Here is a 57,671-nt window from a genome sequence, read left to right as displayed (position 1 = left end):
GCCGTATGGTCCATTTTTCGCTCCCATGGTTTCTTTCATTTTTTCCTGCTTTGGATAGTTTTTCGTGCCGTGATCAGTTGAATTGTGCTTCGAGCTCCTTTGCGAATTCGAAGATGTCCATGCAGACGCCGTACGTTGCGACGTTGAAGATCGGCGCTTCTGGATCGGTGTTGACGGCGATGATGGTGTCGACGTGCTTCATGCCGTAGAGGTGCTGCACGGCGCCCGAGATGCCGAGCGCGACGTAGACTTTGCAGGCGCTCGCGACCTTGCCGGATTGCCCGACCTGGTGCGGCTTCGGCAGCCATCCGGAATCGACGATCGGGCGCGAGCAGCCGAACGTGAAGCCGAGCCGGTCGGCGAGCCCTTCGAAGCGCGGCAGGTTGTCTTTTTCCTGGATGCCGCGGCCGACGGAGAGAATGTATTCGGCTTTCGCGATATCGATGTTCGACTGCGGCGCTTCGATATAGCCCGTGTGCTGCATGCTCTCGGAGGCCTGGATGAGATTAGGCTCGATCGCCGTGCGCTTGGCGCTGCCTTTGGCGTCGGGCACCGGATACGTCGCGCCGCGGAGTGCCAGCACGACGATCTTGCGTTCCGGGAACGCCACCTCGAGGTTGACCTTGTTGCCGTAGGCGCCGCGCGTCGCGGTCAGGCCGGTGGCATCGGCCGAGAGCGCCAGCACGTCGCTCGCAAAGCCCGCGCCGAGCCGCGCCGCGATGGCCCCGGCGAGCGCCATGCCGTTGACGGTATGGCCGAGCAGGATCAGCTCGGGCTGATACGTCTTGCCGAGTTCCAGAACGCACTCTTCATAGACGTGCGGATCGAAGTGATCGGCCGGCGCCTTGACCGACACGATCTCGTCGACGCCCGCGAGGTCGAGCGAGTCGGCGATCGCGCCGATGTCGTTGCCGATGACGGCGACGACGACCGGACCGCCGAGGCCCGCTTTCACCTGCTGCGCCGCCCCGATCGCTTCCCGGGTGATGTCGCGAACCACGCCGTTCAGATGTTCGGCGACGATGAGAATGCCGGCCATGATCAGCCCTTCTTTTCACGAATGAGGTTGGCGATGAACTTCGCGATCTCCGCCGGCGTGCCGGTCAGCATCTCGGCTTTCGACTGCTCGGGGATGTACATGCGCTTGACGACGTAGCCGCCGCTGCCGTCGACGACGCCCGCGCCGCTGACGACGACGAGCGGCTTCTGCTTCGCCTGCTTGACCATCTTCATGGTCGCGAAGCGCGGCGTGTTGATGCCGGTCTGGATGGCGACGACGGCCGGCGCCTTGAGATCGAAGTTGTGCCGGAGGCCGCCTTCGAGTTCGCGCGCGAGCTTCAGCGGTCCCTTGCCGTCCCACTCGAAGCCGACGACGACGGCGGCGTGCGGCAGGTCGAGGATGCGTGCGAGCGCGGTGCCGGTGGCGCCATGCGCCTGGTCGCCCGACTGCACGCCGGAGAACACGAGATCGGGATCTTCCGCCTTCGCGACGCCGGCGATGGCGCGCGCGATGGTGATCGGATCGGCGTTGGCGAGCGAGTCGTCCCAGATCCGCACCGCCCGGTGCGCGCCTTTGGCCAGCGCCTTGAGCAGCGACGCATCGGCATCACCGTCGCCGACCGTGACGGCCACGACTTCGCCGCCGCCCTGCTTCTCAACGCAGCGGAGCGCTTCCTCGAGCGCCGCGTCGTCCCACTCGTTCAAGGAGAACTCCATGAACTCGCGGCGCACGTCGCGGCCGTCGGCGGTGAAGCCGTATTCGTCACCGAGCTTGGCGACGTTCTTGATGGTGACGAGAATGCGCAGGCCGGTCTTCGGCGGCGCCTGATAGTCGGCGAACGTCGCCGGCGTGACGGGCTTCAGTCCATCCCACGAAACCGGCGTCAGCTTCTGTTCGACGGCCGGTGCTGCGGGGGCAGCCGCAGGAGCAGCATCCGGAGCCTTCGCTTCGGGTGCAGGCGCGGCTTCGGCGGGCGCTTGCGTGGGTGTCGCCGCCGGAGCCTGGTCCGCAACGGCTGCCGCAGTTGCAGCCGGCGCCGCAGCGAGCGCCACGGGGGCGGCCGCCACCGGCAGGCTCGCGAGCCGCGCCGAGATCACGGCGTCGAGCTTCGTCGCCACCGCATCCGAGATGTGCGTTGCGATCGCGGCGACGAGACGGTCGGCGAGCGGCGGCAGATCCTTGAGGTTAAGCGACTTCAGCTCGATGGCTTCCGCGACCAGCTCGGCCAGATCCTGGACGACGAAATCCTTCTCGTGCCCGCCGGTCTTTCGAGCATCCTCAAACATGGTCAGGTCCTTTGGACAGCAAGTGACGAAGATATCGATGTTGAGCGCCGCCGCTTCATGCACGCGGTTCTCGGAGGGCTTCTGCGTGCCCTGCGTATCGGGGATCCAGATGCGTCCGCCGCCGGCGCCGCAGCAGAACGAGTTGTCGCGATTGCGCGGCATCTCGATCAGCTCGCAGCCGATCAGCTCCAGCACCTTGCGCGGCGCGTCGTAGCCGCCGTTCAGGCGCCCGAGATGGCACGGGTCATGGAACGTGACGCGCTTGTTGAGCGGCTTTTTGACTTTGAGCCGGCCGCTGGTCAGAAGGTCGGCGAGCACGCTCGAATAGTGCTCGATCGGCGCGACCTCGCCGAAGGCCGGGTACTCGTTCTTGATCGTGTTGTAGCTGTGCGGGTCGGTGGTGATGATGCGCTGGAACGGCTTGGCGCCCTGCATCTGCTCGATGTTGTGGCTCGCGAGTTCCTCGTAAAGGCCCTCTTCGCCGACGCGGCGCACGTCGTTGCCCGCCGTCTTCTCGCCCTCGTGCAGCAGCGCGAAGTCTTCGCGTGCGGCCTTGAGGAGCCGCGCCACCGTCTGGCTGACCTTCTGGTTGCGCGGATCGAAGGAGGCGAAGTCGCCGACGAACCACAGCGTCGGAGCGGCATCCTCGCGGATGTCCTTGACGCGGAACTCGAGCGCCTTCGTCCATTGCGAGCGCTTGCGCGAGTTCTCGCCGAAGCTGTTGCCGGTGTCGCCGATCTGCACGATCGTGTTGCGCAGCAAGGGGTCCATCGTGCCCTGCTCGACGAGATGCCGGCGCATGCGCACGATGAGGGACGGGTGTTCGATGCCGACCGGGCAGATCTCCTGGCAGGCGCCGCAGGTGCGGCAGGCCCACAGCGTCTCGGGCGCGATGACGCCGCCGACGAGATCGAGCGCCGGTGACGAGCAGCCCTTGGCCTCGTCGTTGTAGGCGCGCAGATCGAGAATGAAGTCGCGCGGGCTGAGCGGATATCCGGCCGTCCGCGCCGGACAGGCTTCATGGCAACGGCCGCACTTGGTGCAGGCGTCGAGATGCAGCATGTCCTTCCAGGTGAAGTCCTCGATCGCGGAAATGCCCGCCTTCTCGGCGTCCTTGGGCTCGCCCGGCAACAGCGCCAGCGGCTGCTTGTTGCGGAAGATCAGCGATCCGACGGCGGAGATGATGTGCTTCGCCTTGTACCACGGGATCGCGGCCGTGAACGTCAGCGCCAGGATGCCGTGCATCCACCAGTTCGCCTGCCGGATGGAGATCGCGGTGGCTTCCGTCATGCCGGCGCCGGTCAGCACCTTCGATAGCGCGAGGCCCACCGGCGACCACGCCGCCCATGCCGGCTTGTCGATGATGAGGCCGCAGGCTTCCTGCAGGAAGCCCGAGCATTCGATGAGCAGCAGCGAAACGACGAAGACCCAGTCCTCGATGCGCCAGCCTTCGGCGACGGAGCGCAGTTCCGTCTCGCCGCGATAGTTGCGCACGTAGTCGAGCTTCTTCGGCTTGATCAGCGCCCGGCGCACGATCATGTAGATGAGGCCGATCATCAGGCACAGATGTCCGAGATCGAGCAGCAGGCTCATGATCAGATAGAACTTGCCCTTGACGAACGTGATGCCCGTCAGCGGCTTCAGAAGATCGACCTCGATGAAATAGAGCGTCGTGGCGATGGCGCCGAACAGATAGCCGTAGAAGATGCCTTTGTGCGCGAGGCCCGCCCAGCGATCGCGCCGCCTGAGCGTGCGATGCGAGAAGATGTCCTTCAGCCCACGGACGACGCGGTCGTAAAGCTCAAGCGGCTCGACCAGCGACTTGCCACGCGCGTACTTCGCGATATGCGCATACGCCCCGTACAGGAACACCGCCATCGACAGCGTGCCGAGCATGTAGAACATGATCAGCTGCTGCGTGTTGATGCCCCAAAATAGCTCGCGCGATTCCACCGATTTGTTCCTATCGATCCACGGCAGTGGGCCGTGGCGGATGCATCAATGTAAATGAATGCGTGGCGACAGCGATGCCGTCGCATGGAAATGCCGAGCCGGCACTGGAGCCGGCTCGGCAAGGATAGGCGCTTAACCCACCGTTTCGCGGTCAGCGATCTTAGGATAGGTCTCGTGACCCCAAACCTGGCGCTCACGGATCCAGGGCTGCGCACGCTGCGGGTTGGAGGACTCGAATTCCCGAGCGATGCGATGCCCTTCGAACACGGCCTGTGCAATGAGGCCGGGAGCGAAGCAGTCACCTGCTTGATAGACTGCCTGGATCTCGCGCTTCTCCCATTCGTCTTTACGCTTCGCGATTTCGCGATAGAGACTGTCGTTCGGAACGCGCGCCGTGCAGACCACGAGCGTATCGAACGGAACCTCCACAACGTCCGTGCCGGCGCGACGCGGAAGCTCGCCCGTCTTCGGTCCGAGATTGCGCTTGTAGCCGTCGCGGAAGAGATAGTACGCGGTGGCTTTCCCGGGCTCGACCTTGGTCAGCCAGTGGCTGGTCAGCTCGTGGATCTTCTTCTCGTACATCATACGATGAAGGTTCGGCGCCTCGAGCGTGAAGTGCGTATAAGGCGCAACACCACCGAGCGGAGTGAGGATCTTCACGTGCTTGCCGCGATCAGCGAGATATTCCGCGATCGAAACACCCGTGAAATATCCATCGCAGTCGACGACGAGAACATTATCGCCAACAGGCTTGTTCTGCATCAGGATCTGCTCAGGCGTGCAGATGTGCGGCAGCGACGTGTCGATGCCCTCAACCGGAGCATGCGTGACGAAGTTCGTGCCGTCACCCGCCCAATGCGAGCCGGTGGCAAGGACGACCTTGTCGGCGCCATAGTTGAGGATGTCATCCGCCGACATCTTGCCGATGCCAGTGTGAACTTCGACGTTCTTCAGCTTCTGCAGTTGAAGTTGCCGATAGATCGCGACACGGCCCCACTCTGCGAGACCCGGATACTTGACGACCTTGCGGATACGTCCGCCGATTTCGGCTTCCGCTTCGCGAAGGTGAACGTCATATCCACGCTCGCCGAGAACGCGGGCGCATTCCATACCGGCCGGACCGGCGCCAACGACCAGAACCGAGCACGTGTCTTTGGTTTTGGCGAACTTCTCAGGATGCCAGCCACGACGATACTCTTCGTTGGCCGTAGCATTCTGCGTGCAGATCATCGGAGGGCCGCCGATTTCCCAGCGCGAGATGCAGACGTTGCAGCCGATGCACTCGCGGATGTCTTCGTAGCGACCTTCTTCGATCTTCTTCGGGATGAACGGATCGGCAATCGACGGACGCGCGAAACCGAGAATATCGAGACGGCCTTCGCGAATGCGGGCGGCCATATCGTCGGGGCTCGTCTCGCGGCTCACGCCGAGAACCGGAACCTTCGCTGCCTTTTTGCAATCATCCGTCCAGTTGCGCTGGTGGCCGGCTTTATAGAAGCGCGACGGACCTGCATCCTCGCCCCACTCGGCGATGTCACCGACGTTGAGGTCCCAGAGATCGAGCAGGCCCTTGCTGTCGACGAGTTCGACGAACTTGACGCCTTCGTCCAAAGCCTCGACGCCATCCGCGCCATAAAGCGTATCGACTGCAAAGCGCGTAGCGATCGCGGCTTCATGGCCGACGGCCGCCTTCACCTTTTCCAGCGTCTCAACCCAGAAGCGGGCGCGGTTCTCGAACGAGCCGCCGTAACCGTCAGTCCGGTGATTGTAGTATTTGGAAAGGAACTGCAGCGGCAGATAGCTATGCGCGCCGTAGACATAAACGATATCGAAGCCGGCCTGGACCGAACGCTTCGCCGCCTCGACGTACAGATTCTGGAGATGCTTGATGTCGTCCAGATCGGCTTCGTGGCAGTAGGTGAGGTATTCGAATTCCGAAGCCTGCGAAGTCGGGCCATAGGAGATGGCGCGCGATTCCATGCACGGCGCGTGCGAGCCACCGTACCAAAGCTCGACGCCGCCAAGCGCTCCGTGCTTGTGCAGAGTGTCGTTGAGGTGACGCAGATTGATGACGTCGCCTTCATCCCAGATACGCGCAGAAACGCGATGGCAGTCATCGGCTTCCGGCGAAATCGAACAGTATTCGGTGCAGCAGGCACCCCATCCGCCTTCGGCCTTCATGCCACGATGGGCGGCCTGGGTTCCAGGTTTCTCCGATCCCGCGCCGATGCAATGCGGCACCTGATAGAACCGGTTCTTCATCGTCTTCGGACCGATCTTGATCGGCTCAAAAAGAATGTCGTGCTTGGGGTTTCTTGCCATGGGCGATCCTCTCCCTCATCAGGGAACCACTTTGGACCATTATTGTCCATTTTGGTCGATAATGTCACTATCTATAGGTCCAAAATTTTCAACCTGGCAACCAGAAAAAAGTGGTTGAGGGCCCAAAATGGTCGTTCAGAAATGCATATTGCATCGCAACAAAGGCAGCAAAACCGCACAAAAAATTAGCACCTGCGACCAAAAAACACTGAAAAATAAAGTCGAATCCATTTGGTTTGAAATGGTTGATTATCAGCCAACAGCATGTTAGAATTTTTTAAATTCTCGCAACGCAAAATCGGTTGGTCGACCATGGAAAACCAAATGATGCAAAAAAGATCAGCTCACAGCTTATTCCGGCGCCACCTGGCTGGGACATTGAACTATCGACGACCGGTCAGATTCGCGGACGAGAACTGAGCAGGACCAAGCCGCAGCCCATTCCGACGGGTTATGCGGGAACATTCGATCGCAATGCCCTGAACGGAAGAAGCACAACATGGACGACCGAGTGAGCGAAGCCCTACCGCCTTGGGAACTGAGCAGGGACAATCATCCGCTCATCAAGGAACGCGTGAAAGCTGCAGCCGACACGCTGTTTCATCAGATCGCGTCCGGCCAGTATTCGTACGGAACCCGGCTCGCTTCCGAACGTGATCTCGCCAAGGAATTCTCGCTCAGCCGCGCGGCGATCCGGCAAGTCATCGACTTTCTCGAAACCTATGCCGTCGTAAAGCGCCAGCCGAACAGCGGCACGTTCGTGAATTACGTCCCGCCGAAGAACGGCTTCTCCGTTGCAAATGCGAAGACCGGAGAGAGCCACCTGATGGACATCCGGGCGATCGCCGAAACCGCGTCACCGCTCGAAATGAACATTCTCTGCTCGATCATCGAACCCGAGATGGTCAGGATCGCGGCGCTCTACATGTCGGTACGCGACCTCGCGAATTTGCGGAGCGTGTTCGACGAAATCGAAAAAATCGTCACCGACGCAGAACTCTTCGCACACCTCGAAAAGAAGTTTCTGATGACGATTGCCGAGGGAACGCATAACCGGCTGCTGATCACCGTCTACCGGATCGTAACGGAAGTTCGCCGGCAGCCGCACTGGTGCGCGACGCGCGTGAAGTCCTTGACGCCCGAACGGATCAGCGACACGCAGAACCGTTTGAAATCGCTCTATATGGCATTGGAGAATCACGACATCGAAAGCGCGGTCGAGTTCATGAAGCTCGTCATTGCAGGCGCGCAGGACGACCTCTTGAACGCACGCTGATCCTCGAAGCACACACAGAAATGCGTGTGCGTCCGCGCTTCGAACTCGAAAAAGCGTTAGCGGCTCAACGCCAGCTTTTCTTCTCGCTGATCCCACATCAGATTGAGAGCACGCATGTGCTTGATCAGCAGATAGCCGTACGAACTCCACCACTTGAGAGGCGAGCCAAACTCGACGATACGCGCCTTGCCGTTGCGGATGGCGACGACCGGCCAGTCTCCGACAAGCGCGTTATCGATGCCGAACAGCTCATGCCCCCACCACGTGGCTTCGCCGAAAACGTGCTTCCCCTTCCCGCCGACTTTCATCATCGCGAGCACCGTCAAAGGCTCGATCGTGCGCGCGCGTTCGACGGCGACCTTCCACATCTGAAGGATTGCCGCATACTCCCACGACACGGCGCTCCACTCGCCCGGATAACGCCGGCAGAACTCGCCGAAAAAGCCTGCAGGATCGCCGAAATTAATATCCGGATGGTTGAGCAGCGGGTCGTCGAAATCCGGAAACTGGAAGACGAAATTCTCCATGAATTCCGGGCTCGTCTTCTCAACCAGCTCCAGATAGTTATCGCACGTGCACGAGATGATCCGGCCCTTGAACCCGCGCTTGTAAGCCTCGATGGTCATGGCATGCACGAACGGCTCGTACGCCGTATCCCAGCACAGCACGTCCGGTTTCTTTTCCAGCAACCGGCCGATGATCTCGGAAAAGTCGCTCGTCTGATTGGGAAACAGATGTTCGTCGACCAGCGTCAGGCCCGCCGCCTCGAAAGCTGCGCGGTACGTCGCAATCGACGGCAACCCGTGCTCGTCGTTCTGCGTGCACATCGCCACCGTCTTCAGGCTCGGATCGTCCCGCACGAGCCAATCGACGCCGGTCACGTTGTAGATCGGATGGACTTCGCACGGCGCGATCAACGTGCGCGCATTGGGCGATAGATCGCTCGGCAGCAGCGTCGTCACCAGCGCCTTGCGTTGATTGACGAAGTCGCGCAACGGCCGGGAAAAGTCGTTGCCGCCGAGCATCATCACCAACTGCACACCATGATCCATGAGCAGTTTGCGTGCACCCGCCAATGCTTTTTCAGGCCTGAACTGCGTATCGTACGGAATGACGTCGACCTGATAACGGCGGTCGCCGATCCGGATTCCGCCCTTTCCGTTCACCCAGTCTTTCCAGATCAGGCAGCCCATGAAACCGGGCTCGGCCCAGGATTTCATTTTTCCGGACAACGGCGCGAGCATGCCGACTTTGAGAACTTTTTCGGCGTCGATGACCGTTCGAGGCAAGGTCAGCGATAGCGCTGATGTGACCGTGGTAGGAGACCGCATTTCTCGCCTTCTTTCATCCCAGCGCCCTGTCTGGGATCACATCATCGACTCTTGAACTCGGCGCTCTCGATAGCCGCCACGATTCAGCGACGCACGTTGTTTAGCGCACCGGCGCCCAGCACGGTGCAGCCTCCGGTGAAAATTTCCTCGCGCCGTAACGTACGAAACACCACCTTTTGAAACTGGGCGAGATGACATTGCGCGCAAAGCGCACGCGAGCAACACCCGCAAGCATCCTTAAATCCTATACTATACATTTTTAGTATACAAAAAGCCAAAACGCGACGCGGCGTAATGCGCTGCACACATCTCGCGCTCGGACCGAACCTCGCATGCACGCGCCGCTTAATATCAGACAATCGAAGTCCGAAACCGGCGGTACGACGAGGTCTCGATAGACGACGACGGAACGGCGGACCTCCGCCGTACCAATTGAAACTCTCAGTTTCTTATGCCTTCGAAACACGCAGAGGCGCCAATTTGCGCCTCTGCGAATGATAACAAATTGTTCACATTGCCCAGTAATTGGGCTAGGACCGCTACGCTTCAAACTCAAATCGGAATGCATAAACAGTGGTCAACATTGATGAAAAGCTGGCGCCAATCCTCGCGGAAGTGCTCCGCAGGAATGCCGGCGAAGAAGAATTCCATCAAGCCGTCAGGGAAGTCCTTGGAAGTCTCGGCCGCGTCGTCGCCAAACATCCCCGATATGCCAACAATCATGCTCTGATCGAGCGCCTGTGTGAGCCGGAGCGACAGATTATCTTTCGCGTTCCGTGGGTTGATGACTCCGGACACGTGCGCATCAATCGTGGTTTCCGGGTGCAGTTCAACTCGGCGCTCGGCCCCTACAAGGGCGGTCTGCGCTTCCACCCGTCGGTCAACGTCGGCATCATCAAGTTCCTCGGTTTCGAGCAGACGTTCAAGAACGCGCTCACCGGAATGCCGATTGGCGGCGGTAAAGGCGGATCGGACTTCAATCCGCGCGGCCGTTCCGATGGCGAAATCATGCGCTTCTGCCAGTCCTTCATGACCGAGCTTCATCGCCACCTCGGCGAATATACCGACGTTCCCGCCGGTGACATCGGCGTCGGCGGCCGCGAGATCGGCTTCATGTTCGGTCAGTACAAGCGCCTCACCAATCGCTACGAAGCCGGCGTCCTGACGGGCAAAGGTTTGACATATGGCGGCTCTCGCGCACGCACCGAAGCGACCGGCTACGGCACGACCTATTTCGTGCAGAGCATGCTCGCCACGAAAAAGCAGGCGTTCGAAGGTCGCCGCGTCGTCGTATCGGGATCGGGAAATGTTGCGATCTACGCCATCGAGAAGGTCGCCGAATTCGGCGGCAAGGTCGTGGCGTGCTCCGACTCGAACGGCTATGTCGTCGACGAAAACGGCATCGATCTCGCCCTCGTCAAGGAGATCAAGGAAGTCAAGCGCGGCCGCATTTCCGACTACGCCAAGATCAAGGGCGCACCGGTCCGTTATATCGAAGGCGGATCGATCTGGGATGTCCCGTGCGATGTCGCAATGCCGTCGGCGACGCAGAACGAACTGACCGGCAAGGACGCGCAGGCTCTCGTCAACAACGGTGTTATCGCAGTCGGTGAAGGCGCCAACATGCCTTGCACGCCGGAAGCGGTACACATCTTCCAGCAGGCTGGCGTGCTCTTCGCTCCCGGCAAAGCGGCAAACGCTGGCGGCGTCGCAACGTCCGCACTCGAAATGCAGCAGAACGCATCACGCGACAGCTGGACGTTCGAGCAGACGGAAGCTCGTCTCGCCATCATCATGCGTGACATCCACGACAGCTGCGCCGAAACCGCCAAGGAATACGGCGCGCCAGGCGACTACGTCCTCGGAGCCAACATCGCGAGCTTCGTCCGCGTTGCGGAAGCGATGGAATCTCTCGGCGTTATCTAAGGCCCATCTATCGATCGGCCGGGCACTGCCAAAAACGCGGCAGCGCCCGGCCGATTTCTTTGTGCAATCAAGCCGCGGACAACGTATCGAATTCGGCTCGTACGCTGTCGACGGTCGGCTTGATGAGCGCGCTGACGCCCGGGATCGCGAGCGCCTTATCGAACATCTGATCGAGCATCGGCCGCGTCGCGGCGATCGCATTGACGACCGTTTTACGAACGTCTGGCGAAAGCTGATCGAGCATCTTTTTCAGTCGTGAAAATTCATCGGCCGATTTTGCAAGAGGCTGAGCAACTGCTTGCGCCGACGCCTCGTCTTTGATGCTCGAAAGCGACGAACGCATACCGTCGACTGCGTTTGCGATCTGCGCACCGAAGTCCGTATCTCCGACCTTGACTCCGCGAATACTGTCGAGCGCCTGGAATGGCGTCGGCATGATGTCCGTGCCCGCAGCACCCGTGCTCGTCCCGGTGTTCGACGGCGAGTTCGAATTGGCCTCTGTCCGTGCGGGAGTTTCCGTCGCCGGCGGCGGCGCGACTGCAGTCACGTCCGGACCCGAGCCTGTCCGCAGGCTCCAGGCGATGCCGAGCAATGCCAGCACTGCAAGCGCCGGAAGTGCCCAGCGCCACGGCGACGACGCTTCGCGCGACTGATCGCTGTATCTCTCCGTCGGCGTCGTGTATTGCGGCCGCGAGGCGGGGTCCGCCGCTGTGGCGGCGCGCTCATCACCCATCACGCCGTCGAGAATACCCGTACCTTGGAGATATTTCGAAAAGCCTGAAGGGATAGCCCGCGCAATGCTGTCCTTTTGAGACTCGACGAGGTCGGCGAGACCATCGGCATCGAGCCCTCTCGCGCGTTGCTCTTGACCGAGCACGCTCAACACGACAGGCGCAAGCAAACCCATCAGACTTTTCGAGATGCCACCGCCGACGCCGACGTATTGGCTGACGGCATTGGCAAGCGCCGATGACGTCGAACCGCCAAGAAGCGAATTCAGCAGGCTCGCGCCGCCTTCAACCACATTATTCTGCGTCGGACTGCCAATCACGTTTCCCAGGTTCGAAAGCAGACCCGGCGGCTGCTGCGCGATCGCGCTGTTGAGAGCCGATGCGCCACCCGGCCTGGAAATCAAGGACACCAGAGCGGCGAGAAGGCCGGGAATACCAGCCTGCAAAGCTTTTTCTGCTTGTGACCTGTCGAGCCCTAGCCCCGAAGCGATGCGTGTAACGATGTTGGCGCTGAGAGCTTGGGTGATACTGGCGATCAGATTTGCTGACATGGGAACCGTCCTTCCGGTTGCCCCCCCGGATGCAGAACTCCCCTCAAGCTTGGTGATTAGACGCGCAAAGCTCAGCCGAGTCCATCCGTTGCACGTCCGAGCAGCGAAGAAGGTAGGGCCGGATTCGCTTGAAGAACTTGCGAGCACAAACCTGAGCGCCGTTCAGCGGCGGCAGCTGCAGTGAGATCGCTCTGAGGAAAAAACGTCTGCGCGCAACACGTAGACCCGCGCGATCTGATTCCGTTTCGCCGGAAAAAAACAAGGCCGACGCCCAGAGGGCGCCGACCCGTTCGTGGACATCGGGTACGGGAATGAAGAAGGGAGTACCCGACCAGCAAAAAATATCTTCAGCCGGCAGGCGAGTCAATTGCAAAGAAACTTTTTTTCTTTATAGTCACGACAATGTGCATCCGAGACGATTTTGTTCCGGGTGACCCATGAAAATCGAAGCCAAGAAATCCGAACGCATCATTGCAGATGAGTTGGGGTCAAAGCCGTCGAAGCATCGGGTGATGCCAAGCTTTTCCCCGGGTCGCTCCATCGGTCGAGGCGTCAGCGTACGACAAGATCGCCGCCACCACTCTCGTGCACAAATCGGATCGTCCGTAAGCACCGCAATTCCGATCATGCACCTGCCGCCGAAAACTTACTAACGAATTTTGCGAAGGCCATGAAACTTAAACACCGAACATTGCCGTTCGATCTTCGCTCGCTGGAGATATTTCTCGCCGTCTGCGAAACCGGAGGCATGGCCGCCGCTGCGAGCGAACTTGGGCTGACGCAGCCTGCCGTGTCACAAACGATTTCCGAGCTCGAGAAGCGCACAGGTACGGATCTGTTCGACAGAAAGTGCCGCCCGCTTGCGCTTACTCTCAGCGGCTCGTTGATGCGTCAGCGCGCAACGGCGCTGCTGTCCGATGCACATCAGATTTCACCCTTGCTGCAAGATGCAAAGCAAGGAAAAGTCACGTTCATTCGCGTCGGACTGGTCGACTCTCTCAATCGCGCCCTGACGATAAAACTCTCCGAATATTTGCAGTCTCGCGCCGGCAAGGTTGCCATCCTCTCGGGTTTGACCGCAGCCCATGCGAGTGAATTGCTGACGCGCAAGCTCGACTTGTTTTTGGGCGTCGACGATCTCGAAGAAACGGCAGGCCTCGAACGCTGGGAGATCGGACGCGAGCCCTACGTCCTGTTGCTGCCCGCAGGCACGCGCATGGTTCAGACCATCGACGATCTGAAGCGCCTCGCGGAAACCAAGCCGTTCATCCGCTTCAGCGCGCGCTCGCAAACGGGCGTTGAGATCGAACGACATTTGCGCCGCCTTGGCATCGTGGCAGCGCAATCCTTTGAGTATGACAGTCCTTATTCCGTCGCGGCCATGGTCTCTGCGGGCCAAGGCTTCGCGATCTCCACCGCCCTCTGCATCTCGGAATCACAGCTCGGCAGAGAAGGCTTGGTAACTTGTCCGCTACCCGGCCCGATCGTCTCGCGAAAGCTCTCGGTCGTCGCGCGCTTTCGCGAGCTGGGTCAGATCCCGCGCGACGTCGCGGACGTCACGCGCCTCGCATTAGGCGAGCATATCTGCGCCCTGAATGTCTGAAGCCTGAACGCTCAAGCCGAATATTGATGCGCGACCGGCATGACGACGATCGGCTTCATCGGCCCTTCGACGTTTTCCGCTTCAGGAACCACAACTTGGCCGCCCGTTGCGCTCTGCAACAAACTCTCGTTCGTTTCCGCGGTGGAGGATTTGTCGTCCGCATCGCTCATATCGAACAATCCTTCCGTGTCTGAGTTCAGTTGCGAGCAGCGGCGGCTAGTTTGAGAAACTTGGAAACGCCGTCTGGCGCTGCAGATTATCGCTTTTTGAAATAAAGACGATAGGAAAAGTCATTCGTTCCGTGTGTCCGAGAATTTCTGCATCGACGCGAAGATTGCTGTGATGCGCAGGCAGGGCAACGCGATCCCAATCGCCAGGCACAAAGCTATGCAAACTCTCGCCTGCCCGGATGCCGCCAGCCAGCGCGATGAGTTCGTGAACGGTGCTGAACACCGGAGCCTTGTAGATCCCAGGCCGTGAAACACACCCGAGCAACGCATAGAGCGTTTGCGGACCGCTCGCGGCATCGCCGTCGAGCGCATCACCCGTCGCGACGATTTCAGGCACCCACGCGACGAACTCGGGATCGGCGATCAGCGCCGACGCGCTCGGCTCCTCGCTGTTCGACGTCAGACAGATCTGCCGCAAACTTTGCTGCTCCGACTGGCTTTCGGCATCGATCAATGTGAAGCGGACATTCGCGCCAAGTCCACGATTCTTCAGGAAAAGAAATTCTTTATAGAATTTGCGGCACGCACTCTCGTGCCTGCGGCTGTAGCAAAGAACGATCTCCGGCGCGCCAAGCGCATGCGCGACGATCAGCAAGCCTTCAAGCACCCGTTGCGGAAACTGCGCCAGGAAGAAGGATTGCGCCATTTCTCCAGGTCCATGCTCGTCAATGAGCATGACGATTTTGACCGTTGAGTACCGAGCGCGAAGCTCGCGAATACGCACGCCAAAAGGCGCATCCGCCTTCTCGAACAAGCGAACCGCCGCCGAGGATAGCGCGCAGAGAACGCTTTCGAGACTGCGCCGCTTGGCCAGACAGCTTTTCAGAACCCCATAGCCGCCGGACGCACAATATTGCTCGAACGACTCGGCCGGTCCGAAGTCTGATGTCTCGCAAGCGCCCGAGTAGATGCGTCCGTCCCGGCCGATGGCCGGCGCGCGCCAGCACTGTGCCAGACACGTCTCGCGCGTGATCTCGTCGCTTCGAACGAGCCCGGACTCGACGAGAGAGTGACAAAACTGTTCCGCTCCGGCCAGCGCGCATGGCAGCCCGACGCAAACGCGTGCGCGATCTTCATCCGCGGGCTCAGCATCTTGGCTGGAAGCGTGCTCGTCGTCCGCACGCGCCTCGCTGTCGTCGTGAAGCACGGACGCAAAATCCGCCTCGCATACGTAGCCGCGACATCGCTGGACAGCTCTGAGCCAGCCGGAAAGACATGAGCGTCTGTTCAATGGCGCCCCAGTCTCTGCTGAAGGATTGACTGGCTCGGAATGCGCGCGCGTTTGCTATCCGGTGCGGCGCCAGCGATTGCGATCTCGAAAAAAGACGGCTGAGAGCGGTCACTCTCAGCCGAGTTAGACGCACAGTGGGAAAAAGGCTGTTTGTGCGCCGCGAGGACTAGTGGAACACAACGACCCCCCTTCACTTGCAGATCGACCAGGACGATCGAGGAGGAATACGCTCGCCCTGGCCATTCGCCACGAGCACGCGTCGAGGTCAGGCTCAACGGAGCCTCGACGTGTTCCGCGATGAATTCCGATGCCGTCAGATCGCGCGCAGACGTTGGTGCGCTCGAAAAAGCACAGCGAACGTGACGTGCTTTTGGCGTGCCCAACATGAGGAACCACATGCGATCTGTACTGACGACCTGTCGCAGTATTATGGTGGCGAGCACGAGCGCAAGTAAAAAAACTTTCTGGCTAAGAAATGATTTTGCGTCTGCGAGAAGGCTTTGCGGTGCGCTATAAAGCGAATTTTATAAACACCGGCACGATATAATTGAATTCGCGAGCGAACTTAGCAATTGGTCGACTATGGTCACAGGCAGATAGGCCAAGGGCATGTGGCGTCTGCAAAACCGCGTTCGCAACTGAACGGGCAAATTGCAGATAGACCGCCTGCTGACGATCAGCCAGCCTGCTCCTGCGAGGCCAAAGTCGCCGTCTGGACGCCGTGCGAATGCCGGCTGATTCCCCACAGAGCCAGGAACGTGATGATCGACGCCGCCGTCAGATAGAAGCCCACGGCCTGAATGCCGAACTTCGTCGCGAGCGTCGTCGCAACGTAGGGAGCCAGCGAAGCTCCGAATATCCCGGCGAGATTGAACGCCAGCGACGCCCCCGTATAGCGCACGCCGACAGGGAACGGCTCCGAAAGCGCCGTGCCGAGCGGGCCGTACGTAAAGCCCATCAGCGCTAGACCGAGAACCATGAAGCCAACGACGCTCGCCACGCTCCCGCCGCCGAAAAGCGGTTCGAACAGGAGCCCGAAGATGCCGATGAGCGCCGTCGCCCACAGCAGAACCGTCTGACGGCCGACCTTGTCTGCGAGCCACGCCGACAGCGGAATAGTCAGTCCGAAGAAGATCACGCCGATCATCTGAATGGGCAGGAACTGCTGCCGCGTATAACCGAGGTTGCTGATCCCCCAGCTCAAGGCAAAAACCGTCATCAGATAGAAGAGAACGAACGTCGCCAAAGCTCCGAACGTCCCAAGGATCAGCAGCCCGAAGTGCCGCGAAAATACCGTCGCCAAAGGCACACGCACGCGCTCGTTCTTCTCGATCGCTTTCTGAAATGCCGGCGTTTCAGAAATCCGCAGACGCACATAAAGCCCGACAAAAACCAGAACGGCGCTGGCGATGAACGGTATGCGCCATCCGAACGAAAGGAATTGCTGATCGGTCAGCAGTTCGGTGATCGCAAGAAACACGCCCGTCGAGCAAAGAAAGCCGATGGGCGCGCCGAGCTGCGGAAACATGCCGAACCACGCCTTCTTCCCTTGTGGCGCGTTCTCGGTCGCGAGCAGCACCGCACCGCCCCACTCGCCGCCGAGCCCGAGACCTTGAAAGAAGCGGCATAGCGCGAGCAGCAACGGAGCCCAGACGCCTGCGGTCTCATACGTCGGCAGGATGCCGATCATGATCGTCGCGATGCCCATCGTCAGCAGCGCCGCTACCAGAGTCGCCTTGCGTCCGACGCGATCGCCGAAATGCCCGAACAGCATGGCGCCGACGGGACGCGCGAAAAATGCAATCGAAAACGTCGCGAAGGATTGCAGCGTCGCAGTCGTCGCGTCGGCGCTCGGAAAGAACAACTGCGGAAAAACAAGAACCGCCGCCGTCGCGTAAATGTAGAAATCAAAGAACTCGATCGTCGTACCCGCAAGGCTTGCAAACAGGACGCGGCGCGTCGAGACGTTCTTTGATCCGGTCAAAGGCTCACCCGATGATGTCTGGCGGATTACGATTCGGCTGCCGGAATATTTCAGCCAACAGAGGCCTCCGCAAGCGGAACCGGCTTACGAGCCCGCAGGCGCCGTCCACCCCACCAAGACATGCAGCTTTGGGCCAGTTTCGTGCCTGGAACTTCGCTCCCGCAAAGAAAGCGGCCGGGCCGTGCCAGCGGCAGATCTCCCTCGCGGCCGTCTTCCGCGAAGTCCAGAAAAATGGAGAGAGGCAACGTAGCCCGTGCCTCTCTCCACGGTGCGGGCGCTACCTTCGGCGCTGTAGCCTCCCGCCTTCTCGTCGGCTCAAGGATTTCTGCGCGCGAAGGACGCCGCATACACGGCCCCGCGATCCGCAATCATCGGATCGGCAGCCTCTATCCCGGCCGGAACCGCATTCGGCATGAACACGAGTTCTTTGTTTGCCGCATCGTCACCCGCGCTTTTCGTCAGCGTGATCGTCCCAAGCGGGACCGTCTTGCGATCTGCGGGCCATGCGATCGACGGATCGTCGACCTTGTCACCGGCATCCGCGATCTGCGCGACGAGCGTGAACGCCACCGGACCTTCGCCGACGCGCTTTTTGATTTCGTCACTGAGGTAGGAAGCGGCCGCCGCCTTCGCGTCCGCGTCGCTTAGATAGTGCTCTCCCCCAGCCGGCACGATTTGGTAGCGGACGAACGCCGCCTTGCCGTCCTTGTTCGTGAGCTTGAAGGCGTTCACCGCATAGTACGGCAGGCTGGCGAAGCTCACCGGATTGGGCTTCGCGGCAGTCAGGAACGTCTTGGCAATCGGGTGATCGCCAAGGAACGTATCGAGCGGCGTCGGCTTTGGCGTATCGGGCTTGCTCGTCCCAAGCGCGATGAGAAGCTGGCGGAACTCACCGGTAGTCGCGACGGGAAAGCCGTTGAACGAATGCGCGACGATGTCTGTCTCCGAACCATCCGCGAGCTTGAACTTCAACGCCAGTCCGCGCGGACTGGCCAACCCATCGTTATCCGCAATCGTCGGTATACCGGCGAAATTCGAGAATCGCACCGTGACCGGCACAGTCGACCCCGCCTGCAGATGTGGCGCAGTCGTGAGCGCGGCGGCTTCGGGCGAGGCAGCGAACGTTCCGGTCAGAACCGTTCCCTTGGCGTGAACGGCGCGCGCACCCTGGTGCACGCCGAATACGCCGTTGACGGCATCGACCATTGCTTCGGGTGGCACCTCCTCGGCCTTGGCATTGATGGCGAGCAATGAAATCGCGGCGGCAATCAGCAGCGGAATAGCAGCTTCCTTCATAACCGATCTCCCGTTGGAACGACGCATTCGAACGAAACCACCCCGCGCACACGTCCACCGGTCGCGACTGCGGATCGCCAGCCGTGTCACGTAGATTTGCGTTTGGTTTGCTGATTAGTCGGGCGAGAACATCCGGACGTTACGCCCTGTTCGGACGAATTTTATCGACATGGACACCCGCCTTCGCAAAACGATCGCCGAGGAAGCCGCCGAATACAGGCCGCTGCTCTATCGGATGGCGCTGACGCAGCTGAAGAACGCAGCGGCGGCCGAGGACGCAACGCAGGAAACGCTGCTCGCGGCCATCGAGAAAGCCGACAGTTTCGAACGCCGCTCGACGCTGCGAACGTGGCTGTTCTCCATCCTGCGCTTCAAGATTCTCGACGTCATGCGTGATCAGTCCAAGTCGCGGCGGCGAGACAGCGGGCTCCCCGCCGAACATGCCGTCATCGACGACGACAATTCGCGCACCTTCGACACGTTGTTCGATGACAGTGGTTGCTGGATCGACACCAAGGACGTCTGGACGAACCCTCACACCGTCGCGGAGCGCGATGCATTCTTCAAAGTCCTTGAAGTGTGCATGACGCGCCTTCCGGCCCGAACATCTCGCGCGTTTCTGATGCGCGAATGGCTCGAACTCGATCCGCCTGAAATTTGCCGGGAACTCGGGATCTCCCAGGGCAACCTGCGCATTCTGCTGTACAGGGCGCGGATGCAGTTGCGGCTTTGCCTCGACTTGAATTGGCAGCGAGATTGACGATGACGAACCCGATCACCTGCAAGGACTCAACCTGGCTCGTCAGCGAATCTCGCGAGCGCACGCTTTCGAAAGAAGAGTTGCAGGACCTCGAGGGCCACATCGCGGAATGCCCCTACTGCAAAGGCGCGAGCACGCAGTTCGCGGTCCTTTTCAAACAGCTCGACCATTATCTCGGAAACAGCAGAGCGGAAAAAGACGAGACCGGCTGAATCTGGTCCTCCGCCGCAGGATTTTTCTCGCCGGCAGAGATAACGGATTGAGTTTCAATTCAAATTTGAAAGCAACCGCGCCTCGCTCTTGCCCAGACTCATGCGCTATGACTAGCGAGTGAATCGGGCCGGGCGGAACCACGTGATCGACAAGCCAAACACATCTCTGTCGAGACTGCTCGTTCTCGCCGCCGCTGGAATGCTGCTGACGGCATCGCCCGGACGCGCCCAGCAGCCCCCGAATCCCGCCGAAGCAGCTGGCCAGATCGCAGACTTTTTCGGCAAGGTCGGCGACCAGATCTACGAGAATTGCATTTTCGAGCTTTCCGACGAGCAGATCGAGGTCCAGCACGCCCTCGTCAAAGCTTACATCGAGCACGGCGCGAGCGGAGCGTCGGCAAGAAAACTCGCCGCGAAACAGATTCAGCCGCCGAAGCTGTCAGCCGAATGCGAGCAAATCCGGAATATGCCGCGCATGGCACAGCCTCCGCCGACGGAAGCAGCGCTTCCGCCCGGTGCCTGGGAACCGAAAGTCGCGGCGACGCCGAAAGCCAAAACAACACCTGCGCCGCCGCCGATACCGCCCGCACGCGCCATCAGCCTCGCGAGCAAGAAAGTTCTGCCGCAGTGGGACTGCGCCGAAGGCGTCGACTACGTCACGATCCAGCACAAGGGTTATCCTCGAAAGCTGACCGGCGGCGAGATCTGCAATCCGTTCCAGGACGTCGTGCATGAAGTCCCGGCCGCGGTCGGAAACTTCCGCTTGGGCTATACGATTAAAACCGGCCGCCTGTTCGTCATCACCGAAGGCGGCGCGCGCGGCCAGACGATCGCCTGGGCCATCTCCGGCCGCGAAGTCTGCAGAAACAATCCCGACCCTGACTGCCTTGCGACGCGTGCCGTCGGGCCGTTGCCGCCCGGCGAATACACGTTCTCGGCGAACAAGGATCAGCGCGTCACCTGGGGGCCGACGATCAAGCGCTATGTCGTCGGCGTTTACCTCAAGAAGCTCTGGGGCAAGGAACAGTATACGCCGCAGCAGACGTCAGCCATCCTTGCGCGCGGCAATATCGCAATCCACGAACGCCTGAAGGGTGAGATGTCGGAAGCCTGCCTCGGCTTCGAACCCAACGGCTGGGCTTACGTCGCCTCGCTGATCAAGAACGCGCGCGCCACCGGCCTCAGCGTCTACGTCGACGAGCCCTATCCGCAGGTTGCGGAAAATCCCCCGATCGTCGTCGCATCCTCGTTCTCGCTGACCTCGATTTTCAAATAAGCCCGTTGGCGGTTATGCTGGCTTGAAATCGTGCCTAGCCCTCGCCCGCAATTGCGTCATCGCGCCATTAGCGGGCCATGTAACAAGGGCGCCCGCCGCATCGAAAAACTCCCCGGGACGGCAGCGACACTGGAGGAACGCAGAATGAAGTACACGAAAGACAAGGATGCCATCGCCCGTCTTTCGCCGGAGCAATATCGCGTGACGCAGGAGAGCGGCACCGAGCGCCCCGGCACGGGCGAGTATTTGTACAACAAGGAGCCAGGCATTTACGTCGATGTCGTATCGGGCGAACCACTGTTCGCATCGTCCGACAAATACGAATCCGGCTGCGGCTGGCCGAGCTTCACCAAGCCCATCGTCACGGCGAACATCAACGAAAAGCACGACGCGACCCACGGCATGGTGCGGACCGAAGTCCGCTCGAAGCACGGCGACAGCCACCTCGGCCACGTGTTTCCCGACGGTCCTCGCGACAAAGGCGGGCTTCGCTATTGCATCAACTCGGCCTCACTTCGCTTCGTTCATCGCGATGATATGGAAGCGCAAGGCTACGGCGCTTATCTTGATCAAGTGCAGGATATTCGCTGACCTCGCGGCATCAGCGAGAATGATCAGCGACCCATTCAAGTAAGGGCGAGGCACGCTTCGTGCAAAATAACGCGATTTACCGCCTCGATACGCAAGACGATCTCGAACACGCCGTGAAAAAACTCGCGCGGCGTGATCCGAGGCTTCGACCGATCATTGCGCAGGCCGGCATGCCTCAACTCAGGCGCCGGCCCGCGGGACTGCCTGGGCTGGCGGCAATCGTCGTCGGTCAACAGCTCTCGATCGCAAGCGCGTCCGCGATCTGGTCGCGCCTCGAAATCGCGTTTGATCCGTTCCATCACGACGCGTTGCTTCGTTCACGCGCCGACCGGCTTGCCCGCCTCGGATTGTCGGCGGCGAAAATCAAAACGCTCAAGCACATCGCGCAGGAGATCGCGGACAAGCGGCTCGACCTCGACGCGCTCGCTGATGCCGATGCCGACGAAGCCCACCGCATCCTGACGTCGCTGCATGGCGTCGGACCGTGGACGGCCGATATCTATCTCTTATTCTGCCTTGGACACGGCGATGCTTGGCCCGTGGGAGACCTTGCCGTGCAGGAAGCCATGCGCATCGGGCTTGATCTCCCATCGCGTCCGACCGCCAAGGAAATGAATCCCTTGGCGGAAGACTGGCGGCCATTCAGAGGCGTCGCCGCGCACCTCTGGTGGGCATATTATAAAGTTGCACGCAAACGCGACGGCGCTCCCGCCCCCGAAAGTCGTGCGAGCGCCGGCAGTATCCCGCCAACGCCGAACACGCGGCCGACGCGTCTCACGCCTTCTTCGCGAGCGCAACCAGAACCGGTCTCAGATCCTGTGCCGACTGCAACGGCGCGTCGAACCACAAACGCGCGACGTCGTCCCCAGACGTGAGATCGAGTCCCTCCGGATCGAGAGCCGCGAGCTTCCATCCGGAATTCTTCGCACCCACCTGCTTGGCATACTTCTCGACGGCATCCGCATGATCGGAATTCATATGCGAGACCGCGCCTTCCTCCATGTCTGCGAGACCCTCGACGCCTTCAAGCGGCGTCGTAAGATCGCTGACCTTCGGCGCGAACGCCTTGCCGAAGCCGCCGTTGAGCGACGCGCGCACAATCTTGAACTTCCAGAACGCAAAATCCGGGAAATCCGCATAGAGCGAAGACTTCGGATGGCGGCTGAGATAGCGCCGGCGAATGTTATCGCGCTCGCTTCCCGCCGGCACGATTGCCGCCGTACCGATCAGCGTGATGCGCGCGTGCGCAAGCGGATCGCCCTTGCCCGGTTCGCCGACCAGCAGCGAGCAGCGTCCATCTTTTTCCAGATTGTTGAAATGCCCGGACAAGCGGGAGATGAGAAAGACCGGAGAGCCGTCCATCGCCGTCGCGAGACTGACGCGCGACACGAACGGAGAGCCATCGACGGGATCGATTGTTCCTAACGCCGCCTGCCGCGCCGTGCGGATCAGCGTTTTGCCGAGCCGTCGCGCGGTATCATCGACCGGTTGAAGAACGTCTTTCTTTTCTGCTGTCATTTCTTCCTCTGCCAAGACAATGGCTGACTTCGAAACCCCAGCTCGCTATGTCGAAATTGACCGCTGAGCGCAAGAAATATATCGGCAGAAGGAAATCTCCCGTCCGCACCCACGTCGTCGAATTAGCGCATAAAAACGAGCGAATTTGCACAACCGCGCAGGCAGCGGCGCGCTCTAGATGACTTCCACAGTCGCATCCGAAAATAACGCGCCCGCTTTTGCGTGAGCGCGAAGAACATCCTCAGAAAGACGAGCGACGGAATTCTGCGACGTCGTCGCGAGCATCCGATCGACGCGCGCTTTCGAACGATCGAGATCCGCGCTACTGAGCGCTCCGGAGCGGCGCGCGTCTATCACGCGTTCCGCCAACGGCCGCGCACGCTCCGTATCTCCCCAGTGCGCGCAGATCATGAGCATGTCATTACCGGCCGCCATGAAATTGACGGCCATGTCGGGATTGTCGAACAGACGGCTGACGGCGCGCATGCTGACATCGTCCGACACGATGACGCCGTCGAAACCCATCTCCTCGCGCAACAGGCCGTGCGTGATCTTGCGCGACAAGGTCGCCGGCCAATCCGGATCGATGGCCCGGAACAGAATGTGCGATGTCATGATCATGCCGATGCCCGCATCGATCGCCGCCGCGAAGGGCTGCAACTCTCGTCGACGAAGTTCATCGACAGTGGCGTCGATCACCGGCAGCTCGAGATGCGAATCGACCTGCGTATCGCCGTGACCAGGAAAATGCTTGCCGCACGCGCGCACGCCTTGGCCTTCCATCGCCTTGGCGAAGGTAAGCGCCTTTGCAATTACGCCTTCGACGGTCGTATCGAACGACCGCGCTCCGATCACCGGATTTTTCGGATTGCTGTCGACGTCGAGGACGGGTGCGAAACTGAGATTGATGCCCAACGACGCGAGTTCGGCTCCCATCGCGGCACCGACCGCGCCCGCGTCTTCGCCCCAGGCACGCGCATACGTGTACCTCGTGATCGGCGCAGGCGTCCGGCAAACCCGGCCGCCTTCATGATCGATGGCGATGAACAGACGCTCCCGTCCGGTCACTTCCCGAACGTCACTGACGAGCTTGGCGTGGTTGGCGAGCCACGCCTCATAAGGCAGGTCGTGGCAGAAATTGCTTTTATAGAGAATGACCCCCGCCGGCTTCAGATCGCGAAGCAGCGCGCGATCTGCAGGATCGAGCGACGTCGTCGGACGCAATCCGACGATGAAATGATCTCCCACGCTCGCGAGGTCGGTGCTGGACATGCTGAAATCTTCTTGCCGGCTGAAACGATGGGGAACGCCACAATAGGACTGAGCCCGCATTATGACACATGCAGCTCCACCGCAATAAGCTCGGCGGAAACTTGACGAGCCACACCCTCTAACCACCCCCAAAAAAGAAAACGGCGGACCGAAGTCCGCCGTTTCCTCAGCACGGGAAGAAGCTCGAGAGGTTTAGAACTTCACCTTCACGCCGCCGTAGGCAGCGAACGGTATGGCAGGTGTAATCGAGCGTTGACGCCCACCCTCGTCCGGCTCTTCGAACTCGATCGGCGGGGTGTCTGCAGCGCCGCCCACATTGGCAAGCTCGGCGTTGTAGTAGGTGCCATAGAGTCCGTAGCGGCGATCGAAGACGTTCTCGAACAGGCCGTAGATCTGGATGTTATCCGTTATATCGTACGAGGTATGGAGATTAAGTCTCGCAAACCCCGGCAGCGGGCTATCCTGGTTGCCTTCGTCGCCGGTGAAGAACTGGCTGCTCAGAGCAACGAGGTCCGAACCGAACTTCCACTTCTGTGTCAGCCAATAGTCGAAGCCGACCTTGAAGCGATGCCGCGGCGTGCCCGGCAGGGTATCGCCGGGACGCACGTTGACGCAATGCGGTGCGTCATCGTCCAGAGGATCCTCGGCGCCATCGCATACCACCGCATGCGGATTGTCAGGCGACGACAACTGGATCGAGTCCCTGAATGTCGCATCGAGATAAGTGTAGTTGGCGTAGGCATAGAGCCGGCGCGACCGGTACTCGACGCTCGCCTCGACGCCCTGCCGCAGCGTATCGCCGGCATTCAGGAAGTAGCCGCGGCCATTCGATGTGGCATCCGCGACGCTCAGGATGTCGTCGGTGTTGAGCGTGCGGAAAACGCCGAGGCTCCAGTTGAGGCGGTCACCGGTCCAGCCGAGTCCTTGCTCACCACGGATTCCGAGTTCAACCGTCCGTGAGACGACTTGCTTGAGCGGCGGGTCGGCGGTCAGGAAGCTTTCGATGATGCACGGAAGCGCGGGATCGGAACACGCAATCTCGGCCGGCGTCGGAGCACGGTTGGCCTCCGAGTAGCCGCCATAGAGCGAGAGGCCCGGAGCAAGCTGATAGGTCAAACCAGCCATCGGATTGAAGCGGTTGTACGTGTTGGTGCCGTTCAGCGCTTCGAGTTCTTCACTGTCCGTGTTGTTCTTGATCTTGATCTGCGCGTAGTTGAAGCGGCCGCCGACCGTCAGAGCCAGACGATCCGTCAGATCCGTCGTATTGAGGAAGTACGCGCCGAAGTAGTCGTTGGTCGTCGTAAGGTTACGCGGCGTAACATCGTCCGAACCACATTCCTCTCCTGGCTCGACAGGCACCGGGCAATCGTCATCATCCGGCGGCGCGACGAATTTGATGCCAGTCCCGCCGACGACGAAGCGCGGCTGGAAGATGCCAAGCTCGCTGTTCGCAGTGTAACCGACGCGGCCATGATCGTAGCTCGTGCCGACGGTGAACTGGTTGCGATATCCAAAGAGGCGCGACTTGTCGGTCGCCTGCAAAGCGATGCCCCAGCTATCGGCATCCTGGCTCGTGCGATCAATCGAGCCGTAGTGAGCGGTCGGATCGAAGTTGATTGTGCCATCCGGATTGACGCCCGGAGTTGCCGGATTGGCAAATGCCAAACCGTCTTCAATGCACAGAAGACCAGGCGCGTTATCGCACTCCTCAGCCTCGGCGATATTGCCGTCGACATGCTTCTGTTTGAACTTGCGGTAGTAGGCGTTGCCGGAGATCGACAGCGTGTCGGTCGCCTTGACCGTACCGTTCAGCTGATAGAGCTGGAGCGTATTATCCGACGTCTGCGGCGACGTGAAGGTGCGATCCCAGCCGCGTTCTGCAAGCAGTTCTTCAGGAGCTGCTGCCGTTACGCCGACATGGTTGTCCGCGCCGGTGAAATTGAAGTGAAATTCCGACCAGGCGTTCTTGAAGCCGAGATCCAAATATCCGCGCCGGACTTCTGCGTCGGAGAAATCGCGGAAGCCGTCGTCATTGATGGCTTCGAACGCACCGTAGATCCCGAAGTTGCCGACCTGCTGACCGGCCTGAGTCGAAACCTGCTTGCGTCCGAACGAACCGAAGCGCGTGTCGACTTCGGCGCCCTGATAGTTGAAGCCGTCCTTCATCTCGATATTGATCGCGCCGCCAAGCGCGTTGAGACCGAAGATCGGATTGCCGCTCATCACCGTGATGTTGTTGATGGCGTTCGACGGCAGGAAATCCCAGTTCACGGTATCGCCGAAGGCTTCGTTGATGCGGGTGCCGTTCTGATAGACGGCAAGCCCCTGCGCGACGCCGTTGACGGGCGAGGCTTCGAAGCCGCGGTATTGAACGTTTGTCTGGAACTGGTTGCCCTGAAGGTCGCCGACGATGATGCCCGGCACGCGCGCTTGCAGCGCTTCCTGCGGAATGACGGTCTCATCGCGCTTGAAGTCGGTCGCCGTGACCTGCGAAACGGCTGCAGGAACCTTTTCGACGGGAATTGAGCTCGCCCCGAACGGCGACATCTTCACATTGGACGGCGGAACTTCGGAGGTCGACGTTTCCACCGGAGCTTGCGGCGCTGCTTCGACCACAGGCTGAGGCGCAGGTTGCGGCTGAACTTTCGGCTTCTTCTGAGCCTGCTTCACCGGCTTCGGTTTGGCCTGCTGCTGGATCACCTTGACTTCGGGGAGGTTGCCCCCGGAGTCGACCGGCGCTTGTTGCGCAGCAGCTGGCGCTTGATCCGCCGCAGCCGGCGGGTCTTGTGAGGTCGCTCCCGCATCCTGTGCCTGCGCAGAAGCGACGCCATCGAACACCGCAAACAACGCGATGACCGCTACCGACGCAAAAAGATGACGCCTCATGTCCCGTATTCCCCCATGTTCCCGCATCCCCCTTTGCCTTTCACTGGCAAATGTTCGGGACGCGGACATCCCCAGCGGTAAAGCCCAAAAACCGCCACAAGCTACGAAAATGAGCTTTTCGGGGGTGGGTCAATCCTTGCTCGGATAGGATTATTTCCCGATCGGGATTTCCCTACACAGTCGTGGCGAAAGCATCACTAAGTCACGGAATTATAGGAACGCAGCATCGGATATTCGGGAAGTTTTTCCCGATTTTGAGCGAGCGCTTTTAGAGTTGCCTATCGAAGGCAGGGGATGATTCTCTGCCGCCAGGACTGCACAACGTCGCGCAGCCGCCAGAACGATAAGAATGCGATGGCCGAGTCGCGAACGACCGCAACGCAAAGGCGACGCGATCAAAGGGCCTTGCGAGCGTCACGATTAGGCCGGCCGCAGAGCGCTCTTAAAATTGTCGTAGATCGTCTTTGCGGTTCGATTGAACGCCGGCAGCCGTTCAGCAACCTCGGACTTGAGCCTCCCCGCGGCACCCTTCCCGAGCGCGACGTCGAGGGCCTGCGCATAGATCGGGATCGCCGCCCAATCCGCTACCGTCTGGTCCATGATCTCAACGTGGAATTGGAAGCCATAAGCATTGTCGCGATAGCGGAAAGCTTGCACCGCGCAGGCATCCGAAGATGCCAGCACATGCGCGTCGTCCGGCAGGCTGACGACTTCGGCGCCATGCCATTGCAATACGTCGATCGGGTCTGAGATGCCGCGGAAAATAGGATCGTTCAAACCCGCCTGGGTTTGCTTCACAGTCAATAGGCCGACTTCCGGAGTCTTCCCCAGCGCGACCTCGCCGCCAATCGCGGCAGCGAGAAGCTGGTGCCCCAGGCATATGCCGAGATACGGCCGGCCGAGATCGACGACGAATTTTCGGATCGCGGCTTTCTCGGCAATGAGCCACGGATATTTGTCTTCCTGCCAGACGTCCTGAGGACCGCCCATCACGACCATCATGTCGTATGCCGACACATCCGGCACCGTCTCTCCGGCATCAAGTTCGACGGTGTCCCACGTCCACCCATCGGCTTTGAAGAACTCCCGAAAAATTCCGGGATGCTCGACGTCGACGTGCTGCAGTACCAGAATTTTCATCGGCTCAATCCACCTTCTGCATCTCGATGCGCGCGAGCATTAGGGCCCCTAAACGACACGAACTCGCAGACGTTTTCCGTCTGCGAGTTCGAAAGGTGATCGATCGGGGAGAATTTCGGCATCCTCCCCGCCGTCCGTCAGATGTCGAGCGTGTGGTCGCGTTCCCACTGCGTGAGATGCGACACGTACGAGTTCCACTCTTTCATCTTCATCTTGATGTAAGAGTCGGAGAACTCCATGCCGAGTGCTTCCTTGAGCTCCGTGTCCTTGTCGAAGTTCCGCAAGGCATCGAGCAGATTGAGCGGCAGTTTCGGCGCATCCTTCACGAGATGACCGTCCTGATACATGTCGATGTCCTGGCGCTTGCCCGGATCAGCCGACTTGTTGATGCCGCTGAGGCCTGCAGCAATGATGACCGACTGCAACAGGTAGGGGTTCACGGCGCCGTCCGGCAGACGGATCTCGAAGCGGCCCTTGCCCGGCACGCGAACCATGTGCGTGCGGTTGTTGCCTGTCCAGGTGACCGAGTTCGGTGCCCACGTTGCACCCGAAGCCGTTCTCGGCGCGTTGATGCGCTTGTACGAGTTGATCGTCGGGTTGGTGATGGCTGCGAGAGCTTCCGCGTGGCGCATGATGCCGCCGAGGAAGTGATAGCCCTGCTTCGACAGGCCCATCTCGTCGGAACCGTCATAGAACGCGTTGACCTTGCCCGACTTATCCCAGACCGAGATATGCGCGTGGCAACCGTTGCCGGTGAGGTTCATGAACGGCTTCGGCATGAACGTGGCGCGAAGGCCGTGCTTTTCGGCGATCGCACGCGTCATGAACTTGAAGAACGCGTGGCGGTCTGCAGTGAGCAGGGACTCGTCGAAGTTCCAGTTCATCTCGAACTGGCCGTTCGCGTCTTCGTGGTCGTTCTGGTACGCGCCCCAGTTCAGTTCCTGCATGTAATCGCAGATTTCGGCGATCACATCATAACGGCGCATCAGTGCCTGCTGGTCGTAGCAGGGCTTCGCGGCGTTGTCCTTGCCGTCCGACACCTGCGTGCCGTCCGAGTTGGTCAGGAAGAACTCGCATTCGACGCCGGTCTTGACGTAGAGGCCTTTGGCGGCGGCCTGCTCGCGCAGCTTTTTGAGGATGACGCGCGGAGCCTGGGCGACCGGCTTGTCTTCCATGACGAGGTCGGCGGCAACCCAGCCGATCTCGCGGTTCCACGGGAGCTGGATCAGCGACGTCGGATCGGGGACGCCGAACAGATCGGGATGCGCCGGCGTCATGTCGAGCCAGGTTGCGAAACCGGCGAACCCTGCACCGTCCTTCTGCATATCGGCAATCGCCGAAGCAGGCACGAGTTTAGCGCGTTGATAACCGAACAGGTCGGTGAACGAGATCATGAAATAGCGGATACCGCGTTCTTTCGCGATCGTCGCCAGATCAAGACCTTGCGCACTCGGAGCTAGATCTAAAGGCATTTATCACTCCCGTGATTTTTGTCGTTTGTATTATTTAAATAGAAGGGGCGGCTTACAAGCCGCCCGCCCCATTATTGACTCCAGGAATCCAGTTCGTTCCGGCGAGCGGCACACGTGCCATCGCAGCGGCTTCCATCGTCAGTGCGCAAAGATCTTCCGGCTCGAGATTGTGAATGTTGTTGTGACCGGCGGCGCGAGCCACGGTCTGAATCTCGAGGGTCATCACCTTGAGGTAGTTGGCGAGACGGCGGCCGGCACGAACCGGATCGAGAAGCTTCGACAGCTCCGGATCCTGCGTCGTGATACCGGCAGGGTCCTTGCCCTCGTGCCAGTCATCGTAGGCGCCGGCTTCGGTGCCGATCTTCGCATACTCGGCGTTGAGGGCCGGATCGTTATCGCCGAGCGCTACCAGAGCGGCCATACCGATCGAAACCGCGTCCGCACCAAGAGCGAGAGCCTTGGCCGCGTCGGCACCGTTTCTGATTCCGCCCGAAACGATGAGCTGAACCTTGCGATGCATACCGAGATCCTGCAGTGCCTGCACCGCCGGACGGATACATGCGAGGATCGGCAGACCGACGTGCTCGATGAAGACTTCCTGCGTTGCGGCAGTGCCGCCCTGCATGCCATCGAGAACGATGACGTCGGCGCCGGCTTTGACCGCGAGAGCCGTGTCATAGTAGGGGCGCGTGCCACCGACCTTCACGTAGATCGGCTTTTCCCAATCCGTGATTTCGCGCAGCTCGAGGATCTTGATTTCAAGATCGTCCGGTCCCGTCCAGTCCGGGTGACGGCAAGCCGAGCGCTGGTCGATACCTTTCGGAAGGTTGCGCATTTCTGCGACGCGATCCGAGATCTTCTGGCCGAGCAGCATGCCGCCGCCGCCGGGCTTCGCGCCCTGACCGACAACAACTTCGATCGCGTCGGCTTTGCGAAGATCGTCCGGGTTCATGCCGTAGCGTGACGGCAGGTACTGATAGACGAGCGTCTTGGACTGTCCGCGTTCTTCCGGCGTCATGCCGCCGTCGCCCGTCGTCGTCGACGTGCCGGCGATGCTTGCACCGCGGCCCAGCGCTTCCTTGGCGTTAGCCGAGAGCGCGCCGAAGCTCATGCCCGCGATCGTGATCGGGATCTTGAGTTCGATCGGCTTCTTCGCGAAGCGCGTTCCGAGCGTAACCGTCGTCGAGCATTTCTCACGGTATCCTTCGAGCGGATAACGCGAAACCGACGCACCGAGGAACAGGAGGTCGTCGAAGTGCGGCAGGTGGCGCTTCGAGCCGCCGCCACGGATGTCGTAGATGCCGGTCGCTGATGCACGACGGATTTCCGACAACGTATAATCGTCGAACGTCCAGGATTTCCGCGGCGTGGTCTGGGGGTTATGATAGCTCATCAGTATGCGTCCGCGTTATCGATGTTGAAGTTATAGAGCTTACGGGCCGAACCGTAGCGCTTGAATTCGCTCGACTTGACGTTCGAAAGTCCAGCGTCCTTGAGAAGCTTCGTCAGCGTCTCGTGATGCTCGGGACGCATTTCCTTCTCGATGCAGTCGGCGCCGAGGCTTTTGACTTTGCCGCGGACGAACAGCTTCGCTTCGTAGATCGAGTCGCCAAGCGCATCGCCAGCATCGCCGCACACGACGAGATGACCGGACTGCGCCATGAACGCCGACATATGGCCGATGTTGCCATTGACGATGATGTCGATGCCCTTCATCGAGATGCCGCAACGCGAGGATGCGTTGCCTTCGATGACCAGCATGCCGCCACGGCCCGTAGCGCCGGCGTATTGGCTGGCGTCGCCTTTGATGACGACTTTACCCGACATCATGTTCTCGGCAACGCCCGGACCGGCCGAACCGTGAACCGTGATTGCCGCCTGCTTGTTCATGCCGCCGCAGTAGTAGCCGACGCTACCCTTGACGCTGATGGAGATCGGCGCATCGACGCCAACCGCGATGGCGTGCTGCCCGCGCGGATTCAATACTTCCCACGACGCTTCGTTGGCGCCCGAGTCTTGACGGTGAAGGTCTTCATTGAGTTCGCGCAGCGAACTCTTAGCGAGATCGATCGTTCTCATATGTCGGCACCCTAGCTGACGATTAGCGTTCCCAGAAATAGACAGTTGCGGGCTCAGGCTCCCACACATGCGCCTTGTCGATATTGGGCAAATCAACCAGCGCCCGATATTCCGATCCAAACGCGACGTAGTCGTCGGTTTCAGCCATGACCGCCGGCTTGCACGCGATCGGGTCGCGAACGACGCCGAAGCCGTTCTTCGTTCCGACGACGAAATTGAAGAAGCCGTCGAGATCGTCGAGCGTGCCGCGCAGGGCGTCGCCGAGGTTGAGACCCTGCTTCATCCGCCACGTGATGTAAGCCGCAGCGACTTCAGTGTCGTTTTCCGTCTCGAAACGGATGCCGTCGCGACGCAGTTCGCGCCGGAGGCTGGCATGGTTGGACAGCGAGCCGTTGTGCACGAGGCACTGGTCGGGACCGGTCGAGAACGGGTGCGCGCCGAGCGTCGTGACCGCCGATTCGGTGGCCATACGCGTGTGGCCGATGGCATGGCTGCCGGACATCTTGGCAAGGTCGAAGCGCTTCGCGACATCGGTCGGGTAGCCAACTTCCTTGTAGATTTCGATCGCCTCGCCGGAGCCCATGATCCGGATGTTCGGGGTGTTCGCCCGGAGCCAGGTCACAACCGCATCGGACTTGTCCGACGGGACCGTCAGGACGGCATGGCTGGACTTCAGAGAAAGGTCGGCCGAAACGCCGGCTTCTTTCTTGATCCGTTCAGCGAGACCCTTGAAGGCGTCGGCATCGGCCGACTGGATCGTAATCTTGCCTTTGCCCTTGCTCGGCGTCCCATAAACTGCGAACCCAGCCGAGTCCGGCCCACGTTCGCACATCGTCGTCAGCATGCCCGAAACCAAGCTTCCCAGCTGTGGTTCAAGCGCCTGATTTTTAAGAAAAAGACCCACAATTCCGCACATGACGGCCTGCCTTTTTGATTGAGAATGCTACACATCGACTTATGCGACTTTAAGGCCCCCGTCAACCAGTAAGAACATTTATTTCTCGAGAGGAACAAAGAATTTATTTTGCGGCACAATCCCACTGTGGGCAGCCTGGGCTGGGCTCCGTCGGCCAAGCGAGGGAAACATGTCCTCAAAACACAGACTGCGATGCCTGTGAAGCACTTCTTTTTCGCATCTCGAATGATTTACCGGCACCTACGAGCCCACTCCGGACCCGCCCTAACGCGGCACCCCAGATCATCCGTAAACGGATGATCTTCGCATTGGGCGAGACCGCGAGGGGCACGGCTCATCTGCTGTCGTCGGGGGAATGACGTCGCAACTACAATTCGAGATTCAGAACGATGTCGACAATGTTTGCTTACGGTCGCGGATGGTCGCTAAGCACATCGAGACGCTGCCACCGAACGGCGCTAGCATCAGCGCAATACGTTCCACGCAACAGTTGTGAGCAAAACTCGTGAGCGCACTTTTCGTGAACTGCGAGATTTCGAAAAAACTTCCAAGCTTCACACCGTATGAAACTTTTATGAAGCGCTCGACGTGGGCCGCAGTTGCGTTGTCTCTCTCATGCGCCGTAGTCGCAATTTTGTTCGATGCACCACCAGCGCACGGCGCTGATCACGACATCGCAAAACGCCAGGCCGTCTATCGCGAAAAGCTCACCGCGTATGCGCACGCCTTCGAAGCTTATGAAGCCCTCGCCGAACCGTATTGGAAATCGATCTCGAAGAAGCGCTCGAAGCGCCGCGCCCGAGGCTCCTTCGAACATCTTGCGGCTCGCGATTACGTGTTGCAACAGCCGCCCATCTATTCCGGTCCGCCGAAGCCGATGAACCCTGAAGGCGCACCGTCGCCAGCAAAAGACATTCCGGTCGTCGCTGACTTTTTACGAGAAGCCAAAGCGCAGTTCGGCTTCGTACCCGAGACGCCAGCATCAGAGAATGACTACAAGCGCGCCTACGTCATCGCGGCGCGAGCTGCAGGACTGACTGCCGCGCAGTGCGTCAGAATTTACGCATTCGAATCCGGCGGCGACGGGAAATACGATGTACAGGCCGGCTTGGAATATGATGTACCGTCAGCACGCGCCATCTCGACAGCCCTCGGCTACAATCAGCTGCTCAGCACCAACAGCGTCGAACTTCTCGCGGAAGCCGGCGATGAATTCGTCTCTAATCTGAGAGCCAAGGCAAACGCCGCGAAAGGCCAGCGCAAGGACGCGCTGCTGCGCAAGATCGCCATCTTAAGAAGAATGATCGCCTTCAGCCGCAGCGTACCCGATCGTTGGAACGATCACGCTCGCCTTGCCGATACGCCGAAAGGCATCGGCATCCATGCACTGAATCTCGATGTCGACATCGGCCCACTGCTGCAGGTGAGAAAACTTTTGACCTCGGTTGAATTCGCCAAGCGCCACGGCTTCGATGGATCGCTGTCAGCCGCCGAACTCGAAATGATGAATCTGACCGGCGACGGCAGCGGCTTCGAAATGGTGATGATGCCGGACCGCCTGCGCGAGAAGATCCCGACGTCGAATTTCTTCCAGCGCGGCGGCTATGAGCGCAATCCCGTCGCCGCCAACAACAACACGGTCGCCAAACTGATTGCCGCTACAAATGCGAAAATGGACACCGAGGCGCAGCTCAATGGCGCGCGAACGCTAGCCACCCTTTTCGAAAAATTCTAATCCGTCACCAAAACCATACAAAATATTACAAATCCGCGATGATTTGCGTCAGCGCAAAGCTTTCTTTCCTTGACTATCATTTTGGAGATCAATCCACTGCCTGCGCTCGCAATAACTTGGCGCATCCGTTGTCAAAAGGGATGGGGATAGATGACGGCTTTCACCAGCGAACAAGTGCTCTCGGTCACGCATTGGACCGACACTCTTTTCAGCTTCACGGCAACGCGAAGCCCGAGCCTCCGCTTCGACAGCGGCCAATTCGTGATGATGGGCCTGGAGATCGAAGGCCGGCCCCTGACGCGCGCCTATAGCGTCGTGAGCGCCGCCTACGACGACTACCTCGAATTCTTGAGCATCAAGGTTCCAGACGGCGCGCTGACATCGAAACTGCAGCACATCAAGGAAGGCGACCGCATTCTCGTCGGACGCAAGCCGACCGGCACATTGATCCTTCCGAACTTGAAGCCCGGCAGAAACCTCTATCTCCTCGGCACGGGCACCGGCCTCGCACCGTTCATGAGCATCATTCGCGACCCCGAAGCCTACGAACGCTTCGACAAGGTCATCCTCATGCATGGATGCCGTCTTGTTTCCGAACTCGCTTACGGCGACAGGATCATGCGCGAGCTTCCACAAGACGAATATATCGGCGAGGCGATCCGCTCCAAGCTCATCTATTTCCCGACTGTCACGCGCGAGCCCTTCAAAAATCGCGGCCGCGTCACCGAGCTTTTGAAATCGCCGGAATTCTATGCCGAGATCAATCTGCCGGTGATTTCGAGCGAGCACGATCGCGTCATGATCTGTGGCAGCCCTTCGATGCTAAGCGAACTGAAGACATTCTGCATCGACCAAGGCTTCAAGGAAGGCAACTCCGGCGAGCCGGGCGATTTCGTCATCGAAAAAGCTTTCGTCGAAAAATAACTCTGCACCATCTCAGCCTCTGATGCGTTTCAAATCGCTGGGCATGTGCTCACGCGGCAGGAAGCGTTGCGCAGCAAGCTGACTGTGCCGCTTCAGGTATGAACTTCGAGAAATAAGGTCTATAGTTTCGAGACGCCCCGCCCGCATCCAACCAAGGAAGTCGAGAGCATGGCCGATTGGAATCTGAGAAGCACCCGTCGCGAATGGGACGATTGGCTCGGCATTTTCCTCGGGATCTTGATCGCGTTGGCGCCGTGGATCGTCGAAGAAGACGGCAATTCTCCCGTAGTCGTAAACGCCGCCGTTGCTGGCATCCTCATCATGGTCCTTGCCGAAGCCGATCTCGTCAAATTTCGACGCTGGATCGAGGTCTGCCAGCTGGCGTTGGGCGTGTGGGTTGCGGCTTCGCCCTTCATCTTCGACTACGCAGCAAGCGGCAGTCTGCGCCTCATCCATATCATCGCTGGCGTTGCAATTGCCGCGCTGAGCCTGCTCGAACTGCGGGAGCGCGGACCGGAACCCGAATAACCACCGATGACCGGAGATCATACATGGCGTTGCATCATGTACGCCCGGGAGAAATAGCCGACCTCGGACCGCTCGGAGCAAACCTCGCCAGCGCGAAAACAAGCGCCATTGCGAAGACAGCGGCATTCGAAGCGATCCGCTTGGTCCTGAAAGCGGGAAGCGAACTCCCGGCGCACGAAGTGCCGGGCGAGATCATGCTGCATTGCATTGAGGGGCGCGTCGTTCTGACGTTCGACAATCGAACCGTCGAGCTTTCCGCTGGCCAATGGATCTATCTCGACGGCGGGAAACGCCACGCCGTCAGCAGCATCCAAGATTCCTCGCTGCTGCTGACGATCCTGTTTGCGCGCTGATGAACTGAACACCCTCGCAGCGCGCAACGCAATTGCGTTACGAAACTGAAGAGAGCAAACGCCGGACTTGCTGCTTCACACGAGCGGGGACGTGGTCCTGCAGATAGCCGCTATTGCGAAGCGACTTCGCCCAGCTTCCGATCGTATCGGACGTGCCGGAACGCGCTGACTCCAGCGCATGCTGGATCGAATCCAGGTTGGCATCGAGCGTGCTTCGCCGTCGAACGGTTGATCGTCCCGCAAGCGTCCCGATCGCGAATCCGAGCACGCCGACGGCAACGAGCGTCAGCACGGGATTATTTTTCAGAACGTCCACGCCTTCTTGCACGACGTTGGCGACACCATTGCCATTGGAATCATCGGACGACGTCAGATTTCGGCCGCGTTCGTCGGTCGTTGCATAATCGGATGTTGGGGTGCTCTGCATCTGTGAATGACCTCAAGATGTTTGAGAAGACGTATCTGGTTGAACTTCGGCGGTAGCTCCGCCCGGCCGGCTGACCACGTAGAGACCGGCGGCTGCGGCGAGCAGGATCGGCCAGTTTTTCATGCCGGTTCTGAGAACGGCGGGAAGAACGATCGGCGCGGCAGACGTCACCATCGCCATGACCGTTTCGTCGTCGAACATCGAGGGAGAACCATTCACGCCCGCAAGCTCCTCCTTGGGAGCGTCGCTCGCAAGGGTCGAATCTGCCGCCGCGGCTTGCTGCCGGCTCTCTGCCTGCCGCCGCCGTATTCGAACGACGAGCGCCACGATGAAACCGAGCAGACAGAACCCGCCCGCCACCATCAGCGTGCCGAGTTCAGAACCGTAAATCCGGTCGAGATAAAGCGTGAGGCTCGTTGCGCCGAAACCCAGCGCGATCAGAAACGGGATAGCAATGACGATCCTGTTTCCGAGATCACCGATCGCCGAATCGACCGTCTGTTCGGCACGTTTGAAGAGGGCGGCGAACATTCATCTATCCTGTCGTTAGGCCTTCCACAGAGCGCCGAGAACGAAGCCCGCGGCAACCGCAAGGCCAAGTGTCGTCATCGGTTGATCGGCGACGGACTTGTCCAGCGCCTTGGAGAAATTCTTGCCGACCTTCTGAACGTTGGAACTGAGTTCCGCGCCCTGCGCGAGAAGCTCGTCGCGTGTCTGCTCGACGTGCGCCGCGGCGCGTCCCACTGCGTCCGCAGCCCGCGTTCCCGCATCAGTAACGCGCTCCACCATATCGTCTGAACGACCTTCGGGAGTGTCCTGTCGTGCCATTGCTTGCCTCGTTGCTTGAAATCATCGTGCGCCGCATCAATCAGAAACCGAACGTGCGTCCGGCGACTTTGTTCCAGCCGGACTCAGTAAGTTCCCGTGAGGGCGACGCCCGGCTGCTGCGCACTCGCCGGGACCGGCGAATGCGCAGCTTCTGAAAGCGCGTCCAGGTTCAGCGAAACGATCAGATCCGCTAAGCGGTTGAACACCTGCGCCTGCGCATCGCCGCGTGACGAGACGGAGATATGTCCCGCCGGCCGCGTGAGATCGAGAACCGCAATTTGCGCGTTCGGGAATTTCTCGGCGCCCTTCTTCGCCATGAAAGCGAGAGCTTTCTCGGCGACACCCGCCACGGTGATGAAAACAAGCTTCTTCGGAGCTGAAACGCGGCCTGGATCGACACTCGACAGCGCTGTTAAACCGGAGGCACTGAGCACGGCATGGGCCGCACCCGGCACACGCGCATTGATCGCACCGACCATAAATCTTGCCGCGAACGTATCGAAGACGCCACGCACCGGGACGATCAGAACGGCGGACCCATCTTTACCGGCATCCGGAAAAGACTCCGAAGCAACATCGCCGATCGACTCGTCGAGGTCTTTCATCGTCTCATCGTCGAAGCGCCCGCGACGGCGATCGATCACCGCGAAGTGCAAGGATGGAAAAACGAGATTGTCGAGGGCGGCTTCCGACGACGACGTCTCTCGCGCCTCTTCGATCTGATCGTTGGCCGCATAAGAGTCGCCCGAAAGAAGGCGGTGATAGAATTCCTGTTGCTCGGATAACGGCGGCTCATCGCCAAGAAGCACCGAAACGAATTCGAGATCGGGGATGTACCGCCCCAGCACCACGACGACGAGCGTCAGAGGCGCGGCGAGCACCAACCCGATCGGTCCCCAGACCAGCGTCCAGAAACTTGCGGCAAGGATCATCGCAAACGGCGACAGACCCGCGCGCTTGCCAAGGAAGAACGGCTCCAGCACTTGCCCCATCACAGGCTCTCCGATGGCAAAGAGCGCAAGCGTGCAGATGGCTTTCGTCCAGCCGGGATCGACGGCTGCCGCCAGCAGAATGGGCGGAATCGCAGCGACGTAAACGCCGATGAACGGCACGAACCTCATGACGAATGCCACGACACCCCAAAGCGGCGCGTTCGGAACGCCGACGATCATCAGCACACAGCCAACGAAAACGCCGAATGACGCATTGAGCATGACCTGCCCCGTGAAGAGGGCGGACAGCCGTTCGCCGGCATCCGACATCGCCGACGTCGTCTCGGTCATGTTGTCGGTGCCGAAGATGCGAACGATACGATCCCTAAGATCGCGGTACTGCGCCAATAGGAAAAGCGTGAACAGGAAGGTCAACGCCATCTGCGCCAGCGGCTCAGCCAGGATTTGGATGCCGTGCCATGTATCGCTCGTGGTTTCCTGCGCGACGACGACTTTCGTTTCTGGTTTGCCGTCCGGCTCGGTCGATTGCTCGCCTCCAAGCTTCAGCTCGCGGTTCAGCATTTTCTGGTAGGTTTCGACAGCGTCGATCGCCCGGCTGACGACACCGGACGGCGCCGAGCTGCCGATAACGGCGTGAACCTTATCCATGACGTTGGAGCGATAGGCTGGAAGCTCGGCCGTCAATGACAAAAGCTGCGAGCTGAGTGCAATCGAGGCGCCGAGCAAAAGCCCCGTCGTCGCCACGACCACCGAGAACACCGAAAGCCATTCCGGCACCGAGTGCTCTTCGAGCCAGCGAACGATCGGTACCAGGATGAAGCAACCGATGACCGCGAGCGCAAGCGGGACAAGGATCGCCCGCCCGAGCACAAGCGTCGCAATCACAAGCGCTGCAACCACCAGCGCGGCGGACAGTGTACGGAGAGAATTGGCCATCAGCGGCATGGGGCAAGTTCCAACGAAGCGCTGGTCGTGAACACCTCATCGGCCGCACTTGTTCCGCCATGACGGAACGCAATCGCGCATTCTCCAAGAAGTTCCGATTGACGGCAGGCGCAGAGCATCCCTATCCAGCTGGCGATCACTTTCGATTCAACGCGCGGATCGCCGATGCTGGTGACGGACCTCGAAATTCCAGGCTTGAAGTTGATCGTCCCGCCGCGCTTTGAGGACGAGCGCGGGTTTTTCTCCGAAACCTATAGCGAAAAGGCTCTGAAGGAGGCCGGCATTCCTGCCCCCTTCGTTCAGGACAATTTTTCGTTGTCGGCGCGCAAGGGCACGATCCGCGGCCTGCATTTTCAGAAAGCACCCTATGCCCAGGCCAAGCTCGTCCGGGTAAACCGGGGCCGCGTCCTCGACGTAGCTGTCGACATCAGGAGCTCCTCGCCCACCTACGGCAAGCACGTCGCCATCGAGCTATCGCGAGAGAACTGGGCGCAGCTCTACATTCCCGCCGGTTTCGCGCACGGCTTCTGCACGCTCGAAGACGACACCGAGGTTGCCTACAAAACCTCCGCGCCCTACGCCCCCGAAGCCGAGGGCGGAATTCTCTGGTCCGACCCGACGCTCGCAATCGCCTGGCCCGTTGCCCCGAGCGACGTGACAGTTTCCGACAAGGATGCGCGCCTACCCTCCTTCGCGAATATGGCCATAGCCTTCTGAGACCGCGCGGCTTCTCGGGGGAAGGATGCGCGCATGAAAGTCATCATCACCGGCGGCGCAGGCTTTATCGGCTCGGCGCTCGTTCGCCATCTCGTCCGCGATCGCGATTGGCAGGTCGCGAACGTCGATAAGCTGACGTATGCCGCCAATCTCGACTCCCTGAAGTCTGTCTCAAGCGCGCCGAACCACCGCTTTTTTCCCGCCGACATCTGCGATGCGTCCGCAATGGACGCCATCTTCGCCGACATCGAACCCGACGCAATCATCCATCTCGCGGCCGAAACGCACGTCGACCGCTCGATCAACGGCTCGGCAGAATTCATCACGACGAACATCCTCGGCACGCACGTGCTGCTGGAATCCGCCCGACGCTATTTGTCGAATCTCGATGCGTCGGCGCAGAGCCATTTCCGCTTTGTCCATGTCTCGACCGATGAAGTTTTCGGCTCACTGCCACCCGGCGGCTTTTTTACGGAATCCACGGCTTACGATCCGCGCTCGCCCTATTCCGCGAGCAAAGCCGCCTCCGATCATCTCGCGAGTGCCTGGCACGCGACCTACGGCCTGCCGACAATCACGACCAACTGCTCGAACAATTACGGTCCGCATCAGTTTCCCGAAAAGCTGATCCCGCTCGTCATTCTGAATGCGCTGGAAGGCAAACCGCTGCCTGTTTACGGCGACGGGCGGCAGGTGCGCGATTGGCTCCATGTCGACGACCATGTGACGGCGCTCACTCGGGTTGTCGAACACGGACGCATCGGCGAAACCTATAACATCGGCGGCCGCGCGCCGATGGAGAACATCGCCGTCGTCGAAGCCATCTGCAAAGCCCTGGACACGCTCCGCCCGGCGCAGCATCCGCGACGCGACCTCATCGTTCATGTCGAAGATCGTCCCGGCCATGACCGCCGCTACGCGATCGATCCGTCGAAGATCGAATCCGAGCTTGGCTGGCGCGCCGAGCGATCGTTCGCAACCGGCATCGCGGATACGGTCCAATGGTATCTGGACAACGAAAGCTGGTGGCGTCCACTGCGCGACGGCATTTACTCGGGATCGCGCCTCGGACTTCTGACGCCGGCCGCACCTGTCGAGACTCAACGCATCGGTACAGCCGCGTGAGTGGGATCAAAGGCATCATACTGGCAGGCGGCAGCGGCACGCGCCTTTATCCCCTGACGCTCGCGATCTCGAAGCAGCTGCTGCCGGTCTACGACAAGCCGATGATCTATTACCCGCTGACCGCTCTGATGCTGGCGGGCATTCGCGACATCCTGATCATCACGACGCCCCAGGATCAGGAGCAGTTCAAACGACTGCTCGGCGACGGCGCGCAATTCGGAGTTCGCCTGAGCTACGCGGTTCAGCCGACGCCGGCCGGACTCGCTCAGGCCTTCATCATCGGCCGCGACTTCATCGGCGACGATCGGTGCGCGCTGGTTCTCGGAGACAATATCTTCTACGGCCACGGCTTCGCCGACATGGTCCGCAGCGCCGCGGCACGCACGTCCGGCGCAACGATATTCGCCTACCAGGTTGCGGAACCCAACCGCTACGGCGTCGTGACGTTTGACGGCGCCGGGCGAGCCATATCCATCGAAGAGAAACCGCAGGTTCCAAAATCGAACTGGGCGGTGACCGGCCTCTACTTCTACGACAATCGCGTCGTCGATCTGGCGCAGAAGGTTCGCCCCTCCGCGCGCGGTGAGCTGGAAATCACCACGCTCAACGAAATGTACATGAAGCTGGACAGCCTTTACGTCGTGATGATGGGCCGCGGCTTCGCGTGGCTCGACACCGGTACGTTCGACAGTCTGCAGGATGCGAGCGAATATATGTCGACGATGGAACGGCGACAGGGTCTGAAAATCTCCTGTCCCGAAGAGGTCGCGCTGCGCCTCGGATTCGTTACACCCGGCGAAATGCGGACATGGGTCGCGCATCTCGGAAACAATACGTATGCGCGATACGTCGAAGGCGTCATCGCCGAACTCGACGCGCCGAATCAGACGGCCTCATGATCTGACGACGGCGACTCAACCGTCCGTACGAAGCGTATCGCCCCCAGAACCCGGCCGTTTCGAACCACAAGTTGCTATCCGGCATATTGACATTTTCTGGTTGCTGGCCACTCCTGCCCATGCACGCCGCAATTTTAATTTGGGATAAGGCGCGCGGCCGCCAAATGCCGCGCTCGGCAACGTGGATTTGCCGGTAAAAGGCTTTGCCGGGCGGTGAAAGGCAGCGCCACATTCATTGCTTGGGCGGCATTTAAGAAGAATGCCGGTCAAACGGGGATTCGTCATCGCACTTTGAGCGAGAGGTTCATGCCGTCGGATACGCTGGATTTGCTGAAACGCCTCGCTCGCGACTACGGCCGCGAGTATGCGCCTCAGTACGCCTGGGCGATCGTCGCGATGATCCTCGTCGCGGGCACGACGGCGCTCAGCGCTTACCTGATGAAGTACGTGATCGATACGATCTTCGTACAGCAGAACCGCGCCGCACTGACCGGGATCACGCTCGGCATCGTCGCCATCTTCCTCGTCAAAGGTTTGGCGGCCTACGCGTCAGAAGTGATGGTCGGCACCATCGGCAATCGTCTCGTCGCGGAAACGCAGAGACGCATGTTCAACCACCTGCTGAAGGTGGACATCGCGTTCTTCCAAAACCATTCCTCGAGCGATCTCGTCACGCGCATTTCAAATAATGCGGCAGCGACGCGCGACGTGCTGAACATGATCTCGATGAGCTTCGGCCGCGACCTGTTCACGATCATCGGTCTGGTCGCGACCATGATCATCCTCGATCCGATCATGACCGCGATATCGCTCATCGGCGGCCCGCTCATCGCCATCACATCGCGGAAGCTGCGCAAGCGCGTTCAGAAAGCCGCCAAGAGCGAGGTGAACAAGACCGCTGGTGTCATTCAGGCGACCCGCGAGCTGAGCCAGGGAACGCAGGTCGTCAAATCGTTCCAGCTCGAGAACCACATGCGCACGCGCGCGATGAACGCCATCAGCGCCGTCGAACGCCTCAACATCAAGATGCTGCGTATCAAGGCGACAGTGAACCCGATGATGGAAGCCGCGGGCGGCTTCGCGGTCGCCGGCGTCGTATTCTACGCTGGCTGGCGCAATCTCAACTACGGCGATACGCCCGGCCAGTTTTTCGCCTTCATCACGGCGCTGCTGATGTGCGCCGATCCCGCGCGGCGCGTATCGCGCGTGCATCTCCAGCTTGCGTCCGCCATGGTCGGCGTCCGCATGATGTACGAATTGCTGGACACGCCTGCGAAAGAGGACGAGCCCCCGGGCAAGCCAGCGATCGAAGTCAAAGGCGGCGAAATCGAATTCCACGACGTCACGTTCTCTTACGTGCCCGGCAAAGCTATCATCAGCGGCTTGAACTTGATCGCTCCTGCGGGAAAGACGACGGCGCTCGTCGGCCTCTCCGGCGGCGGCAAGACGACGATCTTCGCGCTGCTGCAGCGCTTCCGCGAACCCGATTCCGGATACATCACGATCGACGGCCAGAACATCGCGACGTCGTCGCTACCGTCCGTCCGCCGCAACATTTCGACGGTCGGGCAGGATGCCTTCCTGTTCGATGGCACGATCATCGACAATATCCGCACGGGCCTTGAATCCGCTTCCGACCAGCAGTGCATCGACGCCGCGAAGTCGGCGAACGCTGACGAGTTTATCGTCAAACTGCCGATGAAGTATGACTCTCCGGTCGGAGAGCTTGGCACTCAGGTTTCCGGCGGACAGCGTCAGCGCATCGCCCTCGCACGCGCGTTCCTGAAGGATGCCCCGATCATTCTTCTCGACGAGCCGACCTCCGCTCTCGACAGCCACACCGAGGAAATCATCCAGCGGGAGCTGAAGCAGCTGACGACAGGAAAGACCACGCTGGTCATCGCACACCGCCTCTCGACGATTCTCCACGCCGATCTCATTCACGTCATCGACGCCGGCCGCATCATCGAAAGCGGCACGCACGACGAGCTGCTCGCTCAAGGCGGAGCCTACAGCCGCCTGTTCAAGCTCCAGTTCGCAAAATACGCCGAACAGAAAGATGCGCTGGCCCACGCCGTCTAGTGCGCGTCGCGCACACCGTCGCGACTGAACGATTGCACCGCGAGGGCCGTGAGCGCGAGCACCGCGCCGAAGCCGCAGACCGCGAGCCAGCCGCCGTTATCCCACGCAATGATCCCGCCGATGGAACCGAAAGCGCCACCGGCAAACATCGTGGTCATGAAGACGGTGTTGAGCCGGCTACGCGCGTCCGGATGAAGGTCGTAGATCACGTGCTGATTTGAAATCATCGTGCTCTGCGCACCGAGATCCATGATGATCACGCCCGCCACCAATCCGGCGAGTTGATCCCACGCGGCGAAGAGCAGCCACGATAGGACGACAAGCCCCGCTCCGAGACGAAGCACGAGCCCGCTTCCGCGCGTGTCCGCCAGACGTCCGGCGAGCGGCGCAGCAATAACGCCGGCCGCGCCAACCACTCCGAATAATCCGGCCGCATCGGCACCGAGATTGAAATGCGGCTCTTCGAGATGCAGCGCGAGAACGGTCCAGAAGGCGGAAAAAGATCCGAACGCCGCAGCCTGCATCAAGCTCGCCCGCCGCAGCTTCGGCTCCGAGGTCCAGAGATGCAGCAGCGATCTGAGCGCCGCCGTATATCTGATGCCCGAGTGCGGATAATTTCGCGGCAAGGCAATCGCCATGGCGATCGCTCCCGCGACAGACATCGGCAACCCCAGCTGAAACATCTCGCGCCAACCGGCATAGGTCGCGACAACGCCCGACAGCAGCCGGCTGAGCAGAATTCCGCACAGCAAACCCGCCATCACCATGCCGATCGTGCTGCCGCGTCTCTCAGGAGAGGCCAGCGATGCCGCGAACGGAATGATCTGCTGCGCCACCGACGCACATGCGCCGACGATCAGCGACGCGCCGACCAGCGCCGCAGCATTCGGCGCTAGCGACGCCGCATACGACGCCAGCCCGAGAATGACGAACTGTGCAACGATCAGTCGTCGGCGATCCATGAGATCACCGAGCGGCACGAGCAAAAAAAGCCCGAGCCCGTAGCCGATCTGCGTCGCGGTTGGGATGAGCCCAACCCACCATGAGTCGGAGAACTCCCGCTTGATGACGCCGAGCATCGGCTGGTTGTAGTAAATATTCGCAACGGCGACGCCACAGGCGACGGCCATCGTCAAAATCAATCCGAGGCTCAAAGGCCGTTGACCAAACTGAGCGGATCCCGTCGTTTCGCTGCTCATCCGCCCTTTCGCCGTCTGCCGGTCGTGAACATTATGCACTATTGCAGGAGGGTACGCTTCGGAACCAACGTTCTTCCCCCCGCGTAACTATCCCGCTTCCATCCGAGCAGACATTACGTACCGGTGACTATCCTCGGATGAACATAGGTGCTTTGAACGTACGGCTATACTCGATCCAGCCTGTCATGGAGGATGCAATGAAACTTCTGATAACGGTGATCGCCACTCTGATTATGACACCTGCAGCAATGGCCGCAGACGCGACCTGCAATGCAGCGGCGAAGGAAAAGAACCTTCACGGAGCCGCACTCAATAGCTTCGTCACCAAATGCGAGAAAGACGCCAAGACGAAGTGCGACGCCGACGCCAAGGCAAAGAACCTTCACGGCGCGGCCGAAAAAAGTTTCACGACGAAATGCATCAAGGATGCCTCGGGCTGACGCTCTCAACGGAGCGGGCCAGGCTCGCGATACGGGGTCATCGTCGCCAAACCCGCTCCGCAGCTCTTAATAATCTCGTAAGGAATCCGACCGCCGAGCCGTCTCTGAATCGGCCACCGATAATGACAAATTAAACTAAATTCTCAGCGTTTATTTATCCGGCCGACGTACAAATTGAAGCTTGCGAATTCCGATCAGCGCCTGACTTCAGGTTAGCCCGCAAGGTTCAATTGCAATGAAATATTCTCTCCATCGCGCACCCCGGCTACGTCAGACGGCGCAGAGCCAGTCGATCGACAATGCACAGGCGGAAGAGGCAGCCGACGCCGACTTCAACGCCAAGATGCAGCTCTCGTTTCTCGAGTCCGCGATCCAGGATTGGAAAGCTCAGCGCGCGACGGACAACGACAAAACCGAAAAGGCTTCCATCGACGCACCCGAAGCTGACGCTGCTCCGAAATCCTCGTGGCGGACTCCTCTTTCGAAAATCAAGCCGTCCACGCTTGCCAAGTCCGCGTTGGCGCTTGCTGTGGCGCTGGTATTGGGCTGGGCGCCTGCCGTCCGTCTCCTCGCCACGACGAGCGCCGAAGCCATCGTCAACGCCCGGGTAATCACACTGCGCGCGCCGATCGAGGGCGATGTGACGATGGCCGCCGCCGCCACCGACATCGGCAGCACGTTCCACAACAACGAAGAAATTCTGACGATCCGCAACCGCCGTGCCGACTATTCGCATCTCGACAGCCTGCGCCGCGAGCGCGACCAGCTCGGAACCGCCATCTCGGCACTTGAAGCCAAGAAGCAGCTCCTTGAGCAAAACCTCGTCGAGCTCAGCGAGCAACAGGAGAATTTCCGCGTCGGACGCATCACGCAGCTCGATCAGCGCATCCGAGAAATCGACGCTGACCTGGCCGCCACCGAAGCGCAACACGACATGGCGTTGCAGACATTGACCCGCGCCAGCGCACTGAGAAAAACGGATGCCGTCAGCCAGGCTTATCTCGATAAGGCGCTGCAGGACGAACGCGTGACCAAAAACACGATCCAGAGCCTCACCGAACGGCGCAAAGGATCGATGGTCGAGCTCGAGGCCGCACGCAAGTTCATCTTCATCGGCGACAGCTACAACGACACACCGCAATCCGCGCAGCGCAAGATGGAAGTCGCGCTGGAATTGGCCGACGTTCGCGCCCGCCTCGAAGGCAGCAAGGCGGAGCTGGCCGTCCTCATGACACGCATCGACGCGGAAACGCGGCGAAACGAAGAGCTGTCTTCCGCCTCGATCCGCTCGACCGTCAACGGCCGCGTCTGGGAAATTCTCACCGCGCCGGGCGAACACGTCAACGCCGGCCAGGACCTCATGCGCCTGCTCGACTGCGGCAGTGCCATGGTCACCGCGAGCGTCAGCGAGACGACCTACCAGAAACTCCGCATCGGCCAGAACGCAACCTTCCAGCCGCGCGGCGGCGGCAAGGAATTGAACGGTCGCATCGTCGGCCTCAACGGTTTGGCGGCGGTGTCCTCGAACAGCGCCATCCAGCAGAGCATGCTGGCGCGCGAGCCCTACCACGTCACCTTGAGTTTCCCCGGCCTGTCCGAGGGCGCCGAATGTCAAATCGGCCGCTCGGGCCTCGTCAAGTTCGACACGTCGTCTCCTGGTGCCGTGGCTTCAGCTGACTGACCGGAGACGGCGTCATGACGTATGCAGCCGGCATGGGCTATTGGGATGCGCTCGCACCTGCGATCGTATTGCTGCTGATTGCGCTCGCAATCCTCCCATGGGTCAATCGCAACAACACGACGGTGCGTGTGATTGCGATCACCGTCTGCCTGTTCCTCGGCTGGCGCTACATGCTGTGGCGCATTTTCGAGACCATTCCCTCGCCTGAAAACCCAATCGACTTTCTGACCGGCCTGACGTTCACCGCCGTCGAAGCGATCGCGATGCTCGGCGCCACGGCCTCTCAAATCTTCCTGACTCGCACGCGCAATCGGACAGCCGAAGCCGATGCGAATGTAAAGCGGCTTCTCGCCAAGCCGCAGGTGCCGAAGATCGACGTGCTGATCTGCACCTATAACGAAGGCGAAGATATTCTCGACCGAACGATCATCGGCGCGCTCAACATCAACTATCCGAACTTCCGCATCTGGGTTTGCGATGATGGCCGCCGCAGCTGGCTCAAGGAATTATGTGACCGACGCGGCATTGGCTATCTGACGCGTCCCGACAATGCGCATGCGAAGGCCGGAAACATCAACGCCGCTTTGAAGAACCTTGCGGCGCTCGACGAGAAACCGGATTTCATCTCCATTCTCGATGCCGACTTTATTCCGCTGCCGGATTTCCTGACGCGCGCCGTTTCGCTGGCACTCGATCCCGACGTCGGCGTCGTGCAGACGCCGCAGCACTTTTTCAACCCCGATCCGATCCAAAGCAATCTCGCGGTAACGAAAGTCTGGCCGGACGAGCAGCGCTTCTTCTTCGACATCGTCATGGCATCGAAGGATGCCTGGAACGCCGCCTTCTGCTGCGGAACCTCGTCCGTCATTCGCTTCGACGCCTTGCAGAGCATCGGCGGCTTTCCGACCGACTCCGTGACCGAGGACTATCTCGTCTCTCTGCGGCTCAGGGAAAAAGGCTTCCGCACCGTTTATCTGAACGAGATCCTGTCTCTCGGCCTCGCGCCCGAAGGGCTCGCCGAATACACCACCCAGCGCGCGCGATGGTCGCTCGGCTTCGTGCAGATCTGCCGCGGCCATAGCGGCCCGCTGAAATGGGGCAACGGCCTGCCGTTCGTCGATCGCATCATGCTTTGCGAGACCTTCCTTCATTGGTCGGCAACGCATCTCTTCCGCGTCCTCGGCATTATCGTCCCGGCGCTGTATCTCATTCTCGATATCCAGGCCGTGCACGCCAACGTCATCGACGCGATCTGGTATCTGGCGCCCTTCATCGTCGTCCAATCCGCCATCTATGTCTGGCTGACGGAAGGGCGCGTGCTGCCTCTGATGACCGATCTCTATCAGATGCTCTGCGCTTCCGAAGTTCTGAAATCCGTCTGGTCCGGATTGCTGCGCCCCAACGGTCAGAAATTCAAAGTGACGGCAAAAGGCGGCGACCGCAGCAAGCAATTCATCCAGTGGCCGCTTCTGCGCATCTTCGGAGCGCTGCTGTTCCTGACCGCATTCGGCATCGCCAATGCATTCATCTTCGATCAGAGCCGGCCGCTCGCGGAGTCGAGCGCGATCGCGTTTTTCTGGAGCTGGTACAATCTCGTCCTTCTGACGTTGTGCTGCTACGTCTGCACCGAGCAGCAACAGCGCCGTACGGGAGACCGCTTTGACGTGCGCGTTCCCGTGAAGCTTACCGTCAACGGCGAGCAGCGCGACTATTTCGCGTCCGATCTTTCCGTCAGCGGCATGCATCTGATTGGCGATCTGCCGGTTCCAGTCGGAACACCGGTGAAGATCAGCTTCGCCGACATCTCGCTCGAAGCCCACATCCGGCGAACGACGCAAACAGGCTTCGGCCTGCAGTTCGAGGCAACCGACAAAGCCAAGATGAGCGTGTTGCGCTACATCTTCTCGTCGCCTCGCGGTGTGACGAGCGGCAACATCAAGCCGCATCTGCTCGCACGCGCTGTCGCTGCGCGCGTATTCCGCTAGCGAGCATTCGCGTCATCACCCGTTGAGGGACTTCAGCGTCCAACGCTTGCCGTTCGAGCCAAGCTCGACGATGCCGAGCGGCGCGATGTCGATGCGCCAGAACGATACCGGGTTCGCCTCGAGCGCGACGACGACGGCCGCGCGGATGACAGCGGGATGCGTTACGGCGACGCTCCGGCCCTGGCGCTCCGGCGCCGCCCTCAACCAGTTCGCGACGCGCGCCAGAAGCGCCTCGACCGACTCGCCGCCGTGCGGGCTCGCTGCCGTATCCGTGAGCCAGCCGACCATCGCCTCCGGCTCCGACGCTTCGACATCGGCGAACGTCCGCCCCGCCCATCGACCAAGGTCCATGTCCCGAATGAGAGGCTCGATCTTGGCATCGACATTGAGCGCCGCCGCCGTTTCGACCGCTCGCCGCGCCGGGCTGGTCCAGGCTGTTAAGAACTGCGGCAAATCGCCGGAAAGCGCGGATGTATCGCGCCGCGCCTTCTCGTCGATGCCCTCATCCAAAGGGAACGCCGCCGCACGCGTTGCAGCCGTCGGAGCATGTGAAATGAGCGTCAGCCGCTGGATCATGGGCGTTGCTTTACATTGACAAAGGCTCGGATCAACCTATGGTGGACCTTCGCACGTCATGGGTAGGAAACCGGTGAAATTCCGGAACGGTCGCGCCACTGTGATCGGAGGATGCCGTAAAGCTCCAGCCGAAAGTCAGACCCTCTTGTGATGGGCCAAAGCTTGACCGGGACGCGCAATCCCAAGGAGGCCCTTAATGGCATATTCTTCCGTCATCCAAGACACCGTTGCAACACCCATTCCGGTCCGTGAGATTCTGCCCTGGGCAATCTTCGGCGGACTGCTGTTCCTTCTCGCGATGTATTTCATCGGCGTCGAGGAAGGCGCGATGGCGATCTTCAATGGCATGTACGTGCACGAATTCGTTCACGACGGTCGCCACCTTCTCGGCTTCCCCTGCCACTGATCAGACGCGAGATAAAATCATGGGACAGTTATTGCTCCGCGGCATGCTCGCGGGCCTTTTTGCTGCGCTTCTGGCATTCGGCTTCGCGAAGATCGTGGGCGAGCCACAGGTCGATCGCGCCATTGCATTCGAAGAAGCACACGTCGCCGCTGAACAACAGGCGCGTGCCGCCAGCGGCGCTACCGCAGAGGCGGAAGAACCTGAACTCGTCAGCCGCGAAGTTCAGGCAGGGTTGGGACTGCTCACGGGCATCGCGATGTTCGGTACCGCTTTGGGTGGACTTTTCGCACTAGCCTTCGCATTCGCGAGCGGCAGGCTGCTGAAGTTCCCGCCGCGCACGACGGCCATCGTCATCGCCGCGGTTGGATTTCTAGCGCTCTACGTCGTGCCCTATCTCAAGTACCCAGCAAACCCACCTGCTGTCGGTGCCGACGATACCATCGGCTATCGCACGCAGCTCTACTTCACGATGATGGTGTTTTCCGCGGCAGCCCTTGCCGTTGCCGTAGCTCTCGGACGCGCGCTCTCTTCGAGCCTGGGCTCGTGGAACGCGACGATCGCGGGCGCGCTGGCGTACATCGTCCTTGTCACGATTGCCGGCTACGCTCTTCCGACCCTCAACGAAGTCCCGAACGACTTCCCGGCCGATCTCCTCTGGAAATTCCGCACCGCCTCTTTCGCGATCCAGGGCATCCTCTGGGCGACGATTGGGCTGGCTCTTGGAGCTATGGTCGATCGAAGCCAGACGCGAACGGCATACTGACGAGCGATATGATCGGGCCGCTCGCAAAGCGGCCCGAAGCATTTACGGCCATCATCATATTAGGGCAGTCGATTTGGCACGGCACTCGCCTTGCGTAGGCATCTGTAAACTCGATCCCGCTACCGGCTTTTGTATTGGTTGCGCGCGTACGGGCGGCGAAATCGCCGACTGGATGGCGATGGACGATGACCGGCGCGATGACGTCTGGCGTCAGCTGCCGGAGCGCCTCGCCAATCTCGCAATCCGCGTGCACCTCCTGCCCTGGACGCCCGCCGAAATCGCAATCTGGACCTGTGAGCAGATCTCGGAACGACAGGGCACATGGGTCACCGGCGTCCCGGGCGCCGTCGCCGAGTTTCCGTGCACGCCGGATCGCCGCATCGGCATCGACACCGGCGACGGATCGCTGATCGCGCGCGCCGACGATTCCACATTTCGTCTGCGCGTCAACGAGCGGCTTCGCGCCTTCGCCTTCACCGACGGTGGACCGATCGTGCTCGCCATGCCGCGCGCGCGAGCAAACATGACGGAACACACGACCGTTCAGGATCTCGGAGCCGATACCGACGCGATAAGCACCGCGCATCGGAGCGACCGCCTGTTCGACTTCGGGATCGGCCGCAAGAACGCGCGCTTCTGCGTACGTACCGGCGACAGTGGGCTCGCCGAACGCCTCACAAGCCAGATCGGCCGGTCCTGGTCCGATCTCATTGCCGATATCGGGCCGGACATAATCGCCGCGAGCCCGCACCGCGTCGTCGAATCAGCGGCGGTACGTATCGAAGTTTACACGCCGATTCCGAGACCGGATCAGAAGTCTGCTTCCGGCGCGCATACTCATTTGCTCCCGGAATTCCTCAAAACGGGCGAAGAAATTCCGGCGAGTCTGGCGCTGCCCGCCTTTGCGATGCCGGTCGCGATTTTCTATCCCACGCCGGTCACAGCTTAGACATCTGCAGCCCGAACCTAAGTTTCTCCCGCTTTGTCCCCAGCCCGCCGCAGCTTACGCGCGTTCAGTGTTGAGACGACCGCGCCGGCGTAGTACGCAAGTCACGGGATCACATTGAGAACAAAGAGAGGATCGCATGCGCAGCGCCAGGCTCGGAACTCTGCTCGTTGCCGCTTTCTGTTTGGGCTCATCCGCCGTCAGCGCGCAGGACGCGCCGCCGATGCAGTCGTCCTTTTCGGCTCTGATCGCCAAAGACTACGAAATTAAAACGGTCACGGTCGTCCCGCTCGAGGTCGCCAAGCGCGCCACCGAGTCGGTGAGAACAGATACCGTGATCGTGACGCTGCAGAACAAGCAGTCCGTTGCCGTCTGCTACCTCGCGTTCGCCAACTGGGCGTTCATGAACAAGACGTCGCTCGACACACCGACGCTTTGCGAAGTTCGTGAAGGCGCAGCAGCCGAACCGCAGGCGACGTCCAATCCGCCGCCGCCCGGAACGACGCCTTAAGCGTGGTTAATGCGCGCCACGCAAACGCACGGCGCCGATCGCACCGGTTCTCATCGTCGTTTTGCGGAAATCCGCCACAGTTTCACCGCCACGCGCCGATCAATTGAGCATCTTACAAATGCGATGAGGCATTCACGCTTCTCGCGGCAATTGTGGGACCTCTGATGAAAGCGACAAGTTGGGTTCTCGCGGCAGGATTCGCGACCGTGGCATTCGCCGCAACCGCGAGTCTCGGCCACGCCCACAGCGGCACCGCCGACGAACAGGCCGCGTGCACCGGCGACGTCCTGAGCCTCTGCTTCTTTGAAATTCCAAACGAAGATCGGATTGTCGCCTGTCTCAACCGCAAGCGCGATCGCCTGAGCGAGGCGTGCCGCAACGTCATCGATCCGCCGCCCAAGTCGAAAAAGCCTGCCAAGCGCTGAAAAGCCCGAGTTGGCAGAGCGGCGTCCGCAGTCGTAAAACGCGTCTCGAATCACGAGCGTCTCGTTTTCGAGGAGCGGCTTTGAAGAAACTCATTGTGACGGCCGACGACTTCGGCCTCTCGCTGCCGGTCAATGAAGCCGTCGATCTGGCGCATCAGCATGGCATTCTGACAGCAGCAAGCCTGATGATGGGAGCACCGGCCCGCGACGACGCCATTGAACGCGCGCGCAAGCTGCCGCGTCTCGGCGTCGGACTTCATCTCACGCTCGTCGACAGCTGCCCCGTTCTTCCGCCGACCGAAGTGCCGGGCCTCGTCGGACAGGACGGACGCTTTTCGACAGATCCCGTCAAATTCGGAACCGCGCTGTTTTTCTCGAAAGATCTTCGCCGTCAGGCCGAAGCGGAGATCACCGCGCAGTTCGAGGCCTTCCGCAAGACCGGCCTCACGATGGACCACATCAACGGCCACCAGCATTTCCACATGCATCCGGCGATCTCGAAAATCATCGCCAGGCTCGCCAAGGATTTCGGCAACCCGCCCGTGCGCATTCCGGTCGAGCCTCTGTTTCCGTCCTACACGGCAACGTCGGATCGTTTTCGCGACCGCTTGTCCGGATGGGTGTTCTTCTACGCCCAATCGCGGCTTCTGCGGCGGCGCGTGCGCGCGGCAGGCCTCGGCGTCAACGATCGCGTCTTCGGCCTGAACGACAGCGGCGCGATGACCGAAACGCGCGTTCTCCAGTTTCTCGACAAACTCCCGAACGGAACGACGGAGTTCTACTTTCATCCCGCCACGCGCCGTTGGCCGGGCGTCGACAACCTGCCCGACGATTACCGCCCGATGGAGGAATTCGCTGCCCTGACGAGCCTCAACGTCAAAGGCAAGGCCAACGCGCTCGGCATCACGCTCGTCCCGTTCCGCGAGGCCGTTCGCCGCGCTTGATCGGCGGCGTCCCGAAGCGCTCGAAACGCCATGCCTGCCGTGCTATGCCCCTTGCCGCCGGACGGCGCGTCGCGGCGTAAAACTCGGACCTGAAGCCGTTATGCCGTTCATCGTCTTTTCCATCTGGCAGTTCGCGGGCATTGCCCTCGGCGTCGCCGGATTGGCCTACCTGATCCTGGCGGTGCGCGCCGTATCGCGCTTCCGCGAGCGCGCGGTTTTTGGCGCCGAACCACGCCCCGGCGTTTCCGTTTTGAAGCCGGTCTACGGCACTAGCCCGCAACTCTATGAAAGCCTGCGCTCGTTCTGTCTGCAGGATTATCCGAAGTACGAGGTTATCTTCGGCGCGCACACGGCCGACGATCCGGCGATCGAGGTCGTCAATCGGCTGATCGCAGAAAACCCCGGCCTCGATCTCCGCCTCGTCGTCGATGAAACGCTCGCCGGACCGAACCGCAAGGCGGCGAACCTCGCCAACATCGCGCGAACGGCGAAGTACGACCTTTTCGTCCTCGCCGACAGCGACGTGCGCGTCGACCCGGACTGCGTCGCCTCGATGGCCGCGCCGTTCGACGACAAAACCGTCGGCGCCGTCGCCTCGATCTACAAGGGCTGGCCCGCCGACAACACGCCCTCACGCTTCGGTGCGCTTTACCTCAACGATTGGTTCGTGCCCTCGGTCACCGTCGACGTCGATCTGCGCGGCATCGACTTTGTCTTCGGAGCCATGAGCGCCGTGCGCCGCGAAGCGCTCGACGCGATCGGCGGATTTGACATGCTCGCCGGATGCCTCGCCGAGGATTTCTCGATGGGCCGCTTCGTCGCGCGCCGCGGCTGGCGCGTCGTGCTCTCACCCTATGCCTGCGATACCGTCGTCGCGGAACCGAGTTTCGCGTCCATGTTTCAGCACGAAGTGCGCTGGCACCGCTCGGAACGCGCCTGCCGCCCGTTCGATCAGTTCATGGCCGTCGTCACGTGGCCGCTCGCGCTGCTGCTGATCTTGTTACTGCCGCAACCGAGCATCGTCGGGCTGTCGATCATCGGCGCGCATGTCACGCTCAGGATCATTCTGCATTACCTCGTGCGCCGGAACTTCCGCATCGCCACGCCACCCGAGCCGTGGCTCGTGCCTCTGCGCGAATGCGTCTGTTTTTTCGCCTGGGTCGCAGGCATGTTCGGAAACAACATCAAATGGGGCAAGGAAACCTTCAGCATCCGCGCTTATCGCAAGCTGATGGCCGCCGAAAATGCGGCGCACGCCGCGGCGGCAACCGGCCCCTCCATCTCGAAAGCGTCGCACGATGTCTGATGAGACTGGTCAAAAGCGCGTCGCACGGTCGGGCCGCGTGAAAACCGGCGTCGCGCTCTGCGCTCTTGCAGGCATCGCGCTGGCGATCGTGCTCGTCGTTTATTTCGGAACCGCCGAAGTCGGAGATGCTTTTCTCGCGGCCGGATGGCAGGGGCTCGCCGCGATGACCGGGCTCTATCTCGCCTCTGTCACGCTCTGCGCCTTCGCCTGGCAGGTTCTCGCGGTCACGCCGCCAGGCAATGCCGTCGCCGTGTTTCATTGGGCGCGCCTTCTGCGCGACAGCGTCGCCAACATCCTCGCAATCATTCCCGGCGCCGGCGAAGCTATCGCCGCGCGCGAGCTGACCGTCTCGGGCATGAAGTCGGGCGCGGCAATTGCGACAACCGTCATCGACGTCACGATGGAAATCGTCAGCCAGCTGTTTTTTACGTTGCTCGGCCTCGGATTTCTCGCCTGGATCCGCCCGGGCGAACCTCTCGCGTGGTGGGCGCTGGCTGGCCTCGCGATATCGGCTGTCGCGATGGCAGGCTTCGTCGCCGCCCAGCGCAGCGGCCTGTTCCAGTTCCTGCAGTCGCTCCCCGACAAGCTCGGCCTGACGGCTCCCTGGAGCGCCGACGATCAATCGCAGAACATCCACGCCGCCATGGAAGACATCTACCGGCAGCCAAGCCGCCCGATCATTTCGACGATCCTGCATCTCGTCGCGTGGATCGTCGGCGCGGCGGAGGCGTGGATCGCCCTGAAGTTCATGGGCCACCCGCTCGGCTTCGGCGAAATCCTGGTGATCGAAAGCCTCGTCTTCGCGCTCCGCACGATCGCATTCATCGTGCCCTGGGCCGCGGGCGTTCAGGAAGGCGGTTACATCGCCATCGGCGCGATGTTTGGCTTGACGCCCGAAGTCGCCCTCGGACTGTCGCTGCTGAAACGCGCGCGCGAGCTGTTGACGGGCGTGCCGGTTCTTCTCGTCTGGCAGGCGATCGAAGCACGGCGCCTGCTCAGATCGCCGCGCAACGTCGAAGGCCGCTAACCGCGGATACGGTGTTCCTGCGCGCTCGCTGCTTTGTCGAGCTGCAACGCGCTGCGAACCGTCTCGACGATGCCGGACGCCGACAGTCCCGCCTTCTGGCACATCACTTCCGGCTTATCCTGATCGACGAAGCAATCGGGCATCACCTTCGAGCGCACCTTGAGGCCGTGATCCAGCAGGCCGTTGTCGGACAGATACTGCAGCACATGGCTGCCGAAGCCGCCGATCGAACCTTCCTCGATGGTGACGAGAACCTCGTGATTCTGCGCCAGCTGCCGGATGAGATCGGTATCGAGCGGCTTCATGAAGCGCGCATCCGCCACCGTCGTCGAAAGACCGAGCGCCGCGAGCTGATCGGCAGCTTTCAGCGCCTCGCCGAGCCGCGTGCCGAGCGACAGCAACGCAACCGTCGAACCCTCGCGCAGAATGCGGCCCTTGCCGATCGGTAGAACCTCGCCGACTTCCGGCATCTGCACGCCGGTGCCTTCTCCGCGCGGATACCGGAACGCCGACGGACGATCATCGATCGAAGCCGCGGTCGCGACCATGTGCTTGAGCTCGGCCTCGTCTGCCGCTGCCATGATGACGAAGTTCGGCAGGCACCCGAGATAAGCAAGATCGAACGAGCCGGCGTGGGTCGCGCCGTCGGCCCCGACGAACCCAGCGCGATCGATCGCGAACCGAACCGGCAGGCTCTGGATCGCGACGTCATGCACGACCTGATCGTAACCGCGCTGCAGGAACGTCGAATAGATCGCGGCGAACGGCTTCATGCCTTCCGTCGCGAGACCAGCCGCGAACGTCACGGCATGTTGCTCGGCGATGCCGACGTCGAACGTGCGATCCGGAAACTCGCGGCCGAAAACATCGAGCCCTGTGCCATCAGGCATCGCCGCCGTGATCGCGACGATCTTCGGATCTTTTTTAGCTTCGGCAATCAGGCTATCCGCAAACACGCGCGTATATGACGGCGCCGCCGCCTGCGGCTTCGCCTGCACGCCCGTAACGACGTTGAATTTCGCAACCCCGTGATACTTGTCGGGTGAAGCTTCCGCAGGTGCGTATCCCTTGCCCTTCTTCGTCATGACATGGACGAGGATCGGA

At 60.6% G+C, this 57,671-nt stretch carries 52 protein-coding genes (2 of these 52 only partly in view); 27 read left to right on the top strand and 25 right to left on the bottom strand.

Annotated features, from left to right (window positions below):
- From HDEN_RS02640 to HDEN_RS02625, 4 genes are all read right to left on the bottom strand, one after another.
- A protein-coding gene (locus HDEN_RS02640; protein ID WP_013214576.1) for a trimethylamine N-oxide permease crosses the window boundary here: on the bottom strand, window positions 1-14 show its 5' end (the start). The gene continues 1,762 nt to the left of window position 1, outside the view; 14 of the gene's 1,776 nt are visible here — the first part of the coding sequence; the start codon lies at window positions 12-14; its stop codon lies beyond the left edge, outside the window.
- Window positions 15-73: 59 nt separating this feature from the next.
- Window positions 74-1,039 carry an electron transfer flavoprotein subunit alpha/FixB family protein gene (locus HDEN_RS02635; protein ID WP_013214241.1) on the bottom strand — a complete coding sequence of 322 codons (966 nt, stop codon included), beginning with the start codon at window positions 1,037-1,039 and terminating at the stop codon, window positions 74-76.
- 2 nt (window positions 1,040-1,041) lie between these two features.
- Window positions 1,042-4,239, bottom strand: a complete 3,198-nt coding sequence (locus HDEN_RS02630; RefSeq protein ID WP_013214240.1) for a heterodisulfide reductase-related iron-sulfur binding cluster — start codon at window positions 4,237-4,239, stop codon at window positions 1,042-1,044.
- 132 nt (window positions 4,240-4,371) lie between these two features.
- Window positions 4,372-6,561: an oxidoreductase gene (locus HDEN_RS02625; protein ID WP_013214575.1), complete on the bottom strand. Its 2,190-nt coding sequence runs from the start codon at window positions 6,559-6,561 to the stop codon at window positions 4,372-4,374.
- A gap of 499 nt (window positions 6,562-7,060) precedes the next feature.
- On the opposite strand from HDEN_RS02625, the gene HDEN_RS02620 reads away from it, so the two are divergent.
- Window positions 7,061-7,837 (top strand): FadR/GntR family transcriptional regulator, encoded by a 777-nt coding sequence (locus tag HDEN_RS02620; protein WP_013214573.1) that lies wholly within the window; start codon window positions 7,061-7,063, stop codon window positions 7,835-7,837.
- 56 nt (window positions 7,838-7,893) lie between these two features.
- Here HDEN_RS02620 and HDEN_RS02615 read toward each other — a convergent pair whose 3' ends face one another.
- Complete coding sequence (locus HDEN_RS02615) at window positions 7,894-9,168, bottom strand: ABC transporter substrate-binding protein (RefSeq protein WP_013214572.1); 1,275 nt, start codon at window positions 9,166-9,168, stop codon at window positions 7,894-7,896.
- A 573-nt stretch (window positions 9,169-9,741) separates the two neighbouring features.
- Between HDEN_RS02615 and gdhA the strand changes: the two genes are divergently transcribed.
- On the top strand, window positions 9,742-11,094 hold the full coding sequence (gene gdhA, locus HDEN_RS02610) for an NADP-specific glutamate dehydrogenase (protein WP_013214571.1): 1,353 nt from the start codon (window positions 9,742-9,744) through the stop codon (window positions 11,092-11,094).
- 67 nt (window positions 11,095-11,161) lie between these two features.
- On the opposite strand, the gene HDEN_RS02605 is transcribed toward gdhA, so the two are convergent.
- On the bottom strand, window positions 11,162-12,376 hold the full coding sequence (locus tag HDEN_RS02605; protein WP_013214570.1) for a DUF937 domain-containing protein: 1,215 nt from the start codon (window positions 12,374-12,376) through the stop codon (window positions 11,162-11,164).
- 670 nt (window positions 12,377-13,046) lie between these two features.
- Here HDEN_RS02605 and HDEN_RS02595 point away from each other — a divergent pair.
- The gene (locus HDEN_RS02595) at window positions 13,047-13,979 is read left to right on the top strand and encodes a LysR family transcriptional regulator (RefSeq protein ID WP_013214569.1); all 933 of its coding nucleotides are present in this window, start codon (window positions 13,047-13,049) and stop codon (window positions 13,977-13,979) included.
- Window positions 13,980-13,990: 11 nt separating this feature from the next.
- Here HDEN_RS02595 and HDEN_RS18260 read toward each other — a convergent pair whose 3' ends face one another.
- The 4 genes from HDEN_RS18260 to HDEN_RS02580 all read right to left on the bottom strand — a co-directional run bounded on the left by HDEN_RS18260 (window position 13,991) and on the right by HDEN_RS02580 (window position 18,720).
- Complete coding sequence (locus HDEN_RS18260) at window positions 13,991-14,149, bottom strand: hypothetical protein (RefSeq protein WP_013214568.1); 159 nt, start codon at window positions 14,147-14,149, stop codon at window positions 13,991-13,993.
- A gap of 46 nt (window positions 14,150-14,195) precedes the next feature.
- Complete coding sequence (locus HDEN_RS02590; protein ID WP_013214567.1) at window positions 14,196-15,356, bottom strand: SLBB domain-containing protein; 1,161 nt, start codon at window positions 15,354-15,356, stop codon at window positions 14,196-14,198.
- Between the two features lie 760 nt (window positions 15,357-16,116).
- Complete coding sequence (locus HDEN_RS02585; protein WP_013214566.1) at window positions 16,117-17,424, bottom strand: MFS transporter; 1,308 nt, start codon at window positions 17,422-17,424, stop codon at window positions 16,117-16,119.
- Window positions 17,425-17,739: 315 nt separating this feature from the next.
- The gene (locus HDEN_RS02580) at window positions 17,740-18,720 is read right to left on the bottom strand and encodes a catalase family peroxidase (RefSeq protein WP_013214565.1); all 981 of its coding nucleotides are present in this window, start codon (window positions 18,718-18,720) and stop codon (window positions 17,740-17,742) included.
- 169 nt (window positions 18,721-18,889) lie between these two features.
- Between HDEN_RS02580 and HDEN_RS02575 the strand changes: the two genes are divergently transcribed.
- From HDEN_RS02575 to HDEN_RS02555, 5 genes are all read left to right on the top strand, one after another.
- The gene (locus tag HDEN_RS02575; protein WP_013214564.1) at window positions 18,890-19,480 is read left to right on the top strand and encodes a sigma-70 family RNA polymerase sigma factor; all 591 of its coding nucleotides are present in this window, start codon (window positions 18,890-18,892) and stop codon (window positions 19,478-19,480) included.
- A gap of 2 nt (window positions 19,481-19,482) precedes the next feature.
- Complete coding sequence (locus tag HDEN_RS02570; protein ID WP_013214563.1) at window positions 19,483-19,692, top strand: zf-HC2 domain-containing protein; 210 nt, start codon at window positions 19,483-19,485, stop codon at window positions 19,690-19,692.
- 142 nt (window positions 19,693-19,834) lie between these two features.
- Window positions 19,835-20,968 (top strand): DUF2778 domain-containing protein, encoded by a 1,134-nt coding sequence (locus HDEN_RS02565; protein WP_013214562.1) that lies wholly within the window; start codon window positions 19,835-19,837, stop codon window positions 20,966-20,968.
- Between the two features lie 144 nt (window positions 20,969-21,112).
- Window positions 21,113-21,559 (top strand): peptide-methionine (R)-S-oxide reductase MsrB, encoded by a 447-nt coding sequence (msrB, locus tag HDEN_RS02560; RefSeq protein WP_013214561.1) that lies wholly within the window; start codon window positions 21,113-21,115, stop codon window positions 21,557-21,559.
- A 59-nt stretch (window positions 21,560-21,618) separates the two neighbouring features.
- Complete coding sequence (locus HDEN_RS02555; protein ID WP_013214560.1) at window positions 21,619-22,434, top strand: DNA-3-methyladenine glycosylase family protein; 816 nt, start codon at window positions 21,619-21,621, stop codon at window positions 22,432-22,434.
- Here the strand turns inward: HDEN_RS02555 and HDEN_RS02550 are convergent.
- From HDEN_RS02550 to HDEN_RS02515, 8 genes are all read right to left on the bottom strand, one after another.
- Window positions 22,334-23,077 carry a HugZ family pyridoxamine 5'-phosphate oxidase gene (locus HDEN_RS02550; protein ID WP_013214559.1) on the bottom strand — a complete coding sequence of 248 codons (744 nt, stop codon included), beginning with the start codon at window positions 23,075-23,077 and terminating at the stop codon, window positions 22,334-22,336. The two genes, HDEN_RS02555 and HDEN_RS02550, sit on opposite strands and share 101 nt — an antisense overlap.
- 174 nt (window positions 23,078-23,251) lie before the next feature.
- Window positions 23,252-24,349, bottom strand: coding sequence for a beta-N-acetylhexosaminidase (gene nagZ, locus HDEN_RS02545; RefSeq protein ID WP_013214558.1), 1,098 nt, complete (start codon window positions 24,347-24,349; stop codon window positions 23,252-23,254).
- A gap of 192 nt (window positions 24,350-24,541) precedes the next feature.
- The gene (locus HDEN_RS02540) at window positions 24,542-27,235 is read right to left on the bottom strand and encodes a TonB-dependent receptor (RefSeq protein ID WP_013214557.1); all 2,694 of its coding nucleotides are present in this window, start codon (window positions 27,233-27,235) and stop codon (window positions 24,542-24,544) included.
- Window positions 27,236-27,655: 420 nt separating this feature from the next.
- Complete coding sequence (locus HDEN_RS02535) at window positions 27,656-28,375, bottom strand: type 1 glutamine amidotransferase (protein ID WP_013214556.1); 720 nt, start codon at window positions 28,373-28,375, stop codon at window positions 27,656-27,658.
- 137 nt (window positions 28,376-28,512) lie between these two features.
- The gene (gene glnT / locus HDEN_RS02530; RefSeq protein WP_013214555.1) at window positions 28,513-29,847 is read right to left on the bottom strand and encodes a type III glutamate--ammonia ligase; all 1,335 of its coding nucleotides are present in this window, start codon (window positions 29,845-29,847) and stop codon (window positions 28,513-28,515) included.
- Between the two features lie 52 nt (window positions 29,848-29,899).
- Window positions 29,900-31,240: an FMN-binding glutamate synthase family protein gene (locus HDEN_RS02525; RefSeq protein WP_013214554.1), complete on the bottom strand. Its 1,341-nt coding sequence runs from the start codon at window positions 31,238-31,240 to the stop codon at window positions 29,900-29,902.
- On the bottom strand, window positions 31,240-31,926 hold the full coding sequence (locus HDEN_RS02520) for a GltB/FmdC/FwdC-like GXGXG domain-containing protein (protein ID WP_013214553.1): 687 nt from the start codon (window positions 31,924-31,926) through the stop codon (window positions 31,240-31,242). The genes HDEN_RS02525 and HDEN_RS02520 overlap by 1 nt, the downstream gene beginning before the upstream one ends.
- Before the next feature lie 22 nt (window positions 31,927-31,948).
- Window positions 31,949-32,842, bottom strand: coding sequence for a class II glutamine amidotransferase (locus tag HDEN_RS02515; protein ID WP_013214552.1), 894 nt, complete (start codon window positions 32,840-32,842; stop codon window positions 31,949-31,951).
- A gap of 574 nt (window positions 32,843-33,416) precedes the next feature.
- Here HDEN_RS02515 and HDEN_RS02510 point away from each other — a divergent pair.
- The 4 genes from HDEN_RS02510 (at window position 33,417) to HDEN_RS02495 (ending at window position 36,382) form a co-directional block, all read left to right on the top strand.
- Window positions 33,417-34,577, top strand: a complete 1,161-nt coding sequence (locus tag HDEN_RS02510) for a hypothetical protein (protein ID WP_245256701.1) — start codon at window positions 33,417-33,419, stop codon at window positions 34,575-34,577.
- A gap of 150 nt (window positions 34,578-34,727) precedes the next feature.
- Window positions 34,728-35,501 carry a ferredoxin--NADP reductase gene (locus tag HDEN_RS02505; RefSeq protein WP_013214550.1) on the top strand — a complete coding sequence of 258 codons (774 nt, stop codon included), beginning with the start codon at window positions 34,728-34,730 and terminating at the stop codon, window positions 35,499-35,501.
- 168 nt (window positions 35,502-35,669) lie between these two features.
- On the top strand, window positions 35,670-36,029 hold the full coding sequence (locus HDEN_RS02500; RefSeq protein ID WP_013214549.1) for an SPW repeat protein: 360 nt from the start codon (window positions 35,670-35,672) through the stop codon (window positions 36,027-36,029).
- A gap of 23 nt (window positions 36,030-36,052) precedes the next feature.
- The gene (locus HDEN_RS02495) at window positions 36,053-36,382 is read left to right on the top strand and encodes a cupin domain-containing protein (RefSeq protein WP_013214548.1); all 330 of its coding nucleotides are present in this window, start codon (window positions 36,053-36,055) and stop codon (window positions 36,380-36,382) included.
- Window positions 36,383-36,419: 37 nt separating this feature from the next.
- Here HDEN_RS02495 and HDEN_RS02490 read toward each other — a convergent pair whose 3' ends face one another.
- The 4 genes from HDEN_RS02490 to HDEN_RS02475 all read right to left on the bottom strand — a co-directional run bounded on the left by HDEN_RS02490 (window position 36,420) and on the right by HDEN_RS02475 (window position 39,535).
- Window positions 36,420-36,809, bottom strand: a complete 390-nt coding sequence (locus HDEN_RS02490) for a hypothetical protein (protein ID WP_013214547.1) — start codon at window positions 36,807-36,809, stop codon at window positions 36,420-36,422.
- A 12-nt stretch (window positions 36,810-36,821) separates the two neighbouring features.
- Window positions 36,822-37,340, bottom strand: a complete 519-nt coding sequence (locus HDEN_RS02485) for a hypothetical protein (protein ID WP_013214546.1) — start codon at window positions 37,338-37,340, stop codon at window positions 36,822-36,824.
- A gap of 15 nt (window positions 37,341-37,355) precedes the next feature.
- Complete coding sequence (locus tag HDEN_RS02480) at window positions 37,356-37,637, bottom strand: hypothetical protein (RefSeq protein ID WP_013214545.1); 282 nt, start codon at window positions 37,635-37,637, stop codon at window positions 37,356-37,358.
- 83 nt (window positions 37,638-37,720) lie between these two features.
- Window positions 37,721-39,535: an AI-2E family transporter gene (locus HDEN_RS02475; protein ID WP_013214544.1), complete on the bottom strand. Its 1,815-nt coding sequence runs from the start codon at window positions 39,533-39,535 to the stop codon at window positions 37,721-37,723.
- A 165-nt stretch (window positions 39,536-39,700) separates the two neighbouring features.
- On the opposite strand from HDEN_RS02475, the gene rfbC reads away from it, so the two are divergent.
- From rfbC to HDEN_RS02455, 4 genes are all read left to right on the top strand, one after another.
- A complete protein-coding gene (gene rfbC, locus HDEN_RS02470) occupies window positions 39,701-40,252 on the top strand; it encodes a dTDP-4-dehydrorhamnose 3,5-epimerase (protein ID WP_013214543.1) in 552 nt (183 codons plus the stop codon).
- Between the two features lie 33 nt (window positions 40,253-40,285).
- On the top strand, window positions 40,286-41,377 hold the full coding sequence (gene rfbB, locus HDEN_RS02465; RefSeq protein WP_013214542.1) for a dTDP-glucose 4,6-dehydratase: 1,092 nt from the start codon (window positions 40,286-40,288) through the stop codon (window positions 41,375-41,377).
- A gap of 5 nt (window positions 41,378-41,382) precedes the next feature.
- Window positions 41,383-42,276 (top strand): glucose-1-phosphate thymidylyltransferase RfbA, encoded by an 894-nt coding sequence (gene rfbA, locus HDEN_RS02460; RefSeq protein WP_041921783.1) that lies wholly within the window; start codon window positions 41,383-41,385, stop codon window positions 42,274-42,276.
- A 306-nt stretch (window positions 42,277-42,582) separates the two neighbouring features.
- On the top strand, window positions 42,583-44,358 hold the full coding sequence (locus HDEN_RS02455; protein ID WP_049775133.1) for an ABC transporter ATP-binding protein: 1,776 nt from the start codon (window positions 42,583-42,585) through the stop codon (window positions 44,356-44,358).
- On the opposite strand, the gene HDEN_RS02450 is transcribed toward HDEN_RS02455, so the two are convergent.
- On the bottom strand, window positions 44,355-45,557 hold the full coding sequence (locus HDEN_RS02450; protein WP_013214539.1) for an MFS transporter: 1,203 nt from the start codon (window positions 45,555-45,557) through the stop codon (window positions 44,355-44,357). The two genes, HDEN_RS02455 and HDEN_RS02450, sit on opposite strands and share 4 nt — an antisense overlap.
- Before the next feature lie 197 nt (window positions 45,558-45,754).
- Between HDEN_RS02450 and HDEN_RS02445 the strand changes: the two genes are divergently transcribed.
- From HDEN_RS02445 to HDEN_RS02435, 3 genes are all read left to right on the top strand, one after another.
- Window positions 45,755-45,997: a hypothetical protein gene (locus tag HDEN_RS02445; protein ID WP_013214538.1), complete on the top strand. Its 243-nt coding sequence runs from the start codon at window positions 45,755-45,757 to the stop codon at window positions 45,995-45,997.
- A 235-nt stretch (window positions 45,998-46,232) separates the two neighbouring features.
- Entirely contained in the window at window positions 46,233-47,678 is a 1,446-nt protein-coding gene (locus tag HDEN_RS02440; protein WP_013214537.1) for an HlyD family secretion protein, read from the top strand.
- Window positions 47,679-47,692: 14 nt separating this feature from the next.
- Window positions 47,693-49,663, top strand: coding sequence for a glycosyltransferase (locus tag HDEN_RS02435; protein WP_013214536.1), 1,971 nt, complete (start codon window positions 47,693-47,695; stop codon window positions 49,661-49,663).
- A 15-nt stretch (window positions 49,664-49,678) separates the two neighbouring features.
- Here the strand turns inward: HDEN_RS02435 and HDEN_RS02430 are convergent, their stop codons facing one another.
- Window positions 49,679-50,239 (bottom strand): histidine phosphatase family protein, encoded by a 561-nt coding sequence (locus HDEN_RS02430; RefSeq protein ID WP_013214535.1) that lies wholly within the window; start codon window positions 50,237-50,239, stop codon window positions 49,679-49,681.
- A 196-nt stretch (window positions 50,240-50,435) separates the two neighbouring features.
- Here HDEN_RS02430 and HDEN_RS02425 point away from each other — a divergent pair, with 196 nt between their 5' ends.
- The 8 genes from HDEN_RS02425 to HDEN_RS02390 all read left to right on the top strand — a co-directional run bounded on the left by HDEN_RS02425 (window position 50,436) and on the right by HDEN_RS02390 (window position 56,567).
- Window positions 50,436-50,645 (top strand): CbtB domain-containing protein, encoded by a 210-nt coding sequence (locus HDEN_RS02425; protein ID WP_013214534.1) that lies wholly within the window; start codon window positions 50,436-50,438, stop codon window positions 50,643-50,645.
- A 16-nt stretch (window positions 50,646-50,661) separates the two neighbouring features.
- Window positions 50,662-51,408 (top strand): CbtA family protein, encoded by a 747-nt coding sequence (locus HDEN_RS02420; protein ID WP_041921782.1) that lies wholly within the window; start codon window positions 50,662-50,664, stop codon window positions 51,406-51,408.
- 73 nt (window positions 51,409-51,481) lie between these two features.
- Window positions 51,482-52,357: a DUF1289 domain-containing protein gene (locus HDEN_RS02415; protein WP_041921504.1), complete on the top strand. Its 876-nt coding sequence runs from the start codon at window positions 51,482-51,484 to the stop codon at window positions 52,355-52,357.
- A 136-nt stretch (window positions 52,358-52,493) separates the two neighbouring features.
- Window positions 52,494-52,865, top strand: a complete 372-nt coding sequence (locus HDEN_RS02410) for a hypothetical protein (RefSeq protein ID WP_013214531.1) — start codon at window positions 52,494-52,496, stop codon at window positions 52,863-52,865.
- Window positions 52,866-53,029: 164 nt separating this feature from the next.
- Window positions 53,030-53,290, top strand: a complete 261-nt coding sequence (locus HDEN_RS02405; RefSeq protein ID WP_013214530.1) for a hypothetical protein — start codon at window positions 53,030-53,032, stop codon at window positions 53,288-53,290.
- Between the two features lie 80 nt (window positions 53,291-53,370).
- The gene (gene hpnK / locus HDEN_RS02400; protein ID WP_013214529.1) at window positions 53,371-54,234 is read left to right on the top strand and encodes a hopanoid biosynthesis-associated protein HpnK; all 864 of its coding nucleotides are present in this window, start codon (window positions 53,371-53,373) and stop codon (window positions 54,232-54,234) included.
- Between the two features lie 100 nt (window positions 54,235-54,334).
- Window positions 54,335-55,540 carry a bacteriohopanetetrol glucosamine biosynthesis glycosyltransferase HpnI gene (gene hpnI / locus HDEN_RS02395; protein ID WP_013214528.1) on the top strand — a complete coding sequence of 402 codons (1,206 nt, stop codon included), beginning with the start codon at window positions 54,335-54,337 and terminating at the stop codon, window positions 55,538-55,540.
- Window positions 55,533-56,567, top strand: coding sequence for a lysylphosphatidylglycerol synthase domain-containing protein (locus HDEN_RS02390; RefSeq protein WP_013214527.1), 1,035 nt, complete (start codon window positions 55,533-55,535; stop codon window positions 56,565-56,567). Before hpnI ends, HDEN_RS02390 begins: the two co-directional genes overlap by 8 nt.
- Here the strand turns inward: HDEN_RS02390 and dxs are convergent.
- On the bottom strand, window positions 56,564-57,671 hold the 3' portion of the coding sequence (gene dxs / locus HDEN_RS02385) for a 1-deoxy-D-xylulose-5-phosphate synthase (protein ID WP_013214526.1). It continues 839 nt past the right edge of the window; the window shows 1,108 of its 1,947 coding nt (coding positions 840-1,947); the start codon falls outside the window, past its right edge — the gene reads right to left on this strand; it ends in the stop codon at window positions 56,564-56,566. The genes HDEN_RS02390 and dxs overlap by 4 nt on opposite strands.

Source organism: Hyphomicrobium denitrificans ATCC 51888, from assembly GCF_000143145.1.
Lineage (GTDB): Bacteria > Pseudomonadota > Alphaproteobacteria > Rhizobiales > Hyphomicrobiaceae > Hyphomicrobium_B > Hyphomicrobium_B denitrificans.
The sequence above is the reverse complement of the archived record's forward strand: the minus strand, read 5'-3'. Positions and strand labels throughout refer to the sequence as shown.

Bases quoted from the DNA above. Each gene is read 5' to 3' on its own strand.
- HDEN_RS02520 (WP_013214553.1), bottom strand. From the start codon at position 31,926: ATGAGAACGATCGATCTCGCTAAGAGTTCGCTGCGCGAACTCAATGAA.
- HDEN_RS02625 (WP_013214575.1), bottom strand. From the start codon at position 6,561: ATGGCAAGAAACCCCAAGCACGACATTCTTTTTGAGCCGATCAAGATC.
- HDEN_RS02505 (WP_013214550.1), top strand. From the start codon at position 34,728: ATGACGGCTTTCACCAGCGAACAAGTGCTCTCGGTCACGCATTGGACC.
- HDEN_RS02570 (WP_013214563.1), top strand. From the start codon at position 19,483: ATGACGAACCCGATCACCTGCAAGGACTCAACCTGGCTCGTCAGCGAA.
- HDEN_RS02445 (WP_013214538.1), top strand. From the start codon at position 45,755: ATGAAACTTCTGATAACGGTGATCGCCACTCTGATTATGACACCTGCA.
- HDEN_RS02605 (WP_013214570.1), bottom strand. From the start codon at position 12,376: ATGTCAGCAAATCTGATCGCCAGTATCACCCAAGCTCTCAGCGCCAAC.
- HDEN_RS02595 (WP_013214569.1), top strand. From the start codon at position 13,047: ATGAAACTTAAACACCGAACATTGCCGTTCGATCTTCGCTCGCTGGAG.
- HDEN_RS02510 (WP_245256701.1), top strand. From the start codon at position 33,417: ATGAAGCGCTCGACGTGGGCCGCAGTTGCGTTGTCTCTCTCATGCGCC.
- HDEN_RS02410 (WP_013214531.1), top strand. From the start codon at position 52,494: ATGCGCAGCGCCAGGCTCGGAACTCTGCTCGTTGCCGCTTTCTGTTTG.
- HDEN_RS02500 (WP_013214549.1), top strand. From the start codon at position 35,670: ATGGCCGATTGGAATCTGAGAAGCACCCGTCGCGAATGGGACGATTGG.
- HDEN_RS02540 (WP_013214557.1), bottom strand. From the start codon at position 27,235: ATGAGGCGTCATCTTTTTGCGTCGGTAGCGGTCATCGCGTTGTTTGCG.
- HDEN_RS02635 (WP_013214241.1), bottom strand. From the start codon at position 1,039: ATGGCCGGCATTCTCATCGTCGCCGAACATCTGAACGGCGTGGTTCGC.
- HDEN_RS02475 (WP_013214544.1), bottom strand. From the start codon at position 39,535: ATGCCGCTGATGGCCAATTCTCTCCGTACACTGTCCGCCGCGCTGGTG.
- HDEN_RS02455 (WP_049775133.1), top strand. From the start codon at position 42,583: ATGCCGTCGGATACGCTGGATTTGCTGAAACGCCTCGCTCGCGACTAC.
- HDEN_RS18260 (WP_013214568.1), bottom strand. From the start codon at position 14,149: ATGAGCGATGCGGACGACAAATCCTCCACCGCGGAAACGAACGAGAGT.
- hpnI (WP_013214528.1), top strand. From the start codon at position 54,335: ATGCCGTTCATCGTCTTTTCCATCTGGCAGTTCGCGGGCATTGCCCTC.
- rfbC (WP_013214543.1), top strand. From the start codon at position 39,701: ATGCTGGTGACGGACCTCGAAATTCCAGGCTTGAAGTTGATCGTCCCG.
- HDEN_RS02490 (WP_013214547.1), bottom strand. From the start codon at position 36,809: ATGCAGAGCACCCCAACATCCGATTATGCAACGACCGACGAACGCGGC.
- msrB (WP_013214561.1), top strand. From the start codon at position 21,113: ATGAAGTACACGAAAGACAAGGATGCCATCGCCCGTCTTTCGCCGGAG.
- HDEN_RS02405 (WP_013214530.1), top strand. From the start codon at position 53,030: ATGAAAGCGACAAGTTGGGTTCTCGCGGCAGGATTCGCGACCGTGGCA.
- HDEN_RS02425 (WP_013214534.1), top strand. From the start codon at position 50,436: ATGGCATATTCTTCCGTCATCCAAGACACCGTTGCAACACCCATTCCG.
- glnT (WP_013214555.1), bottom strand. From the start codon at position 29,847: ATGCCTTTAGATCTAGCTCCGAGTGCGCAAGGTCTTGATCTGGCGACG.
- HDEN_RS02440 (WP_013214537.1), top strand. From the start codon at position 46,233: ATGAAATATTCTCTCCATCGCGCACCCCGGCTACGTCAGACGGCGCAG.
- HDEN_RS02580 (WP_013214565.1), bottom strand. From the start codon at position 18,720: ATGAAGGAAGCTGCTATTCCGCTGCTGATTGCCGCCGCGATTTCATTG.
- HDEN_RS02620 (WP_013214573.1), top strand. From the start codon at position 7,061: ATGGACGACCGAGTGAGCGAAGCCCTACCGCCTTGGGAACTGAGCAGG.
- HDEN_RS02615 (WP_013214572.1), bottom strand. From the start codon at position 9,168: ATGCGGTCTCCTACCACGGTCACATCAGCGCTATCGCTGACCTTGCCT.
- HDEN_RS02550 (WP_013214559.1), bottom strand. From the start codon at position 23,077: ATGACAGCAGAAAAGAAAGACGTTCTTCAACCGGTCGATGATACCGCG.
- rfbB (WP_013214542.1), top strand. From the start codon at position 40,286: ATGAAAGTCATCATCACCGGCGGCGCAGGCTTTATCGGCTCGGCGCTC.
- HDEN_RS02525 (WP_013214554.1), bottom strand. From the start codon at position 31,240: ATGAGCTATCATAACCCCCAGACCACGCCGCGGAAATCCTGGACGTTC.
- HDEN_RS02480 (WP_013214545.1), bottom strand. From the start codon at position 37,637: ATGGCACGACAGGACACTCCCGAAGGTCGTTCAGACGATATGGTGGAG.
- HDEN_RS02515 (WP_013214552.1), bottom strand. From the start codon at position 32,842: ATGTGCGGAATTGTGGGTCTTTTTCTTAAAAATCAGGCGCTTGAACCA.
- nagZ (WP_013214558.1), bottom strand. From the start codon at position 24,349: ATGTCCAGCACCGACCTCGCGAGCGTGGGAGATCATTTCATCGTCGGA.
- HDEN_RS02495 (WP_013214548.1), top strand. From the start codon at position 36,053: ATGGCGTTGCATCATGTACGCCCGGGAGAAATAGCCGACCTCGGACCG.
- HDEN_RS02450 (WP_013214539.1), bottom strand. From the start codon at position 45,557: ATGAGCAGCGAAACGACGGGATCCGCTCAGTTTGGTCAACGGCCTTTG.
- HDEN_RS02575 (WP_013214564.1), top strand. From the start codon at position 18,890: ATGGACACCCGCCTTCGCAAAACGATCGCCGAGGAAGCCGCCGAATAC.
- HDEN_RS02390 (WP_013214527.1), top strand. From the start codon at position 55,533: ATGTCTGATGAGACTGGTCAAAAGCGCGTCGCACGGTCGGGCCGCGTG.
- HDEN_RS02535 (WP_013214556.1), bottom strand. From the start codon at position 28,375: ATGAAAATTCTGGTACTGCAGCACGTCGACGTCGAGCATCCCGGAATT.
- HDEN_RS02430 (WP_013214535.1), bottom strand. From the start codon at position 50,239: ATGATCCAGCGGCTGACGCTCATTTCACATGCTCCGACGGCTGCAACG.
- HDEN_RS02485 (WP_013214546.1), bottom strand. From the start codon at position 37,340: ATGTTCGCCGCCCTCTTCAAACGTGCCGAACAGACGGTCGATTCGGCG.
- HDEN_RS02435 (WP_013214536.1), top strand. From the start codon at position 47,693: ATGACGTATGCAGCCGGCATGGGCTATTGGGATGCGCTCGCACCTGCG.